Raw genomic sequence first — 53,597 nt, forward strand, 5'->3', positions numbered from 1 at the left:
GGCAAGGGCGCGCCGTACGGGTCGAAGACCTCGTCCGCCTCCGCCGTCGGCGCCAACAGCCACCCGCGTAGAGCGGCAGCGGCCCGCACCAGAGCGCGGGCACGTTCGACCACACCGTCCTCCAGCGGAGGGAGCGTGGCCGGGTCTATGGCGCGGACCAGCCTGGTGAACTCCTTCAGGGTGAAGGTGCGCAGGCCCGCGGAGTGGCCCATGGAGATGACCTGGGCGCGGTGGTCGCGGGTCGCGGTGAGGACCAGGTCGGCCCTGATGACGTGGTCGTCGAGGAGCTCGCGGCCGACGAAGCCGGAGGGGTCCGCGCCGAAGTCCGCGAGGACCGTCTCGGCGTTGGCCTCCATGGGGGCGCCCTCGTGCCCCCAGGTGCCGGCGCTCTCGACGATGAGTCCGCCCCACAGGGGATCGCCCAGCCGGTCCGCGAGGGCATGGCGGGTCAGCCGCTCGGTGATCGGCGAGCGGCACACGTTGCCGGTGCTGACGTGGAGGATGCGGAAGGACCCCCTGGGGGACCCATTGGTCCCCGTGATCCCCGTGCCTATGCCACGCCCCGCGTCAGGGGCTGTCAATTCGCCACCTCGAGGTCGGGTACGACCTTCCGGAGCTCCTCCGCCGACAGGGCACCCGCACGCAGCAGGACCGGCACCTTGCCGGTGACGTCGACGATCGAGGAGGGAACGTTGCCGGGGGTCGGACCGCCGTCCAGGTACACGGAGACGGAGTCGCCGAGCATCTCCTGCGCGGCGTCACAGTCCTCCGGCGCCGGGTGGCCCGTCAGGTTCGCGGAGGAGACGGCCATCGGGCCGACCTCCGTCAGCAGTTCGATGGCGACCGGGTGCAGCGGCATACGGATGGCCACCGTGCCCCGGGTGTCGCCCAAGTCCCACTGCAGGGACGGCTGGTGCTTGGCGACAAGGGTGAGCGCACCCGGCCAGAACGCGTCGACGAGCTCCCAGGCCATCTCGGAGAAGTCCGTGACGAGGCCGTGCAGGGTGTTCGGGGAGCCGATGAGGACAGGGGTGGGCATGTTGCGGCCCCGGCCCTTGGCCTCAAGAAGGTCGGCGACGGCTTCCGAGGTGAACGCGTCGGCGCCGATGCCGTACACCGTGTCCGTCGGGAGGACCACCAGCTCGCCACGGCGGACGGCGGACGCGGCCTCACGCAGACCGGTGATGCGGTCGGTCGCGTCGTTGGTGTCGTATCGCCGTGCCATCTAGCGGGCCTCCTCGTACGCGTACTGCTGGCTGGGGGTCACGATGCGCGCGCTCACGGCATCGCCTTGCGGGCGGTCGCGAACCGCGGCCGGTTGTTGAGGTCCGGGTGGTCGGCCGCGTCGGCCCAGCCCCGCTCCTCGGTGAAGATCCACGGCACCTGCCCGCCCTGGGTGTCGGCGTGCTCGATGACGACGACACCGCCGGGGCGCAGCAGCCGGTGCGCGGTGCGCTCGATGCCACGGATGAGGTCCAGTCCGTCCTCGCCCGAGAACAGGGCGAGTTCGGGATCGTAGTCCCGGGCCTCCGGCGCCACGTACTCCCATTCCGTGAGCGGGATGTACGGCGGGTTGGAGATCACCAGGTCCACCTGGCCGTCGAGGTCCCTGAAGGCTTCCAGGGCGTCTCCCTGGCGCAGGTCGACCCTGGACCCCTCGACGTTCTTGCGCGTCCACCGGAGGGCGTCCTCGGACAGCTCCACGGCGTGTACACGGGAGCGCGGGACCTCCTGCGCGAGCGCGAGCGCGATGGCGCCCGAGCCGGTGCACAGGTCGACGATCAGCGGCTCGACGACATCCATCGCGCGGACGGCGTCTATGGCCCAGCCGACGACGGACTCCGTCTCCGGACGCGGGACGAACACCCCGGGGCCCACCTGGAGTTCCAGATAGCGGAAGTAGGCGTGCCCGGTGATGTGCTGGAGCGGCTCGCGGGCCTCGCGGCGCGCGGTCACCTCCCAGTAGCGGGCGTCGAAGTCCACGTCCTTGACGGTGTGCAGCTCGCCCCGCTTCACGCCGTGCACGAAGGCGGCGAGCTCCTCCGCGTCGTTGCGCGGCGAGGGCACGCCGGCGTCGGCCAGCCGCTGGGTGGCCTGGGCCACTTCCGCGAGCAGCAGGTTCACGCTGGTCCTCCGGGGCTGAGCTGTTGTCGTACGGCTTGACGAGCAGGGCTTACAGGTACGGCCTCACAAAGCTGCGTCCGGCCGCCCGGCCGTTGCGCCGTTCGGCCGTCCGCCGTTCCGCCTTACGCGGCCGCGAGCTTCGCGGCCGAGTCGGCGTCGACGCACGCCTGGATCATCGCGTCGAGGTCCCCGTCGAGCACCTGGTCCAAGTTGTACGCCTTGAATCCGACGCGGTGGTCCGAGATGCGGTTCTCCGGGAAGTTGTACGTACGGATCTTCTCGGAGCGGTCGACGGTGCGGACCTGGCTGCGGCGGGCGTCCGCGGCCTCACGCTCCGCTTCCTCCTGCGCCGCGGCGAGGAGCCTGGAGCGCAGGATACGCATCGCCTGCTCCTTGTTCTGCAGCTGGCTCTTCTCGTTCTGGCAGGAGGCGACGACTCCGGTCGGAATGTGCGTGATACGCACCGCGGAGTCGGTCGTGTTGACGGACTGGCCGCCGGGGCCCGACGAACGGTAGACGTCGATGCGCAGGTCGTTCGCGTGGATCTCGACGTCGACCTCCTCGGCCTCGGGCGTGACCAGCACACCGGCCGCGGAGGTGTGGATACGGCCCTGCGACTCGGTCGAGGGCACCCGCTGCACGCGGTGCACCCCGCCCTCGTACTTCAGGCGCGCCCAGACACCCTGACCGGGCTCGGTGGCACCCTGGCCGCCCTTGGTCTTCACCGCGACCTGGACGTCCTTGTAGCCGCCGAGCTCGGACTCGGTGGAGTCGATGATCTCGGTCTTCCAGCCGACACGCTCGGCGTAGCGCAGGTACATGCGCAGCAGGTCGCCGGCGAACAGGGCAGACTCGTCACCACCCGCGCCCGCCTTGATCTCGAGGATGACGTCCTTGTCGTCGCTGGGGTCGCGCGGGACCAGCAGCAGGCGGAGCTTCTCGGTGAGCTCCTCGCGCTGCTTCTCCAGCTCCTTGACCTCGGCCGCGAAGTCGGGGTCGTCGGCGGCGAACTCCTTCGCCGTGCCGATGTCGTCCCCGGTCTGCTTCCAGGAGCGGTACGTCGCGACGATCGGGGTCAGCTCGGCGTAGCGCTTGTTCAGCTTGCGCGCGTTGGCCTGGTCGGCGTGGACCGACGGGTCAGCGAGCTTCTTCTCCAGATCGGCGTGCTCGCCGATGAGTTCCTCGACCGCCTCGAACATCTCCGGCTCCAATGGACTGTCCCCAGCTCCATCATGGGCTCAGGGACGTAGGTAAGACGAATGTGGGGGCTGCACCGCAAAGCGCCGGCCCCGGCGCCCCCGTGCCGGGGACGCCGAAGACCGGCGCTGTGGGCTCGCTACTTCTTGGCAGCGGCAGCCTTGCCGAAGCGGGCCTCGAAGCGGGCCACGCGGCCACCGGTGTCGAGGATCTTCTGCTTGCCCGTGTAGAACGGGTGGCACTCGGAGCAGACCTCGGCGCGGATGGAACCGCTGGAGATCGTGCTACGGGTGGTGAACGACGCGCCACAGGTGCAGCTGACCTGCGTCTCGACGTACTCGGGGTGGATGTCGCGCTTCAAGGTGTCTCCTAGTTTCGGGAGGGCGCCGGGTCGCCACCGCGGGATGCGGGTGCGTGAACCGGAGCCGACGTACCAGTCTGCCAGGACTGGCGCCATCCCCCAAAACCGGGGGCTTGGATGATCTATTCCCGAGCCTGTGTACGGGGCTCGTACGGGCCCCGGCGCGGCCTCCGTACCGGCTTCAGCTCGAGCTGACGACGCCCTTCGCGGTGCCCGTGGCCGTGCCCTTCGTGGCCGCCTTCGGGATCGTCCGGTCGTTCTTCAGGGCGGTCCACACCAGCTGCGCCTTGGCCTTGTCGACGAGGACGCGGTTGGCGTCCACGCTGTCGTACTGGACCGGCATCGTCACCATGTTCATGTTCGACGAGCTGATGCCCTTGAGGCCGTTGGCGAAGGACGCGAGGCTCTTGACCGTGCCGAGGTCGGAGTCGGTGGTGACGGTCTTGGTCGCGGTGTCGGCGAGGTCGTACAGCTTCGTGGGGCTGGACAGCACGCCGATGTGCTTGACCTGGTTGACCAGGGCCTTGATGAACGCCTGCTGGAGCTGGATGCGGCCGAGGTCGGAGCCGTCGCCGACGCCGTGCCGGGTGCGGACGAGGCCGAGCGCCTGCTGTCCGTCGAGCGTGTGCGTGCCGGCGGTCAGGTTCAGATGGCTGTCGGGGTCCTTGATGTTCTTGGTGGTGGTCACCCGAACGCCGTCGAGGTCGTCGATGAGCTTCTGGAAGCCGCTGAAGTCGACCTCGATGTAGTGGTCCATGCGGATACCGGACATGGATTCGACGGTCTTCACCGCGCAGGCGGCCCCGCCGGTGGAGTACGCGGAGTTGAACATCACGCCGGTCGCGGCGTCGTGGGTGACGCCCTTGGCGTCGGTGCAGGAGGGGCGCGGGACGAGGGTGTCGCGGGGTATGGAGACCACGCTGGCCTTCTTGTGGCCCTCGTATATGTGCACGATCATCGCCGTGTCCGAGCGGGCGCTGCCGTCGTCGGTGCCGCCGCCCAGCTTCTTGTTGCCGCCGGAGCGGGTGTCGGAGCCCAGGACCAGGATGTTCTCGGAGCCGTTGTCGACCTTCAGCGGCCGGTCGGTGCCGAGGGCCTGGTTGATGTCGACGGTCTTGATGTTGCCGTTGAGCTTGAAGTACAGGTACCCGGCGCCGGTGCCCCCCAGCACCACGATGCCCGCCGCGGTCCAGGCCGTGATGAGCAGGGCCTTGCTCCGCGTGCCGCGCGGCTTGCGGCGGCTGCCCTTCGCACGGCGACGCGGGACGCTCGTTCCGGGATCACCCGGTGTGCCGGGTTCCGGCATGCTCTCGGCAGGCATGTGCTCCTCTTGTCCTCGTCGCGGTCGGTTACCCCCTGCTTTCAGGGCCAAGCCCGGTTCGGTGCGCCAAGTAGTGCCTCATGGTCGCTCCGTACGGTCAGACGGGGAAACTCGGGCAAGGGTTGCACAACGCACGGCGCCCACCGCGTGGCGCGATGGGCACAGTGCGTGACGGACAGGCTGGAGGGAAACCCCGCTCACCTGCGATTTCAGCCGAAGATGTCGTACTGCTTGAAATCAGTGCCGATCTTGACGGCTGTGGCAAAGATCTCGCTGGTCGCGTTGCCGGTACCGGGGTAGAGGTACAGCGTGCCGGCGGGCGTACGGGCCAGGAAGTCGGCCTTGCCGTCACCGGTCACGTCGCCCACCGCGTCGAAGGCGTTGTAGCCGGCCCAGGTGCGCACCTTGATCCGGCTGGAGAACGCGCCGGAACCCGACTTGCCGGTGCCCTTGAAGAGATAGACGTACGAGCCGGTCTTGCTGCGCGCGATCAGGTCGGCCTTGCCGTCGCCGGTGAAGTCGCCGTGGGCGCGCAGGGAGTTGTACTGGTTCCAGCCGGAGCTCACCTTGACGCGGGCCGAGAAGGTGCCGTTGCCCTTGCCCGGGTAGATCCACAGGACGCCGCCGGAGTCGACCGAGAGCAGGTCGGGCAGGGCGTCACCGGTGACGTCGCCCGGGGCGACGACGCGGGTGCGGGTCTTCCAGTCGCTGAAGAGCTTGGTGTCGGCCCACTTGCCCGTGGACGTCAGGTAGTGCCACCAGTGGATGTCGCCGTTGGAGGTGCGGCGCTCGACGACGTCCTGGTAGCCGTCCCGGTCGAGGTCGGTCTGCAGGACGACGTTCGACGTGCTCCAGCCGCCCCACGACTGCCCGGCGCCGAACGAGGTGCCCTTGGAGTCCTTCTCGTACAGCGTCTTGGTGGAGGAGTTGCGGACGAACAGGTCGGCCTTGTGGTCACCGCTCAGGTTCGTGTCGTCGACGCGCGGATAGGCGGCACCGACGTACGTGCTCACCTTGGTGAAGACGCTGTACGCGCCCTTCTCGACGCAGTCCGTCACGCCCCAGGAGACGACGCCCACGATGCGGCCGCCCACGATCAGCGGGCCGCCGGAGTCGCCGTTGCAGGCGGAGGTGGTGCCGGTGTCGCTGCCCGTCGCGGGGTTGCCCGCGCAGACCATGTGACCCTTGATGAACTCGCCGCCGTAGTAGCCGCCGCACGTGGCGTCGGACTTGATGGGCAGCGTGGCCGTCTTCAGGGTCCCGGAGATGTCCTGGGTCGCGGAGGAGGTGCGGCCCCAGCCGTAGAGCGTCGCCTTGGTGCCGGAGGCGTACGAGGCGGTGTCGCCCGACGTCGTCATCCGGATCGGCTTGGCCTTGACGGGCCCGTCCAGCGTGAGGACCGCGATGTCGTTGTTGATGGTCGACGCGTTGTAGGAGGGGTGGTTCCACTGCCGCCAGACGGCGCTGGCGGTGCCGCCGTGCAGATCGGTTCCGCCCGCCGAGGGAAGCTGAGAAGTGCCGGTGACGACACTGCCGTGGGCCTTCCAGTCGAACCCCTTGACGCAGTGCGCGGCGGTGAGGATCTTCGTCGGCGAGACGACGGAGCCGGCGCAGAAGAAGCCGACGTCGTCGCTGGTGCTGCCGGTGCCCTTGTCGTCGGAGTACAGGAGCTGGGCCATCCACGGGGCGGTGGTGATGGTGGTCGTGGTGCCGCCGATGATCTTCGGGTCGACGGAGGCGCCGCTCGTGTTCGCGCTCGCGCTCGTGCCCGTGCTCGTACCGGTGGTCGCGGTCTTGCCCGTACCTGTACCCGTGCTCGCGCCGGCGCTCGTGCTCGTGCTCGGGGAGGACTTCGTCGTCGGCTGTCCGGCCGTGCCGTCACTCGCGAGGGCCCCGGCGATCCGCTTCTCCAGCGTGGCCAGGCTCGGCGAGGTGCCGGTCGTACTGGCGAGCGGAGCCGGCTGCGTGGTGGCGGCGTTCGCCGACGACATCAGGAGCGCACCCCCGACGGCCGCCGCCAGAGCCGCCGCCGCGACGGGCACGGCGATGCGTATCCGGCGTCTGTGACGACCGCGCCCGGACATGGATGTATCCACTCAAGTCCCCCCTGAGACTCATGCGTTGGAAGAGAGCGCGATCGTACAGGTGTCCCAGGCAGCACAAAGGGCCGCCCCCGTCACCGGGAGCGGCCCTCAGCTGTGCGGATGTCGTCAGTCGTTGCCCGGCATCGGCGTCGTCTTCTGGATCTGCAGCAGGAACTCGGCGTTCGACTTCGTCTGCTTCATCTTGTCGAGCAGCAGCTCGATCGCCTGCTGCTGGTCGAGCGCGTGCAGCACGCGACGCAGCTTCCAGGTGATGGCGAGCTCGTCGCTGCCGAGCAGGATCTCTTCCTTACGGGTACCGGACGCGTCGACGTCCACCGCCGGGAAGATGCGCTTGTCGGCGAGCTTCCGGTCGAGCTTGAGCTCGGCGTTGCCCGTGCCCTTGAACTCCTCGAAGATGACCTCGTCCATGCGCGAGCCGGTGTCGACGAGCGCGGTCGCGAGGATGGTCAGCGAGCCGCCGTCCTCGATGTTGCGCGCCGCACCGAAGAAGCGCTTCGGCGGGTAGAGGGCCGTCGAGTCGACACCACCGGACAGGATGCGGCCGGAGGCCGGGGCGGCGAGGTTGTACGCACGGCCCAGACGCGTGATCGAGTCGAGCAGGACGACGACGTCGTGGCCCAGTTCCACGAGGCGCTTGGCACGCTCGATGGCGAGCTCGGCGACCGTGGTGTGGTCCTCGGCCGGGCGGTCGAAGGTCGAGGAGATGACCTCGCCCTTGACCGACCGCTGCATGTCGGTGACCTCTTCCGGACGCTCGTCGACCAGGACGACCATCAGGTGGCACTCGGGGTTGTTGTGCGTGATCGCGTTGGCGATCGCCTGCATGATCATGGTCTTGCCGGTCTTCGGCGGGGCCACGATCAGACCACGCTGGCCCTTGCCGATCGGCGCGACGAGGTCGATGATGCGGGTCGTCAGCACACCCGGGTCCGTCTCCAGGCGGAGGCGGTCCTGCGGGTAAAGGGGCGTCAGCTTGTTGAACTCCGGTCGCCCGCGCCCGGAGTCGGGGGCCATGCCGTTGGTCGAGTCCAGGCGAACGAGCGCGTTGAACTTCTCGCGGCGCTCGCCGTCCTTGGGCTGACGGACCGCACCCGTGACGTGGTCGCCCTTGCGCAGCCCGTTCTTGCGGACCTGGGCGAGGGAGACGTACACGTCGTTCGGGCCCGGCAGGTAGCCGGACGTACGGATGAACGCGTAGTTGTCGAGGATGTCCAGGATGCCCGCGACGGGGATCAGGACGTCGTCGTCGGCGAGCTGCGGCTCGTTGGTGGCGAACTCGTCGCGGCCACGACGGCCCCGACGGTCGCGGTAGCGCCCGCGGCGGCCGCGGCGACCACCCTCGAAGTCGTCGTCGTCCTGCGGGCCGTTGTCACGCTGCTGGCGGTCCTGGCGGTCCTGACGGCCGCCGCCCTGCTGCTGACGGTCCTGACGGTCCTGGCGCTGCTGACCGGCGCCACCCTGGCCCTGGCCCTGGCCCTGCTGCTCGTCGCCCTTGCCACCGCGGCGGTCACGGTCACGGCCGCCACGCTCGCGGTCGCCACGCTCGCCGCGGTCACGGCGGTCCCGGCGGCCCTGCCGACCGTCGACGCCGTCACCGGCGTCGGTCCTGGTCTCGGCGGGGGCCTCGACGACGGCGGCCTTCGGCTCGCTCTTCGCCTCGGCGGTGACCGTCTCGGGGCTGCCGGCCTCGGCCACGGCACGGCGACGGCGACGCTCACCCGCGGGGGCGTCGTCGCTGGCCGGCTGGCCGGGGATCTCGATCTGCTGCTGGGCCACGGCCTTCTCGGCCGCGGGCTTCTCGGCGGCCTTCTTCTCGGCGGCCGGAGCGGCGTCGTCGCCGGTACGGGCCTTGGAGGTGGCCCGGCGCTTCGGCTTGGTCTCGGTGGCGGCCTCGGCCTTGGCCGGGGCACCCCCGCCCGCCTGCGCCTCCTTGATGACCTCGATCAGCTGGCTCTTGCGCATCCGCGCGGTGCCCCTGATACCGAGGCCGGACGCGACCTGCTGCAGCTCGGCCAGCACCATGCCCTCGAGGCCGGTACCGCGGCGCCGCCGGGAGCCGGCACCGGAGGCAGGCGCGGCAGAGGCGTCCGTGGCGGGCGCGGCAGCGGTCTCCTCGACACGTGCGCCCATCAGATCGGTGGTGTCGCTCACGAAGGGTCCTTCCCTGGAGCGGACGTCGGCCTGTCTGGCTCGGCGACCGGTTGTGCTGTCCGGCATTGGTCCTTGCTGTGTGGACCGTGCCGGGGCGGTGGTCCGCCAAAGAGGCGGAAGACATATCTGGTGATGACGATTCCGGAGCCGTGGCACTGAATTGCGGTGTCATCGACACGGTCACGCCGGTTCCGGAGCGTGCTCAGCACTGCTCAGCGCATAGCACCCAATGCATGGCACAAAGCAGTTTGGGAGGCTCCCGGAAGAATGGTTGTCCCGGACGGGGACACGAAGCACCTCGCCATGGTGGGGTCGGGTGCAGACTTGAGGTTAACACTACCGGATCCAACAAACATTCCCCCTCTCCAAATCCGGCAACCGCGCGCTTTTAATGGACGCCCGCCGGGGCGAGCGGCAGGACGCACGCCCCCGCCTCGTCGAGGTCCAGCCGATTGGCGGCCCAGCCCTGACCTGCGAGATGAGCGACCTTGTCGGCGGATTCCTCGTCGGCCAGCGCGAGGACGGTGGGGCCCGCGCCGGAGATCACCGCGGGGATGCCGTCGGCCCGCAACCGCTCCACCAGCGCCGCGCTCTCCGGCATGGCCGGGGCGCGGTACTCCTGGTGCAGCCGGTCCTCGGTGGCGGGCAGCAGCAGCTCGGGGCGCCGGCTGAGGGCCTCGACGAGCAGTGCGGCCCGGCCCGCGTTGGCGGCGGCGTCGACGTGCGGAACGGTGCGCGGCAGCAGACCGCGCGCGGTCTCGGTGAGCACCGGCTTTCCGGGTACGAAAACCACCGGAACGATGGAATCGGCAGGGTCCATCCTGATCGCCCGCGCGGCTCCGGCCTCCATCCAGGAGAGCGTGAATCCGCCGAGCAGACAGGCCGCGACATTGTCGGGATGACCCTCGATCTCGGTGGCGAGCTCAAGAAGCGCGGTGTCGTCGAGTTTGCTGTCGCCGCCTATGGTCACGGCGCGCGCGGCGACGATTCCGGCGCAGATGGCGGCCGAGGAGGAGCCGAGGCCCCGCCCGTGCGGAATGCGATTGGCGCAGACGATCTCGAGGCCGCGCGGTTGTCCGCCCAGCAGATCGAAGGCGGTGCGCAGGGAGCGTACGAGGAGGTGATTCTCGTCGCGGGGCAGCGTCTCACTGCCCTCACCTGCGATGTCGATGTGCAGCCCGGAGTCGGCCACCCGGACGACCACGTCGTCGTACAGCCCCAGTGACAGGCCGAAGGCGTCGAAGCCCGGCCCGAGGTTGGCGCTGGTGGCGGGGACGCGCACCCGGACGGCGGCGGCGCGGAACGCTGGACCGGCCATCGCTCGATGACTCTCCTTGAGCTGCGTGATGTACGAGATTTTCGATGTGCTGCGAGAGGAACTGTGTGTTTCGGATGAACTCGGATGAACTGCGAGAGGGACTGCGATACGTACGGAAGACCCGGAGACCGCAGTGACTGCCCTGACTGCACTGACGGCGCGGCACCGCGGCATATGCGGCGGGCGGGTTCGGTACAGCCTATCGAAGGAAGGTTCTGTGGCGACATAGGGCGCACAGGAGGCGCACGATGCGTGTCGTAAGCCCCCCGTGCACCCCCTGTCGGGTTGCGGTAGGGGTGACCTTGGCAGCGGCAGGATTTCGCCAACTTCTGGCGAATTCCGCCCGCCGCCAATGGCCTCTGACAGGCCCCGACGGCTTTTGGCGGATGTGCGCCAGGCGGCTTTACGCCACTCTGCCCACCCCGCCGTCCGCCGGTCCGAGCCCCTTCGTCTTACGGCCCTTTCGCCTTACGCCAGTCCGAGCCGCTCCGCCGCCGCGGCCGCGTCCACAGGAACGGTAACCGGCTGCGGGGCGCCCGCAACGGCCCAGTCCGGATCCTTGAGCCCGTTTCCAGTGACCGTGCAGACGATCCGCTGGCCGGGGTCGACCTTGCCCTGCTCGGCGGCCTTCAGCAGACCGGCGACCGACGCGGCGGACGCGGGCTCGACGAAAACTCCCTCCTGCGCGGCCAACAGCCGGTAGGCGCGCAGGATCTCACGGTCCGTCACCTCGTCGATGAAGCCGCCGGACTCGTCCCGCGCGGCCAGCGCGAACTTCCACGAGGCCGGGTTGCCGATGCGGATCGCCGTGGCGATCGTCGAGGGGTCCTTGACGACCTCGCCGCGCACGATGGGCGCGGAACCGGAGGCCTGGAAGCCCCACATGCGCGGGGTACGCCCGGCGACGCCGTCGGCGGCGTACTCCGTGTAGCCCTTCCAGTACGCGGTGATGTTGCCCGCGTTGCCCACCGGCAGGACGTGGATGTCGGGCGCGTCGCCGAGCATGTCCACGATCTCGAAGGCGGCGGTCTTCTGGCCCTCGATGCGCACCGGGTTGACCGAATTGACCAGCGCCACCGGGTAGTTGTCGGACAGCGAGCGCGCGAGCGTCAGGCAGTCGTCGAAGTTGCCGTCGACCTGGAGGATCTTCGCCCCGTGCACGAGGGCCTGGCCCATCTTGCCGATGGCGATCTTGCCCTGCGGGACGAGCACGGCACACACCATGCCCGCACGCACGGCGTACGCGGCGGCGGAGGCGGACGTATTGCCGGTGGAGGCGCAGATGACAGCCTTCGCGCCCTCCTCCTTGGCCCGCGTGATGGCCATGGTCATACCGCGGTCCTTGAAGGACCCGGTCGGGTTGGCGCCCTCCACCTTCAGGTGGACCTCGCAGCCCGTGCGCTCGGAGAGCACCTGCGCGGGCACGAGCGGCGTACCGCCCTCACGGAGCGTCACGACCGGCGTGCTGTCGGACACCGGAAGCCGGTCCCGGTACTCCTCGATGATTCCGCGCCACTGGTGGGTCATTGCTGGTTACTCTCCTTCAACCCGCATGATGCTGGCGACACCCCGCACGGTGTCGAGGCTGCGCAGCGCCTCCACGGTCCCGTTCAGGGACGCGTCGGACGCTCGGTGGGTGACGACGACGAGAGAGGCCTCGCCGTCCTTGCCCTGCTGGCGCACCGTATCGATCGATACGCCGTGCTCGGCGAAAACGGTGGCCACCTGGGCGAGAACACCAGGTTTGTCCGCCACGTCGAGGCTGATGTGGTAGCGCGTCACGACCTCGCCCATGGGCGAGACGGGCAGCTGGGTGTACGCGGAGTCGCCGGGCCCGGTCGCGCCGCTGAGCTTGTTGCGGCAGACGGCGACGAGGTCACCGAGCACGGCGGACGCGGTCGGGGCGCCGCCGGCGCCCGGCCCGTAGAACATGAGCTGCCCGGCGGCATCCGACTCTACGAACACCGCGTTGTACGCGCCGCGCACGGAGGCGAGGGGGTGGCTCAGCGGAATCATCGCCGGATGCACGCGCGCCGTCACCGATCCCCCGTCCGCCGCCCGCTCACAGATGGCGAGCAGCTTGATGGTGCAGCCCATCTCCTTCGCCGAGGCGAAGTCGGCGGCGGTGACCTCGGTCATGCCCTCGCGGTACACGTCGTCGAGGCGCACACGCGTGTGGAAGGCGATTCCGGCGAGGATGGCGGCCTTGGCGGCCGCGTCGAACGCCTCGACGTCGGCGGTCGGGTCGGCTTCGGCGTACCCGAGCGCGGTGGCCTCGTCGAGGGCTTCCTGATAGCCGGCCCCGGTGGAGTCCATCTTGTCGAGGATGAAGTTCGTCGTCCCGTTGACGATCCCCATCACGCGGTTGATCTTGTCGCCGGCGAGGGACTCGCGCAGCGGCCGGATCAGCGGGATGGCGCCGGCGACGGCGGCCTCGTAGTAGAGGTCACGGCTGTTCGCGTCCGCCGCCGCGTGCAGGGCCGCCCCGTCCTGGGCGAGGAGCGCCTTGTTGGCGGAGACGACGGAGGCACCGTGCTCGAAGGCGGTGGTGATGAGGGAGCGGGCGGGCTCGATACCGCCGATGACCTCGACGACGACGTCGATGTCCCCGCGTTTGACCAGGGCGGTGGCGTCGGTGGTGACGAGCTCGGGGTCGATGCCCTCGCGCACCTTGGAGGGCCGGCGGACGGCCACGCCCGCCAGCTCGACGGGGGCCCCGATCCTGGCTGCGAGGTCGTCGGCGTGCGTCGTCATGATGCGCGCCACCTCTGAGCCGACAACCCCACAGCCCAGCAGCGCCACCTTCAGCGGACGCGTACGCATCATCCGACCTCGTTTCCTCATACCGTCTACGGTTGGACCAGTCTCACTCACCGGACGGGAGTTTCTATCCCTGGTCCGGATCGTGAGACATCTATTTCATTTTTCCGACAGGCGGCGGCAGGAGATCTTCCACCTGCGCCGACCGTCCGTTCCGACCTCGATCAGCCGGTCATTCCGACCTCTACCAGCCGGTCATTCCCCCCGCGACCAGCCACGGTCGTTCCTCCCTCGACCGGCCGGTCATCCGACGTCGAGACGCAGGAGGTCCTCCTCCGTCTCCCGGCGGACGATCACCCGGGCCTCGCCGTCGCGCACGGCGACGACCGGCGGGCGCAGGGCGTGGTTGTAGTTGCTGGCCATGGACCGACAGTAGGCGCCCGTGGCGGGTACGGCGATGAGATCGCCAGGGGCCAGATCGGAGGGCAGGAAGGCGTCCTTGACCACGATGTCGCCACTCTCGCAGTGCTTGCCGACGACGCGGACGAGCATGGGCTCGGCGTCGGAGGTACGCGAGACGAGGGCGACGCTGTACTCGGCGTCGTACAGCGCGGTCCGAATGTTGTCGGACATGCCCCCGTCGACGGAGACGTACGTCCGCAGCCCTTCGAGCGGCTTGATGGTGCCGACCTCGTACAGCGTGAAGGCGGTGGGCCCGACGATGGCGCGCCCCGGCTCGACCGAGATCCGAGGCGTCCGCAGCTTCGCGGCCTCGCACTCCCGCGTGACGATCTCGCCGAGCGCCTTCGCGATCTCGTGCGGCTCGCTGGGATCGTCGTCGCTCGTGTACGCGATGCCGAGACCACCACCGAGGTCGATCTCGGGCAGCTCGACCCCGTGCTCGTCACGAACGGCGGCCAGCAGCGACACCACGCGCCGGGCGGCGACCTCGAACCCGGCCATGTCGAAGATCTGCGAACCGATGTGCGAGTGGATGCCCACGAGCTCGAGCCCGTCGAGCGCGAGCGCCCGCCGCACCGCCTCCGCGGCCTGACCGTCGGCCAGCGCGATCCCGAACTTCTGGTCCTCGTGGGCGGTGGCGATGAACTCGTGGGTGTGCGCCTCGACCCCCACGGTCACGCGGATCTGCACCCGCTGCCGCTTGCCGAGGGACTGTGCGATGTGGGCGACGCGGACGATCTCCTGGAAGGAGTCGAGAACGATCCGCCCGACCCCGCTCACGATGGCGGTGGTGATCTCTTCCTCGGACTTGTTGTTGCCGTGGAAGGCGATGCGGTCGGCGGGCATCCCGGCGGAGAGGGCGGTGGCGAGCTCACCGCCGGAGCACACGTCGAGGTTGAGCCCCTCCTCGTGCAGCCACCGCACGACGGCGCGAGAGAGGAAGGCCTTCCCGGCGTAGAAGACGTCGGCGTCGTGCCCGAAGGCGGTACGCCAGGCACGGGCGCGCTCGCGGAAGTCGGTCTCGTCGATGAAATAGGCGGGGGTGCCGAACTCCTCGGCGAGCCTGGTGACTTCCATCCCGCCGACGCTGACGACGCCGTCGTCCGTACGGCTGACGGTGTGCGCCCAGACCTTGGGGTCGAGGGCGTTGAGGTCGGCGGGCGGGGCGCTGTAGTGGCCCTCGGGGAGGACATCGGCGTGACGGGGCCCGGCGGGGTGTGCGGAACGGCTCATTTTTCTCTCACAGACGGTCACAGATAGTCAGGGGCGCTGATGCCGAGCAGGGACAGGCCGCCGGCCAGCACCGTCCCGGCGGCTTCGGCGAGCGCGAGCCGGGCGCGGTGGGCGGCCGAGGGTTTCTCGTCGCCGAGCGGCAGCACGGTGTGCTGGAAGGCGAGGAGGGCGTCGGCGGTGGTGACGAGGTGCCGGGCGAGCCGGTCGGGCGCGCGGTGCAGCGCCGCCTGCGTCAGCACGGCCGGATACCCGGCGAGCGCCCCGACGAGCTCGTCGCCGCCGGGTACGTCTTCGGGTACGTCACCGGGGTCGCCGGTGCAGCCGAGCGCGGCGGCGTTACGGGTGAGGGCCCGGGTGCGGGCGTGGGCGTACCGGACCCGGAAGAGGGGGTTGCTCTCCCGCTGAAGCAGGTGATCGGCACTGATCCGCGGCCGATCGTGGGACGCGGGGTGCAGCAGGGCCCACCGGGCGGCGTCGGGGCCGAGGGGGGTGGGGTCTTCGGGGGCGGGAGTGGGGCGGAGGGTGGTGATCCGGAGGTGCGGGCGCGGGCGGCGGGGGCGCGGGGGATCGGCCTGCGGCGCCTTGGTGCGTGGGGGCTCGTCGTGCGAGGGCTGAGCGCCGGCTGTCTTGGCCTCCAAGAGGTCGGTGCCGGCGGGCTCGGCGCCCGAGAGGTCTGTGGCCGCGGGCTCGGCGCACGAGAACTCGGTGCCTGCGGGCTCGGCGCACGAGGTATGGATGTGGTGCACCTCCGCACGGCCGCCCTGGGTGGCCACGATCCGTACGAGCGTGTCGGCGACGACTTCGGCCCGGATGTCGTACGGGATCCGGAGCGGGACGATCTGCCCGGCAAGTACATCGCCGTGCCCATAGGCGGCACGCCGACGCTGGATCTCCCGTACGAGTGAGGCGCCCGCGCCACCTCCCAGCCGAATGTTGAGGAACCCCGGCCCGGTGATCTCGACGTCGGCGACACCTTCGCTGCGGGTGAGGTGGGGCCGCAGGATCTCCGCGACCTGCTGTGCCGGCCGCCCGGCGGGCCGCGCCAACTGCAACGCGATGTTCGTGGCGTAGTCCCCACACCCACCCGGCCCCGGCGGCGTCACCACCGCCCGCACCGGTACGACCACGCTCAGCTCCCCCTCGTCCACGGCACGACGCACCGCGCGCAGCACGGTACGGGAGAGCTCGACGGGGGTCACGGGACAAGCGTAGGGGAGGAGGGGGGTGGGCAGGCGACTCGATTTGGCAAGGGTCCGGGATGTGGACGGGGTACGGAGGGCGAGGGTGTTCGGGGTAGGGGTACGGCCACTCGGACGACATGCAGGGACGCCGGCGAAGTAGGGCCGAAGCCGCACGCCGACCGCATCCGGCCGCCGGAACCCCACCACTCCCACGCAACACCGATCACCGACACGCGGACGGGCACGCGCCCGCAGGGCCGACCACCGCCGACTCCTCACCCCTCAGCGGCGCGGCGCCCGCTCAATGCCCGGCACGCTGAGCCTCCTCGGCCCCGAGCTCATCGGAACCGAACGCCTCCCCGCCAAAAGCACCGCCACCACCGCCCCCACTCCCTCGCCGCTCCATCAACTCCCGCACGAGCCGCACGAGTTCGGCAGGTTCAAAGGGCTTGGCAAGAAAGGCGTCAACGCCGACGTCGAGCCCGCTCTCGACCTCGTACTGCGTACAGGCACTGACGATGGCGAGGGGAAGATTCCGGGTCCGGGGGTCGGCACGCAGCCGGGCGGCGGTACGCAACCCGTCGAGCCGAGGCATGACCACATCCAGGGTCACCACATCGGGCCGCACGTGATGCACGACGTCCAGGCATTCGGCACCGTCGGCCGCGGTCACGACCTCGATGCCCTCCAGCTCGAGATTGACCCTGATCAGCTGCCGGATGACCTTGTTGTCGTCCACAACAAGCACCCGGCCGGACGCGCCTGGCACAACTCGAGAGTAGGTCCGCGCCCACCGCGCCGTCCGGGTTTTCCCCACTTCCACCCCCGTGCGGGGGCGGCGACCACCCCATGGACGCCCCCGCGGACGCCTCCACTCCTCCTCCCCCGAACACCGCCTCGCCCCCACATAAACCCATGCCAGTCCCCCACGAAAGAGCTGGTAGGGTTCTACCCGTCGCCGCGAACACCGCGCCCGACACGCCCCCGTAGCTCAGGGGATAGAGCAACGGCCTCCGGAGCCGTGTGCGCAGGTTCGAATCCTGCCGGGGGCACAGAAGCCGGAACAGCGTGATCAACCCGCTGACCTGCTGAAGTGCCAGACATCAAGAGCCGGACCCAGTCTCACTGGGTCCGGCTCTTTGTCATTGCTCATCACTGCTCGCGATAGACCTGCGCTAGAACGCACTCTCAGCGTGACGCACCGCCCAGAGCCATGAGGCCCCTCAGGCGCGTCGATCAGCAGGTCTATCGCCGCACCATGCCTGTCATGCGCTAGGCCGAACCGGAAGGCGTCTTCCCATTTAAAAAAAATAACCGCCAGGCGATTTATTTGGGTGTACGGTCGAGGAACGAGAACGGCGGTTCGAAGCGTCGCATCCGGGAAGATCAACGCGCTTCGAACCGCCGTGGCCGGCCCTTGGGGCCTCAATGGAAGGGTACGTCAATGTCCACGAGCAGCAACGATGCGACGGTCGCCACTGCGGCTGATCGACTGCGCGGGGGTTCCATCACCATTCCCGCCAAGTTCGAAGCGATCGGCTTCCTGTCGTACGCCGGCGTCATGTCTAAGATCACTTTCACCGTGCCGTTCAAGGAGGTAGCTGAGCGGCTGACCTTCGAACGGCTCCTCACCCGTCACGACTTCGACACCGAGAGCCTGACCACGCCGGGCCAGCGAGACATCAGCGAGAAGCACGCGGAGAAGATTGCCACCTTCCTTACCGAGAGCGATCGGCCGTATCTCGGCACGCTTACGATCGCCATCCCGGAAGACCAGGTACAAGTCGAAAGGCTTCAGCAGGTCGCCAACGGTGTGTGGCTGGTGAAGGTCATCGTTCCGGTGACGAGCGAGAACCCGATCGTCGAAGACGGACAGCACCGCGTCAAGGGGCTGACGGACGCGTGGCGAACCGTCATGAAGGACCCCAACTCCGAGGAGTTCGCCGAGGCGCGCGAGATGCTGGAGCAGAGCAGCATTGAGATGACCCTTCTCCTGGAGGGTGACCCGTCGGTGCTGTCTACTATCTTCGTCAAGATGGCCAGCACGCGCCCCATCAGCGCGAGCCTCATCGCGATCATGGACAGCAGCGCTGTACAGAACGTGCTGGGCCAGCAAGTGACGCGCAAGAGTCGCTACCTGTCGGACCGCACCACCTATCTCGGAGCGAAGGCCGCACAGAAACTCGCGGCGTCGAAGGGCCGGAAGTACGACCCGCTCTACCCCGCAGCTGCCGTAAGGTCGGCCGCGGCCGCAATCGCAGGAGTCGGTGTGCGCGACCGTACTCCCGACCAGCGCGAGGACATCCTCAACCAGATCTTCACCGACCGCGCCAAGAGGGAAGGCCGCTCGCTGGAGCAGATCATCGAGGCCACCTCCACCGAGATCGTGGCGATCCTCGACTACGCCTTCACCCGTATCCCTGGGTGGAAGCAGATGGCCAGCGACAGGCTGACGGCTGCGGAGTTCAAGAAGGACTACGTGCACTCCTCGGCGGCCGGGCTCCACGTCATCGCGAACGTCATCGCGGCTGCACGCCTCGCCGGTCTCGACGCTCGTCACGTTGTCGATGAGCTTGCCAAGCTCCCTTGGCGGCGCGACAACCTCCGCAAGGCATCGAGGGATGGGGAAGAGGTCTACGTGCACGAGCTGTTCGAGGACACGCTCGTCCGATCTGCGTTCGATGCCAAGACAGGTACTTGGAAGGCAGGCCAGGCGGGTGCGACTCGCGGGGCTTACGAGGAGGCGACCCGTAAGGTGATCGCTACCTTCTCCCGCCAGTCCAAGGAGCTTGCGGCCATGCAGGAGTTGCCGGTGCTCTCTGGTCTCGGTCTGGTAACCGCCGGCCGCGGTCGGCCTCGTAAGAAGTAGCCCGCTTGTACGTGAGGGGGCAGGCCCGTCATGGGGCTTGCCCCCCACTTTCTCCTCAGTCCCTGGGGCAGGGCCCGGAGCGAGTCGCGCCGGGCCCTCACTAACGACTACGCCTCGGGGTCCCCCTCACCCTCCCAGGCGAGTTCCTTTTCGATCTTCTTGTTCATGGCCTCCTCCTGGCCGTAGATGCATCCCTCGTAGACGCGGTGGATCACCTCGGGCGAGTTGCCGACCCGACGCGCGACCTCGGCCACTGGCACGCCGGCGTTCAGCCACGTCGTGATGCAGGTGTGCCGTAGGTCGTACGGCCGCCCCCCGAGGATGGACGCCTGAAGGTCCGGAGAGAGCGCGTACTCCCGAGCGTCCCGCCACACGCGCCAATAGGTGCTGCTGCCCACGAGACCGCCCCGCTCGTTCGTGAAGAGCCGCCCGTCCTTGGCCGTGCCGAACTCCTTCAGGTGGGCGCGGAGCATGGCCACGAGCGGTGGGGGGATCGGGACCGGCCGGTCTTCCTTGGCCTCCCTCGACTTCAGGCCGCGCTTGTCGTGGCGCTCTCCGCTGTCTGTCCACTGCTTGCCCGACACGGGGTGCGTGTCGTGCAGCGTCAGAACGCCCCACCCCTTCTCCGGGAGAAAGCAATCAGCCTTCCTGAGGCCCACAGCCTCACTCGGGCGGAGCCCCGCGAAGTACATGACCGCGTAGAAGCCGACCAGGCGCCGGCCCTTCTTGCGGTCCCATGTCCCGACGTACGAGACCGAGGCGAGGAGTTGAGCAGCCTGCGTCTTGTTCACGAGAACGCGGGGGTCCACACGGTCCGATGAGGAGCTCTTCACCCTCTTGATGGAGATGAGTGGGTTCTCCGTCAGAAGCTTGCGCTCGATGGCGTATTCAACTGCTGTGTTGAGCGCGCGCCGACGACGACGGGAGGTCTCCCCCGCCGCGGGGGTGCCGTCCAGTTTGAAGGAGATCCGATACTGAACATCGCGAAGAACCTTCGGGTCTTCCAGCGAGGAGACGAGAAGCGATTTCTTGGAGATCCACCCGTAGGCGTCTTCAAGTTCCTCCGGCGGGTCAAGTTCGGCGTTCTTGGGAATGACCGCCCATCGGAAGGCGAGGCGCAGCTCTTCTGGTGACGGCATCTTCTGTTCCTGCTCCACCATGGCCAGCGTCACCGCGGCGAGCCCGTCGGCGATGCCCTCACGGGTCTTGGCCGCAGCGGTCGGCCAGCGCATCGCCATGTACTCGCGACAGAACGCGAACCAGGGCAGTTCTTCACGGACTTGCTCGGCAGCAACCTCAGCCCGTACCTCGGATTCAGGCAGTCCGTCCGTGATGCGGAATGCCTCGCCACGGCGCATTGCCTGCCACAGTTCAGATCTGCGGCTTTCTGCGAGAGCCGCCGTGGCGAAGGTGGCGCTACTGACCTTTCCTCCAACTTTCCAACGGAGTTGGTAGGGACGGGTCTTGCTCTGCGCCTTGGACACTTTCCACAGGCGCACATCGAGCGAAAACCCTTCCGGGGCCGAGCTGTTGCTCTGCTCGGCCCCACCGTCGGTGTCGTTCGTCACGCGCTCTCCTCCAGCGTCTGGAGCCACCGACTCAGTTCGGACCGGCGGATTCGCACCGCGCCGTTCGGGAGCTTGATGGACTTCGGGCCCTTCTTGTACTGCCGCCAGCGGTAGAAGGTCGCTCGCGGTACGCCTATCTCTTCGATCACTTCGGGGATGGTCAGCATCTCGTCGCGGGGCTTGGCCACGACTCCTCCTCGGGCGAGAGGGTCAAGGGAAGGTGGTGGGACCGGACGGGAGCCGCCACAGAAACCACGAAAACCACAGAAACCCTGGATTGGTGGGCTGACCTGCGGCGATACCGAGCGGTGGAGGCTGCCACAGAAATCGCGGAAAGTTCCACAGAAATAGGCGGCCGGACCGGCGAGGGCCGGTGGCGGGTTATTTCTGTGGCTTCTCGGTTGGTTTCTGTGGCAGCGCTCCGCAGGCTCCTGACAGGGCTGTCTGTGCTGGTCAGGGGCTTGGCGGGGTTATTTCTGTGATTCTGTGGTTTCTGTGGCGGGGGTCAGGCGGTCGGGTCGGTCAGGCGGGGGTGGATGAGGTAGCGGGGGGAGGGTGGCCGGCCTCGTCCTCCGGTGCGCTGGACGGCTTGGGCGCGCACGTAGCCGTGGTCTTCCAGCAGCGCCAGCACCGGATCGAGGTCGTTGGCGGTGCGGAACTCGGAGCGGGAGAGCTTGACCATCAGGTCCCGCTTGCTGACCTCACGCCACCCGTGGGCGTGGAGCACTTCCAGCACGGTGCGGGCGCGCTCGACGATGCGGTCGGCGCCCATGGAGTCGAACGCGGCGAGGCTGTGGCTGATGAAGTACTCGGCCAGCGAGATCGCGTCGCGCATGGTCGCTTCCGCCACGGGCACCGTGTGCCCTTTGGTGAGGTGTTCGGCGAGGTGGAGCAGGGCGGCCATGCGCGCGGTTGCGCCGACCAGCTTGCCGCCCCAATCGCCGATCTGGCCCATGATGCCGCCGCGGGCTTCCAGCATCGGTTCCACCCGTGCCTGAAAGGCTTTCAGGGCGGCGACTGCCTCGGGGGTGAGCTGGATGAGGGCCGGATCGGTCCATTCGGCGAGGAACAGCGTCAGGTCGAGGACGTGGCGCCGGTAGGTCTCCATCACCTGCTCGGGGATGGGGTCCGGCTCGATCTTGCGGCGGCCCACCAGCGACTCAGGAACCGAGTAGAGGAACCTGCCGAGCAGACCGCGGCCCTTGAACCCGTCCTGACGTCCGATGTCGTCCAAGACCTGCGGCTGCACGCACAACCCCATGGTGAGGGCGGGGTGTTCGATGTATTCCTCGCGGGTCTGCCGGTCGACCTTGAGCCGGTCTCCGGCGTGGCCTTTGAGGAAGACGCCCATGTTGGGCTTGCCGGAGTAGCGTCCGGCGATGATGTCGAAGATGTCGCCCTCCGCGGACATGACGGAGATCCGGCCCCCCTGCTCCGCCATGCGGGAGGTGACCGTCTCGGCGGTGGTGTCGTCGGCGAGCAACTGCGGTTTGGCCGGCACGCTGACGCTCTCCGCGGTCTGCGCCAGCGCGATCGCAGTGGAGACCAGTTCGTCCCGCTCGTCCGCGCCTGCCGTGGCTGCCTTGGACGCGGCCTTGTCGGCTGCCTCCTTGGCGAGCCGGGCGGTCATCTCGGCTTCCACGATGGCCGGTTGGGTGAGCGTGCGGAGCTGCTGTTCGGCCTCGTACAGAGGGTCGGTGAGCAGGCCGAACACGGCGGACTTCCGGTTGGCTGGCGGCAGCGAGACGACGACGTAGAGGTTGGTGGGCTCGCGCCAGTGCCCGCGCACCTGCACGACCGCCCTTCCGCCCGCCGCGGTAGCTAGCACGGACAGGGCGATGCATCCGGCGAGGTCGACGGGGGTCTGTGTCTCCTCGGCGACCGCGGCCACGAACTCCCGCAGCCACCCCGGAAGGGAGGCTGTGGGGAAGGGAGCGAGCTTGCGGGGTCCAGCGAGGGGAACGGGGTCCTCCCACACGGGTGCGGGCGGCTCGTCGAGGGTGGGCAGTCCGGCCCACAGGTCGGTGTTGTCCACAGGCTGTGCGGTCATGAGGCTGCCCTCCCTTCGGTGGGATCGCCGACGTGCGGGTCAGAGCCAAAGACAGTGCGGACGCCTTCGGCGACGTTCCTTCGGTCGCCTACGGTGACCCATAGTGCGGCCTGCGTGGCGTTCTGAGGCTGTTTCAGGGGATTGAAGGGCTTATAGGTCATTCGGCCCCCCTCTCGGCCGCGCTGAGGCCGTTGGCGACCGCACGGCGGGCGTAGGGCTCGGGTACACCGACCGAGACGGCCACGGCCACGATCTTTTCCCCGATCACGTCCAGTCCGCACGGTCCGGGGCAGCCGGTGTGCTGGACAGCGAGGAACCGGGCCACGCCGAACGCCTGTGATCCGGCACCGGATTCGACGCGGGAGCGCACGAGGGCGAGGCCGCGTTCCAGGCCGGTGCGGACGTAGCCGTCGGTGTGACGGCATCCGGTGGCAACCGTCCGGTCCCACGTGGCGCGCTCGGGGAGGGAAGAGACCACCTCCCCGCGGCCGGGGGTGGTCTCTTCCTTCACCACCAGGGCGCGGACGGCCGACGGCAGATCGGCCATGCGGCCGTCGCCCGGACCGAGCCAACGGGCATACGACCTCGCGGACTTGATGTCGACGCCAGCCCGAACCGCGTTGTGCGACCCCATGACGCCCCGGTAGATCCAGTGCTCACCGCGCGTCGTCGCCACGGTTCGGGTGGCGGGCAGAGTCTCGCGGGCCCAGGAGACGGCCGCCGCGTTGTCGAGGTCAACCACGGTCAGCCCCGCTCCTCCGGGGTGGTAGCCGACGCACACGGCCCGCTCCCATGCCGCCACCCACAGCGGCGAGGTGAGGACGTTCCGGTCGGTGGTGGCAGCGGCCCACGCGTGGCAAGGGGCGGGGCAGCGGCAGGTACCCGCGCGCTTCATGTTCGGCCGCCCGCCGCACGCGTTCTTGGCGCACGCGCGGCAGTTGCCGAACGGCACCTTCCCGTCCCGCAACGGCAGCACCGGTACAACGGCGGTGGCCAGGTAGAGGGCGGTCCGCAGGTGGCTCGCGTCGGGGTGATTCCAATCGAGGGGGAGCCGGGTCTTGCGGGCAGGTGTCATGCTGGAGGTCTCCTGTTCTGTCGAAGGGACGGAGAACCGGGGCGGTCGCGGTCTTTGGCGAGAGGCGTCCGCCCCAGCCATAGCTAGTGGTGCCTGGCCCAGTGGGCGTATTCCTGGCGGACGTAGCCGCGAGGGTTGGCGAGGGCGTCGGCCGCGATGATGGAACCGGCCTTGTCCGTGTCAAGAAGGCGCAGAGCTGCCGCTACAGCGGTTTCGGTGGCGTCGCCGTGCGGTTCGTCAGGCTCGTCCAGGAGCGCGATGCGGTCGAGTAGGGCCGCCTTGCGCAGGTAGAAGTCCCGATCCAGCGCCGTGAAGCACTTCGTGGCGGCCAGGGTGCGGGCCGTCCATCCGATCTCGCTGATGATGCTCGGGGCGAGCGCGTACGCCTTTTCCGGCGTCGGCCACGGTCCCGGCTCGGTGCGGTGATCAGCGGTGACGTACAGGCGGGTACGCTCACCGTCGCGGGTGGGGTAGGTGCGCACGGCACCGGTGGCGAACGCGCCACTGAGAGCGGTGGTGACGTGGTCGGTGTCGGCCGGGTCACAGATGATGCGGATCTCGAACATGGCTTCCTTTCGTCAGGCTGCGTCGAGGAAGGGCTGTTGCCAGGGCGGCAGGCTGGCCAGGACGCGGGTACGCCAGCGCATGGCGTAGTCGATGCAGTTGGCGCAGTTCTTGTGTGTGTGGCCGGGCAGCGGGGGCCTACGGCGGGCGTGATAGCTCCACGCGGCGGAATCGGCCGATGCGAGCAGGTGGCCGACGCGTTCCAGTCCCAGCGTCTTGAAGCCGAAGCCGTGCAGCTTCAGCCCGCGCGCGGCCATCGCGGTCACGATCGCCGCTCCCTCGCGGGTGGACTGCAAGCGGCAGACCGAGCCGAGCCCCACCGTGGGTTCGCGGGTCAGGTCGACCCCGGCACGCTCGTACAACTCGGCACACGACTCGTAGTCCGCGACCGTCCGGCCCTGAAGGACAGGGGCTATTCGCAACTCGGGGGCGAGGGAGCGTAGTTCGAGGAAGTTGGCGACGGTTCGGCGGATGTGCTCCGGCACGCTGAGATGGGTGCCGACGAACACGTTCGGTCCGGCGGTGCCGCCGTGGATGATGAGGTCTTCGCACATCCAGTCCTGCGGAGCGGCCCAGTCGTACGGGCCGACACATTCCCAGATGCGGCGCAGGTCCTCGATGTACTGGCGCGGGGAGCGCGTCCAACGGCCGTGGCGCTGGAGCTCCGAGAAACCGCCGGAGTCCACCGCGTACGGGCCGCGCGCCGCATCCAGCTTGACCGCGTTCACGAAGTGCTCGGACTTCAAGAACAGCGGCACCCTGGTCAGCCGAACCCAATGCCGCTTATGGGTGGTCAGGTAGAACTTCACCGATCCCACCGCGGGATCTCCGGGAGTCCCGCGGCTTCCAGCGCCTTGGGGTCGAAGCCGGGCAGCGTAGAGCGGGTGACGAGAGCCTGTGCGAGCTGTTCGGCGTAGGCGGCTCCGGTGCGGGCGACCTCGATCTGTGTCGTGGCGCGGAGGGTTTCGACGCGTTCGACGTGGGCGTACTCCTCGCGCCGCTCGCTCGTCTGCCGCTCGTACGCGACGGTCTCGCGGCGGTCGGTGCGCCAGTAGCGGGCGGCGAGTCCGTAGGCGCCGGCGGTGGCCAGGGACCACAGCAGCAGCGGAAGCGGGAGCCCGTCGGCGTATCCGGCCACGCCCGCGAAGGCGAGCGCGCCGGAAGCGGCGAACGCGGTCCCCACGAGGACGGAATCGCCCGTGCTGTTGCCCGCGGCCACGCCCGCGGCGGCAGCACCAGCGGACAGGACGGCCATCAACGCGGCGTTGCCGACGGAGTGTTCGGCGCCGTTGGCGTTCCAGATCCGGGCCAGCGCGAGCACAGTCGTGGTGGCGATGGCGGGCGCAGCCTTGGGCGCGGCACTGGTGAGCCAGTGCCGCGCAACGATGGGGTCGTTCACGAATACTCCTCCGGTCAGTTGCCGAGCTGGGACAGGAAGCGGGCGAAGGACGCCACCAGGCCGTGAATCGGGCCGTAGGCGCCGGTCCCGGCGGTGAAGAAGCCGAACAGGAACAGCAGCACCGCACCGCCCGCGTTGGCGGCGCGGGTCTTCACCGCGATGACGGAGGCGATGCCGAAGAGCAGCACCGCGGAGATGGTCAGGGTCATCGCGAGCCCTCCGGGCGCGGAGTGTCGGTGCCCGCGCGGTAGATGCGGGCCCACCGGTTGTAGAGCCAGCGGCCGACGCGTATGCGCTTGCCGGTCGCGTGGCAGCGGCGGCAGTCCTTGCCGCGCTTGAGCCGTCCCTTGCGGTCAGTCTTGAGCTGGTGGCCCATGCCGCGGCACTTGCGGCAGTTGCCGAACGGCGAGGCCGCACACACAGCGGCGTAACACAGCGTGACTCCGAGCAGGAGCGTGATAGCGAGCAGGGTGAGGGTCATGAAGGGCCCTTCCAGGCGGGTTTCAGGGGTTTCCGCAGGTGGGCCGCTATGCGCTAGCGGCCTGATCAGGGCGTGTTTGGGGCGCTATCGGGGCCGCTATCGATAGCGGCGTGTGGCGCTATCGATAGCGGCCCCGGAGACTCAGCCCGCGTCCCGCTTTCCGTCACGCTCCGCAATCGCTGCGGTGACGTGGGAGCGGTCGATGCCCCGCTTGTTGGTGAACTTGCCCTCGATGCGGCGGCCCACCTGGACGGTGGAGACGCCGCGGGGCTTCAGGGCCGCGGCGAGCGCGTCGGAGTCCCATCCGTCGTAGACCTCGGGGCGCAGTTCGGCGAGCCGCGCGACGATGGTCTCGGACCACGCCTTGGTCTCCTTGGCGGGGACCACGGCGAGGATGTCGGCGAGCAGGTCGTAGCTAGTGCTCGCGTCCGTCTCCGGCTCTTCCCCGAGCGCATGCCCGGACAGCAGTCCGGCCAGCTCACGGGCCTTGCGAGCGCGGGCCGCGATGCTGTCGGCGCCGGGTCCGTCCACGTACACCGAGCCCACGATCCGGGCGTCCGAGCCTTCGCCCACGAAGTAGTGGATGCCCTTGTCTCCCCAGGCGAACATGGTCGCCCGCACGCCCCGCTTGTAGGCGGACGTGCCGAGCACCATGTCGTTCTCCAACTGCCCCATGACCTTCAGGCACCAGCGCGCCGACGCGTTCGCGCTGATGCCGGTGGGCAGCGCCTTCGCGTCCGGCCGCTGGGTGGCGAGCAGGAGCACGATGCCGGTGGCCGGACCGCGCTTGACCAGATCGGTTGCGATTTCCTCGAACTCGTCCTTGTGCTTGGGGTGTTCGAAGAGAACCTGGCACTCGTCCACTCCGATCACGATCGGGTGCAGACCCAGGGAACGCTTGTCGGCGAGTTCGCTGGTCACCTTCGACTCCGGGCAGATGTCCCGCGGAAGCGAGCGGATCACCTTCGTGCGCCGGCGCAGTTCCTCGCGCAGCGCCCGGAAGTCGGCAAGGGCGTACTCGATGGCCTCGTCATCATCGCCCGCGGCGTGCCGGTGCGAAACCGCGTTGCCGACCGGGTCTAGATCACCGGTGCCCTTCATGTCGTAGGTGTGCAGCTCCGCCCGCGGGTCCAGCGCGGCGATCAGCAGCAACAGCCTGAGCAGGAACGTCTTGCCCATGCGTGGGATGGCGCCGATGATGCCCGCGATGTACATCAGGGTGACCTCGACCCAGCGTCCGCGCTGGTCGGTGCCGTAGGCGACGGGCTTGAACAGGTTCACCGAACCGCTGGTCAGCAGCGGCCACTTGGGCTTGCGGGAGGTCGACATGTCCTGATCGCCGACCCACAGCACCAGGTGCCCGGTGTGCTCGTTCGGTACCGCCTCGGGCCACACACACCCGAGCGGCCTGCGCAGGCCGGAGGCGAGCCGGTCGCGCCGCTCGATGACATCGGTCACGGTCACGCCGTACGGGAGGTTGCCCTCTGCACGCCAGCCCGGACCGTCGCGGGTGATCGGGGCAGTGAACTCGAAACCGTCCCGCCCCTTGCCCTGCGCCTGGTTGATCGCGGGAATGCCGAGCGAGCCGAGCGCACGCAGCACAATGTCACTGGTGAGCTTGACCGCCTTCGGGAGCTCCACCGCGCGGTGGATGACCGGGTCGTCCGCCTTGCGGCCAGCGAACCCGAGCGCCATCACGACCGCGCTCACCGACACCGCCTGAAGCCAGTCGGGGGCCAGCACGTAGATGGCGAGCGCGGAGCCGAGCCCGATGAACATCGCGAGCACGGCCACCAGGGTCCGGAGTCGGACCCGACCATCGCGCTGCCGCGACAGCTTCAGGTACTCGGCAGCGTCCTCGCGTCGGACCGCGGCGAGTCGGACCGGTTCGCCCTCGCGGTCGGCCACCCACCGCATGGTGCCGCCCAGGAACTTCGCGGCCCCGGACGGAGCCTGAAGCGTGAGCCGCGCGGCGTAGACCGGTGTGCGAAGCGCGTGGTAGCCCACCGAGTGGGCGTAGTGGCGTGCCACCCATCCGGTGGCGGTCTTCAGCTCCGCCGTGGACTTCAGCCACGCCGGAACGACGTCACGGCGCTGGGCACCGAGCAGCCGACCGAGGTAGCCCGGACCGGCCGCCTTGGCGGTCGGAAGGTCGACCAACCGGCGGGCGGTCGGGTCGCCCGACTCGGCAGCCGACCGACCGCTCTCGGACTCGGCCGACGGGTCGGAGTCGGGTCGTGTGGTCGGGTCGGCCGACTCGTTGCGGGCCGATCGGGCCTTGTCGAGGTCGAACACCTCGCCGCCGGAGTCGGCCATTTCGGCTTCCAGCCGGTTGAAGAGTTCGTTGTCGTCGTCGGGGTGCTTCACTGAGATTCCTTCCACTTTCGGGTGTGAGGGAGAGCGGGTCCGGCCGACGCTGTAGGAGGTGAGCGGCCGGACCCGTGGGGTTACATGCCGGGCGGGAGCGTGCTGCCGTGGGGGAACTCGAAGACCGTGACCAGGACTTCAAGGCCGGGGTCGTCGGCGTAGGCAACGCGGGTGTAGATGACCGTCAACGGGGTGCCGTCGCGGCCGGTGGTCGGATAGGCGCGGGCGTCGTGGCCCCAGGCCCGGCGTCGGCTGACCGTGAACCGGGCGTAGGACGCCGGGATCACGCCGTGCACGCCGAAGTTGCTGCCGGACAGGCAGACGACCCGCGCGGAGTCGGCGGGTAGCGGCCGACCGGGCGAGTCACCCGAGCCTCGGAAGAGACGGGTGATCCGTTTCAGGTTCACCACCAGCTCGACTTCGGCTTGGGCACGAGGTACGGGCAGCCGTTGTTCATGTGGTCCAGGCACGGCTGGCAGTCCTGACCGCGGAGCCTGCGGTGGATGCTCCGGTCGTGGGCGTGCTGCCAGCACTGCGGGCACTCGCCCGGAGGCGTCTCGCGCGCGGCCATGGTCACCACCACCCCGAGGACTTCTTGGCGGCCTTGGCGGTGGCGGCCTCGTTGACGATCCGCTGCCGCTCGGTCTGCAACGCGGTCAGCTCCGCGGTGAGTCGGGACTGCACCGACTGCCACAGCGTCTCCAGCTTCCGTTCCGCGCGGCCGGTGCTCTTGCCCCGCACGACCTTGTAGGAGCCTCCGGCGAGCGCCCGGAGCACCGCGCGCCGCTCGTGGCCGGTCAGCGGCCACATCTCGTCCTTGCGGACCGCTTCGAGCTTGCGTTCCGTCTGCCGGATCTCGCGGTCCAGGCGGCTGGTGTTGGGCTTGGCCATGGTTAACCCCTCCTCGGGGTGTCGGGGAAGGCGCAGGGCACGCACAGGCCGATCGAGGTCGGGATGACGTATCCCGCATCGGTTCGGCACTGCGGGCAGGTGCGGCGGGCGCACATCGCCTTGGCGAGCGCGGCCCGCTTGCCGGGCGTCATCGGCCGCACGGGCTTGGCACGGTCGATGCGGTAGAGGTAGGCGGCCAGCGGGCCGCGGCGGTAGCGCGGGCGCAGTACCTGAGCCGCGATCGGCTGACCGCCCGGACGTAAGCCGCGGGCGCGTAGTTGGCGACGCGTGGCGAGCCCGTCGGGGGCGTAGCGCCACGGGTAGGTGGGGATGCCGTACTGGCTTCCGGCCGGGTCGTAGCACTTGCCGAATGCCGCGGGCATCAGGCGGCCTCAGCCTCGGTCGCCTCGCCCTCCGCGTCGTCCACGGAGTGCAGCAGGCGGCCCTCGGCGCGCTCGGACTTCAACGCGTCGCGCAGCGCGCGGGCGTTGGTTGCCGAGCAGTGCACCTCGGTGCGGATGCGGTCCGCGGTCAGCTCCGCCTCGGTCCATTCCGCGGTGACCGTGCGCGCCTCGGTCAGCAGCTCCTCGAAGGTGCGCTGTGCCTTCGGCTTGGCCTTGTTGGCGGGCCGCCGGCGGGGGCGCGGCTTGGGGTCGGCCGCGGGCGCGGGCGGCTCTGCCGGAGGCGAGACGGGGGTGGTCTCTTCGGCGGGGGCGAGGTCGCCCATGCGCAGCATCACGCGCTCGCGCCGCGGGGTCTTGGACCGCCACTTGCGGCCGTACTGCTCGCGCAGGTCCGCGCGGGCCAACTGCCGTTCCTTCTCCCGCGCCAGCGCCTCGGTGTAGGAGGTGACCTCCCACAGCGTCATGCGGCGCCACAGCGCGAAGGTGGAGGGGAAGGCGAGCAGCCAGCGGGAGAACCGGATCTTTTCCATCCGGCGGCCGGTCGCCGCGCCGATCCGCACGGCGTAGATGTGCGCGCCGATCTCGGAGAACACCACCCACAGCAGCGGCATCGTGCCGTGCGCGACCTTGGCCGACAGGGAGTGTCCGGCCGCGATGTTCAGCCCGCACGTGATCAGCGTGAGCGCCCAGGGCACGAACCGCACCCACCCGAGCGCCATATCCATGCGGATCAGCAGCAGATTGGCGACGGTGAACACCGGGATGGCCACGTCGATACCGACCGGCAGCATCCACGGTGAGTGGAAACCCCAGCTCAGCGCGGCGGCGGACACCGCGTCGAAGGAGGAGATCAGACCCAGCGCGCCGACCGCGGCGGCAGCGAACGCGCCGACTCCGGCAAGTCCCAGCTCCGGGCGGGTCAGCGGCGGTACCCCGGACGCGGGCGCCTCGGAGGCGGGTGTGGTGGTCATGCCGCAACCCCCTTGCGCGCCGTGCGGCGGCGGGCGGGACGGACCAGGGGGACGACGTCGAACAGGTCCGGGTTCTCCTCGATGACCTGCGCAGCGACGCGGACCAGGTCGTCCGGAAGGTTCGGGTTCTCGGCGAGGATGTCGCGCGCCGCGTCCTCGCGGGCCGCGCGCTCTTCGTCCGTCTCGCCCGCGACCCCGAGCCACAGTTCAACCGGGGTCCCAAGCGCCAGTTCCGCGAAGTCCTCGATTGAGATGGCCTGTTGGCGGCCGATGTACGTGCGCATGGCAGTTCTCCTGACATCGAAGGGATGCCGGGGCGGTCGCGGTCTTTGGCGAGAGGCGACCGCCCCGGAAGACGAGAGCCGCACCGCAGACGCGGGCGGGGTGGTGCGGGGAGGGTCAGACCGTGGCGATGATGAGCGCGGCGACCAGCAGCCACAGGTGATGGAAGGACTGGTCAAGCGCGTAGGCGCCGGTACCGATGTGCGGGTTGTCGTCGCGGCCGGCGCGCGGGGTGCCGAGCCGGTAGAACTCGCCCTTGCCGGTCACCTTGGCCAGCCACGCCAGCGTGCTGCGACGGTCCGCCCACCAGTGCGTAACCGCGTCGATGCCGAGCCCGGCGAGGATGCCGAGCGCCGACAGGCGCAGGTCCAGCAGCCAGACGACCGGCAGGAGGACCACCAGCTTGGTGGCCGTCAGGGTGGCGACGTGCCGGGCGTCGGCGAGGCGGCCGACCCAGCCGGGGCGACCCTTGTGCGCGGCCTGATGGGAGCTCTGCACCCAGTGGTCACCCACGCTGTGCGCGACGTAGAGGGCAACGAACACGGCGGCGAAGGTGGCAGCGTTCACGGCGGTCACCTGCTCGCGTCGCGGGACTGGACGAGCTGAATGGCCAGCCGGGCGAAGTGGGCAACGGCGTCGAAGTCCGCGAAAGACACGCCGTAGGTCTCGGCCGTCTGAAGCACGCCGTGAAGGATCGAAGCGGCATCAGCCACCTGAGCGGCCGTCGGTCGGTGACCGGGGGCGAACTCCATGGCGGCCGAACCGATGCGGTGGGCGATGTTGTCGAGGTCGCGCTGATTCACGGTTCTTCTCCTGGTGTCGAGGGACGTGAAGCGGTCGCGGTACTTGGCGAGAGGCGACCGCCTCGCGGAGCGTGGCGGCGGAGTCAGAGACGATCCCGGCTCCCCTCAGCGCTGCTCGTCCGAGACGAGCAGCGGAGGCAACCGGCCGCCGCGCCAGAGCGCGGCGGCGAGGTGAGGTGGTGCGTTGTCTCCTTCATCGCGACCGCGCTCCCGTGTCAGGTAGAGCTGCCCGGCCTCGAAGTAGGCGTATGGAGACGTGACCTTGCGGTCTAAGCCCTCCGGTTAATGCCAAGGCGCCGGGTCGCCTCCCCCCGTCCGATGCGGGGCTCCTGGTCGTGCGCCCGTTCCGGTCGCTGACGCAACCCGAACGAGAGGAACATGTATCACGTGTTCCTCATCTTGCAGAGGGAGGTTCGCCCCGTCAAGCCCTTCGGCTGATGGAGGTCTGCGAGTCCCTCGCGCTCGATGTACCTACAGACTGGCGTCGGCAGCGACGACGTTCGACTTCGCGGTTGCGCGGCTCAAGTCGTTCTTGGCTACCGTGAAGTCGAACCAAGTCGTCCCAGGAAGTCGGAGGTTGGCATGGCGAACGAGCGACTGCGCGGCGCGATAGTGGACTTGGGCCTGACGCTCGATGAGGTCGCCGAACGACTCGGGGTCGCGGCCAAGACGGTTGAGCGATGGATCAATGAACCTGAGCGCAAGCCATACCGCCGCTTCCAGTTCGCAACGGCATCGCTGTTGAGGTGCGAGGTGTCGTACCTGTGGCCCGACGAGCGCACGTCAGCTGAGGTCGCGGCCGCTGGCAACGCGGAGTTGGTCAGGCTCTATCCGCACCGGTCCGTCGTGATGCAAAACCTCTGGACGAACCTCTACTCCAAGGCGACCCGTCAGTTTGACCTGTTGGTGTACTCCGGGTTCTGGCTCACGGAGGACGCGTCGTTCCACCGCATCGTGAAAGAGAAGTCAGCCGACGGAGTACCTATCCGTTTCATCCTGGGAGAGCCCACGTCGCCGGCCGTGGCAGCGCGCGGCGAGGACGAAGGGATCGGCGCGGCGATGGCAGGCAAGATCCGGAACGCCCTCATCAACTACGGCCCGCTTTTCGGCCTCCCGGGGGTGGAGTTCCGGTTGCACGGCACGACCCTCTACAACTCCATCTATCGGGCGGATGACGAGATGCTGGCGAACGGGCACCTCTACGGCGTCGGCGCCTACATGGCTCCCGTGCTGCACCTGCAACGCGTGCCGGGCGGTGAACTCTTCGACGCCTACGCTGAGAGTGTTGAGAAGGTCTGGGCATCGGCCCGCCCGATCTCTTCACCTGCCGATTGGGAAGGCACTGCCTGATGAGCCGCATCGACTACTTCCGGGACCCGAACGCTCCTCAGGCCAACTCGGTGGTGCCCTCGGTCACCGCGGTCGTGCGAGACGACGATGGGCGATTGCTGCTCATCCACAAGACGGACAACGACCTGTGGGCACTGCCCGGCGGTGGCCACGACATCGGCGAACGCATCGGTGACACTGCCGTCCGTGAGGTCGCGGAAGAGACCGGCATCGACGTTGAAGTAGACAGCATCGTGGGGCTCTACACCGACCCTGAACACGTGCTCGCGTACGACGACGGAGAGGTCCGGCAACAGTTCTCCATCTGCTTCCGAGCCCACCCCGTCGGGGGTTCTCTGCGTACGAGCAACGAATCGAAAGAGGTCCGCTGGGTAGACCCAACGGACCTTGACGAGCTGGACATTCACCCGTCGATGATGCTGCGCATCCGCCACGGCCTCGACGACACGCGGCGAGAGCCCTACATCGGCTGACTGTCGGCAGAGACCTGCGCCAACCTGCCCTCAACGCGCTTCGCCGCCGCATGGATTTCGGGTGCCGCGCGCTGGATGAACCGTCCGACGATCGTGTCCGGACCGTACCGGTCCACGATCTCATCCAGCCGCTCGGTCGACGTGGTCGGCGTCCCATCGGGCGTGGTCGTCATGTCGCAGTACAGCAAGGCGTCGACCAGGTCCGGACGCTCTAGCTCGAACTCTCCCTCAAGCTCCTGCCTCAGTCCGCGCTCCTCGGCTTCAAGCAGGGCGCAGGAGTGGTGGGCCACGAGACGAACAACCCGCTCGTCTGCCTTCTCCTGGTCTCGGAGGAACCGTGCACCGTCCAGGGGGTGAAAGCCGGTCGTGGCGATGGCCGGCGAGTACCCGATGTCATGCAGCACCGCGGCAGCTTCGAGCAACTCGGCATCGTCACCCATGATCGGGCCCAAGGAGCGAGCGCGCTTGGCGACCCCCAGCGAGTGCGCCCATCGGCGCGGGAGCGGATCGGACAGCAGCGATTCGGAGAGCGCGTACGCCCACTCAGTCAGTCCCATGGCGGCCAAGACTACGGCTGGACGGTGGAGGTCGGGAGAGCCCGCACTGTTCGCCCCTTGCCGTGAACGGTGGCGAGCAGCCCGTTTCCCTCCATCTGAGCAAGGACTCGACGCACGGCGGTACGGGAAGCGCTGAACCGCTCGCAGAGCTTCGCTTCGGACGGGTACGGGTCGCCCACCGAAAGCGAGTCCTCCGAAATGAGATCCATCATCCGCGCTGCGAGGGTTCGCCTGTCGCCACCGCGAACGACTCGCCATCCGATCCCTGGGGCGGACTCAACAACACCATCGCCTTCCAGCACCTTGAGAGCACGACGGATGGTGTTACGGGACACGCCATGCGAGCGCATGAGAGCAGCTTCCGACGACAGGGTATCGCCGGCGTCACCCGATTCGATCTGTTGGCGCAGCGCCTCAGAGACCTGCAAGTAGATGCCTCGCGGGTTCACTTGCGGCACGTGCCCTCACCTCCATCGACCGCAGCGGCTGCAGCGGCACCTCAGCGTATCCAGCTTTACATGCACGTCGACAGAGCAAGCAGTTTGATTCCCCCCTCGACGAGCTGCCCTACATGTTGCTACCGCTTCCGCTGATCCCCCTTCAGCGTTGAAGCACACCCCCTGACCAGCGGTGCCGTTCTTGTCGTGGGTCCCACGTCCACTCCACATGCAAGGTCCACCGCTTCAAAGTAGGATTGATGCAGACCAACAGGGCAAGCGGAACATTTCATGCTAGGCCCTAATGAGTCCCGCCTTTCAATCTCCCACTTGGGGGAAATGATGGCCAACACTCATGCGCGAGTGCATTACACATTGCACCTAATCGCCAGGCGTCAGACGTGGAATAGCACGTCAGACGTCATCAAAGCGATTCACCGCGCCAGGCCAGAGGAAATGAAGATTCGCGGGGATGGGTCAGCCGTCGAGCACTACATGTCTGCCCAATCAATCAGGAAGCTACTCGCCCTTATGGACGATCTTGACCTGATAGTGGTACGTAACAACGGACCCGTGTCTCTTGCCACAAGGGCTGCGGGCGCCGTAGACAATCCGAGAGACTTTGACCTCCTCATTCAGGCATCTGTCAGGAATATGCTTGATAAATCTGGCATTCAAATACCTGACATAGAGAAGGCCATCGACACCATACGGCTTCCCCTTGTGCCCGACGCCAAGACAATACATTTCAAGCTAAAAGAGAAGCGCGACCCGTCAGCATTCATCAATGTGGACATTTTCTCAAGGCTGCTCTATCTGTACGCATGTGCCGACGGGATCCAGCGCAACGTCCGTGTCCACTACAGCAGGGCGGAGGGGTAACTATGGGCCGCCCCGATGATTTCTTTGGCGAAGCAGATGCCTCCGTCGATTCCGCGGGAGCGCTAAAAGCTCAGCACGTTTTTCGCAGCATTGAACAAAACATCAAATGGGGACCGCGCACCTCCGGAAAACAAGTGATAGTGGGTGTTAAAGGAAGCGGCAAGACAGAGTTGCGCAGGCATCTAGAAAGCCAAGCTAATCCGGATTTCTACGTGCTGAACTTCGATGCCGACCACGCGCACTTCAGTCAGGATGTATCCACGGTCAAAGAGCCATCAGGCCGGACCAAGAACGCCGTCGCAACTATCCTCATCCGAGAGTTTGCACGTCGATTCAGCGAGTCCCAATCATCAAAGACCACCAAAGCAGGCAAGAAAGCCTTTGACGTAACCGCATCCATCGTGAGGCAATTCCCCAATGCGATAGATCTATCGGTCGCAGGCGCAACGCTGAAGCTAGGTGAACTGCTGAAACGTGACGCCGCCAGTGTGTTGCAGTCCACACTGGACCAAATATTTGCCGACACGCTCTCAACACTCCAAGACGCAGACAAAGCAGGCGTCATCCTCATTGACGACGTCGAAGAGGTCTTCTCCGGTATTTCAGATAACGCATTGTTCCTGGAAGGTGTCGCAAGGGCCGTCCGTGACATTAATACTCGCGGCAAGGAAAGACTCCACGCGGTGTTGTTCGTCAAGCACGGCCTCTGGCGATCATGGTTTGAGGACCCGAGAGAGTACGACAGAGTCAGGAGTGTGATTGACTTCTTGACCTGGGACCACGGTGCCCTGGTGGAACTCATCTCAAAACGGATTGCGCACCGACGGAACATGGACGTTGGACAGACTCCTAACATTGAGGAGCTCTGGGCCAAGGAATTTTCATGGACTGGCAGGTTCGAAGCTTTCACCCGTTATTGCACCCAGTACTGCGTGAGTGGACCCCGCGATATGGTAACGCTCTGCAATCTAGCCGCAACCAAGCCTGGTGAGAACGAACCGATTGCACGGAAGCACATCACAGCCAGCCTCGGAGCTTACTCAGAAGAGAAGGTCTTCGGCCTCAACGCCGACTTCGGCGACACCTATCCAGGCATTCACAGGTTTGTGGAGCAGGTCTTTCAGAGTGCCGCTCCACGGATGACCGGGGAGGAATTGGCTGACCTAATTGAGAGTCGCACCCTACTCAACTCCAACTTCCATGACGATTTCAAGAAAAATAAAGGATGGTATCCCGACACCAAGGGTCAATTGGCTCTGATCATGTATCAGATCGGCGTCGCTGGATATGAGTCGTCTCACAATATGATGTACGCTATCGAGGATCCAAATTTGTCAAAATCAGAATTCCTTGCCAAGGCCGTCGTTAGCGTGCACCCAGGATTCCGACCTCACTTGAATATAAAATAGTCAAAGTGCATGGCCGCTGCGTTTTCCAAGCTGGTAATCACAAGCGATTCGGAGAGACGTGCGTCCCTCGCCGCGCAGACACTTGAGACGAGAACTCCCTGCAGGCAGCCAGTCAGCCCGCGCGCAGTGCCGAACGAGAGGCTACCTTCGCGGCTCAGGGTTCCCAGATCCCTCGCCGGGGGCATGCCCACCTATGAGGTAAGGAGGAACGGGTCGAGACTGCTTGCGCGCATGGTATGCGATAGGGGGCCATCCTGTGCAGCGCGCAACAGGGAGAAGTCCCAGGTCAGCCCGCGTTTCTGGATCGGTCTAGGCATGCCCTCCGGAGCCGTGTGCGCAGGTTCGAATCCTGCCGGGGGCACCCCTTATGAGGTGCCCAAAGACCCCGTCACCAGCGGAAACGCTGAGGCCGGGGTCTTCGCGTATGTGCAGGCGTGTGCCGCTCAGAGCGGGCGTATGTCGGGGTCTGTGGACGAGGCGTGGACGGGATCTTGAAGCATCGTCCCAGGTGAGCCCTCAAAAACGACGAGGCCCCTGGACAGGATGCCAGGGGCCTCAGACACAACAGGTGGTGTCAGTCGTAATCGCGAAGCAGGTCCTCGCTACGTCCAGGCCGGCTCTTGCCGACCGTCGAGACTCTGCAGGTGGTGAGCAGGGCCTCGACCCCCTTGCCGTTCAGGGGGTACGCAGTCTCCACGCTAGGACTTGATGATGTTGCGGATCTCTTGCGCAACTCCCTCAAGAGCACCTAGCTGCTCTTCGAGCCCCTGCTTCTTGATCAGATATTCGCGTTGGACGTTCGTGCTCTTCGTTGTGTTGAGGTGCCGCAGCGCTTGCTCCAAGCGGTCGCTGCCCGTCCCACTGCGGACGGCCTCAATAACCACTGCAGCAGGACTTCCGAGCTTGTAGAGGACGGCGGTTGCATCCTGGTTCCCAAGCAGCTCGCTAGGCACATGCCCGATCCCCAGGTTGGCTAGCGTCTGTTCGATATCCGCCCTGACGCGCACCTTGAGTCGGTCCCTGCCTGTCAGGGTTCTCAAATCGATCATTGCGACGCGCAAGACGTCGCCGTGCAGCCGAAGGTTGTTGTGCAGTTCCTGCCACGTCGAATGCTCGTCCGCGACCCAGTCGAAGTCTTCTTCATTGGTGGCCATGTCGCCCTCCCCCACGCACCTTCATTCGGCCGCCATCTAAGCAGTGAAGCCGACGCATCTGTGGTGATACGTAAGAAATTAGGTGATCCGCGCGAACGGGATCACGGACGGCGCTGCAGCTGCTGCACTGGACGACTAAGGCCCCCGAACGCGATCCGGGGGCCTAGGCGCAGACAGGACGTGTCAGTCGTACTCGCGAAGCAGATCCTCGATACGCCGGTTGGCGACGTCCTGCCGCCCGTCGAGGCACTTCGCGTAGCGGGTCAGCAGGACCTCGACGCTGTTGCCAGCGCGCTCGGCGACCTCAGTCGGGTCGACTCCAGCGTTGAGCCACGTAGAGAGCGCCGAGTGGCGAAGGTCGTACGGCCGGCTTGCGAGCGGTGAGGCCGCGGCGGCCGGCGGGAGAGCCAGGAGCCGAGCCTCCTGCCAGACCCGGTAGTAGGTGGAGGACGGGACGACCGAGCCCTTCTCGCTGAAGAAAAGCCGCCCGTCGTCCGCCGTGCCGAAGGTGGCCAGGTGCTCGCGGAACACGGCTACGAGGTGAGGCGGGATAGGCACCCGCCTGACGTCCTCGGTCGGTCGGTTCTTGAGCCCGCGGTCGTCGTGAGTCTCCCCCGAGTCGGTCCACTGCTTGCCGACTGACGGACGAGTCCGATGGAGCAAAGCCGATCCCCACCCCTGCTCGGGAAGGACTAGATCCGTCTCAACAAGGCCGACTGCCTCAGCCGGCCGAAGCCCGCCGAAGTACATGGCAGCGAACAGACCCACGAGGCGCCGACCGCGAGCCCGCCGGTACCCGCCCACGTAGGAGACGGCCGCCAAGAGATTGCGAGCCTGCTCCGGGTTGGCGACAACCCGAGGGTCGACCTGGTTGGACACCTTCGGTTTCTGCCAGCGAACAGCCGTGATGGGGTTCTCGCGCAGCTCCCCCAGGTCGACCGCATAATTGGCAGCATTGACGAGCGTCCGCCGCTTACGCCGCACGGTCTCAGCTGCCGCGGCCGTGCCGTCGAGCTTGAGCTTCAGCGAGTCCAACACTGCACGGGCCGTGGCCGACTCCGCGAGATCGGCGAGCGGCCGCGATGCCTTGGACACCCAGTGAAGGACGTTCTGCACATCGTCCGGGACGTCTCGATCATCAGGCCCCGGCAACACGAAGGCCCAGTTGCGGAGCGCTTTGCGGATTGCCTGGTCGGACGGCCGTCCAGCCCGCTCGTCCAGGAGCTCCACAGTCACGCTGGTGAGCGATTCGTTGATGCCATCCCGCGTATTAGGAGCGGCGTGGGGCCACTTCATCGCGAGGTACCTGAGGGCGAAGTCGTACCACGACACAGCCGACTTCTTCTGTTCCATCGAGTCCGGGAGACCGGACTCCTTATCGAACTCCTCACCATCGCGCATCGCGCGCATGAGCTTCGCGCGGTAGTGATCAGCAAGCGCCTTGGTGCGGAAGGAGTCGGAGAACACGTTGCCCGCCACGGACCAGCGGACGCCGTATGAGGGCGTTTTGGTATCGCGTTTGCGCACAGCCCAGACCTTCACGTCGAGAGACTTCACGCTGCGGCCTCCAGCTGTCGCAGCCACGTGGTGAAGTCACTCCGCCACACTCGGAGCTCCCCGTTGGGCAGCTTGAACGCGGCCGGCCCGTATCCCAACTCACGCCAGCGGTAGAACGTCCGGCGAGAGACGCCACCCAGCTCATCCAAGACTTGGCGAACGGTCATCAGCTCGTCGCGACGCGGGTCCACGTCGGTTCTCCTTCCGTGCCAGGGGCGGGTTCGAGGGATGCGGCGAGCCAGGCTTCGGCGGAGGACAGACCAGTTCCGGCGAAGACCCAGTGCGAGAGGACGAGGGTCGTGTCGGTGTCGCCCTCGGTGGCTGCTGCGGCTTGGGCGCGGCGCCATTCGGCGCGGGCGGTGCGGAGGGCGCCGAGGGTGGTGGAGTAGCGGCGGGATTTGGTGGAGAAGTGGCCGCGGAAGCCGAGCGTGTGGGCCCAGGCGCGGAGCCGGAGGTCTTCGAGTTCCTTGCGGGCTCCGAGGGTCCAGGCGGTGCGAATCAGTTGGCGGGCGTGGTCGCTGATGTCGAGCTGGGCGAGTTCGGCGAGGAACTTGAGCGGCCGGTCGAGAGCTTCCGTGGCGGTCTCGGCTCCCTTGGTGGCGTACTTGGCGATGTAGGAGGCAACGGCCCGTTCGGTCAGTTCCTGGCCGCCGTCGAAGTCGGCGGATCGGATGGTGCGGACGTCGAGTTGGCGGCCGAAGGTGAAGGCGTGGGCGCGTCCGTCGACGACCGGGCCGTCCACGCGGACGTGGGCAGCGGCGGCACCGATAGCGTCCGTGAGCAGCTCGGCGGTGGCCCAGGCCGGGGGCGGGGTGTCGCCGCCCTCGGGGCCGTCGATGCGGATGACGGCGTGGAAGTGGACGGCACCGCGCTTCTGGTACTCGGCGACCTTGGCGAAGGACACCCGGGCGTGCTCGCGGAATGCGCGCTGTGAGAGTCCGGCTCGCTTGGCGACCTCCCGGCGCAGGTAGGTGGAGAAGCGGCGCCACAGCGGACCGGCGTGGGCATTCCAGAGGACGGCGGCTTCGTAGTCGTAGGTGTCCGGGTTGAGCGGGGTGCCGAGCTCGGCGTCGTCCTGGTCGTGGCGGACGCCGCAGCGGCAGCGGCGGACCGAACCGGCCGAGCCGGAAGGGCGGTTGTGGACGGGCCCGAAGCTGGGAGCGGTGAAGGTGGCGAAGACGCGGGGGTGGGCGGCGACGCGTTCCGGGACGCCCTTGCCGCCACGCAGACCAGAGGTGATCAGGTGGAAAGTGTCGCGACGATAGACCTCGGCGCATGCTTCGCAGCGGGTCGCGCGGCGGTTGTTGCAGCGGACCAGGAGGTGACCGGCCGGGAGGCTGGCGGAGTCGAGGCGGTGGAGGACGTTGCCGATCTCGCCGGTCCGGGTGTTCACGTCGTACTCGGTGCGGTGTCCGTCGAGGCGGATCGGGTGGACGCACCCGCCGAGTCCGGAGAGCTGCCGGAGGATACCGGGCAGGGTGCCGTGCTGGGCCAGCTTGGCGAGTTCGGGCAGTGGGGGCGGGGTGGGGCGGGTGAAGATGGCGTTCTCCTTCTGGCTGGCTTGCTGCGCTGGTCAGGAGGGATGAGCCCCGGGGCGGCGGATGCTTGGCCGTGTCGAACCGCCCCGGGGCATCAGGCACCGTTCAGCGCCAGTGGTGATCGCGGAGCATCGAGCGCAGGACCACGGCAGCGATGGAGACCGAGATGGCCGTCACGGCGACAGCAGCCAGGAGCGCGGTCAGCACGACTCCGCCGACGAGGACGGCCGCGACCGCGCCAGGGCTGACGGAGACCTGCGGTATCGCACGGCGCACCGGCGCCGGATCGGCCGGGGCGTGGACGTAGGTCGACGGCGGAGTCGGGTTCTCGGGATACTTGGGCAGGAACACAGCAGGTCTCCCCTTATCTACTCGTCTAGTTATGCGAGCCGTTTATGACGTCCACCCCAGAACGCGTGCCGGAGTCGATGGCGGGTGCCATGAAGGTGCGCGAAAGCAGGAAGCCGAACAGGGCGATCACGACGACGATCCAGGTGCGGACGCCGAGGAACTTGACCGCTCCCCAGGCGATGAGGCCGAGGACGAGGACGAGCGGCAGGCTGACGGTCACGGTGTGCTGAGTCCTTTCAACGGACGGGGCAGCGGTGGGTGCGGGCGGCGAGTTCGGCGGCGGCGCGGCTGTCGTAGTCGGCGGAGAAGCCGCAGCGCGGCGCGGTGCAAGCGGCGGTGTGCTTCTCACGACCCCGGCCGTCGTAGGACGTGCCGACCTGAACGGGGCCGATGCGGGTGACGGAGCGGAAGCGGCGGTTGGCGGTCACGCGGATCTCCTTTCAGAGCTGAGCGGCGATGGCGTCGGCCATGGGGGCGGGGACGCCGAGTCGGGCGCGGAGGGTCGGGGTGTCGATGGCGGCTCCGGTACGGGTCCGGTGCTCGGCGGCGACCTTGCGGGCGTGCTCGACCAGGGCGGCCGGGACGGATACGGCGGTCGGAGCAGGGGGCGGTTCGGGTGTCAGTTGCGCGGGAAGTTCGGGCGCGTCCTCGCGGTCCGCGGTGCTCTCGGTGTCCTCGTACGGTGACGGTGCCGAGTGGGCGAGGAGTGTGCCGCCGAGGAAGGCGACCGCAGGCCAGCCCGCGACGAGGATGCGGAGCCAGGCCGGGACCTGGTCCAGGTCGAGGAGTCCCGCGGTGGCGACGTTCGCGCCGAGGGAGGCGGTGAGGGCGATGACGAACCAACACCACCCGGCCGCTTTCGCCTCCCCGGCCCGCAGTCGGCGCCATGCGGCGACGAGCAGCAGGTCGACCGAGACGGGATAGGCCCACGCCTTCCACCCGGCCTGCCCGGCCGCCGAGGCGACGTCGTGCAGGTGAGCGAAGGACAGCGCGGCAGCGATGACCGCTTGGATGAGCACCGCGTCGATACGGGCCAGTTGGGCGCGCATGCTGCGGCTCCTTCCGGATTCAGGGCATGGCGAGGTAGGGACCTGGCGCGAGACGGTCACGCCGGCCGGTAGGGAAGGGGGGAAGGAATCAGTCGGTCACAGGGCGAGGCTGGACAACCGGGGCCGCAGACTCGACGGGCCGTACGGGTACGTCGGGCCGGAAGGGCTTGAGCGCGGGCAGGTCGGGCACCATGTGCGCCGACTCCCGGCAGATCTCGGCGGCGTCGCCGAGAGAGAGGTACGGCGTGCGGATACGAGACCAGCCGCCGGAGGAGTCGCCCGCGACGGCGAGGCCGGGCCGTTCGGGTGCGATGGCGCAGGCGGAGCGCCGCATGGCGGAAATCGTTCGATCGGGCGTGCTGTGTCGAGTGGTTGCACGAACGCTCGGACGGATGTTGCCGCGGGTGCGGCCGATCGGTGGACTTCGCGGACTGCGGCAGTGCGGCAGTGCGGCGTGCTGTCCACACCGCCGCGCATGTCGGGCAACCAGGACGACTCGTTTTCCTCAACGCGAAGCATCACACCGCACTGCGGGTGACGACGGTGGAGCCGCGTGACGCATCGCGGTCGGACGCCGAGGTGAGGCCCCTGCCCGATCCCGCCGTCACCGCCGCTGACCTCTCAAAACACCACAGCCGCGCCCTGCACACCAAATTTTTTGCCTATCAGGAAAGTTCAATCACGAACTAATCACTTTCCGTACCTTCGCGGCAACCACACAGGTCCTTCACCAGTCACCCACGCGCAAACACAGCAGAAACCCGTGGGGAGCACCATGAGCCAGCAGCAGTACCCCCAGCAGCCCGGCAGCAACGGGCTGGCCACCACCGCACTCGTCCTCGGCATCATCGCCGTCGTAGTCAGCTTCATCCCTGTCCTGAACGTCGTCGTCTGGCCGCTCGCGATCCTTGGCATCATCTTCGGCGCCATCGGCCTCTCCAAGGCGGGCAAGGTCCGCAAGGGCAAGGGCGCCGGCATCACCGGCCTCGTCACTTCGGCCGTAGCGATCATCATGTTCTTTGCCATGAACGCCCTGTTCTTCTCCGCCGTCGACAAGGCCAGTAAGGAGCTCGACAAGTCGTACGACTCCACCACCGTCGGCGACGGCAAGTCCAAGACCAGCGGCGCCAAGGAGTCCAAGGTCATGAAGGACTTCAAGGTCACTAAGTGCGACGTGGTCACCGGCGACTTCGGCATCAAGGAGATGGCCATCCACGTCGACTACGCCAACAACGGCGACCGCCGATACTCGTACTTCGTAGAGGGCGAGGTCCTGGCCGACGGCAAGAAGGTCAACGACTTCATGTCAACCGCCGAGAACCTCGCCCCGGGCCAGAAGTTCACTGACAAGAACGCTGGTGCGCTGGTGAACGCGGACGAGATCAAGGACGCCAAGAAGCTCGAGTGCAAGACCATCAAAGCGTCCCGAACTGACTTCTGATCGCTGACGTCGCACGACGCCGACCACCATCTGCAGGCCTCGCCGCGCACCCCGCAGCGGCGGGCTCGCTGCATCATGGAGACCATGGAGTCGCAGCGGCACGGGCGCCGGCCGGGCTGAAGCGGGGCGGAGACATGACCGCAGGCCCGGCCGAGGGCCGGGCCGCGCGCGGGGAGCAGAGCGAGTCTCAATGACGGAGGCAAGCCGCTTGCGTGGCAGGCGGGGATAGACACGCAGACTGAAACAGATCAGGCAGGTGCTGAATCCAGTGCCTGCCTGATCTGCTGTTTCGGCTGTCGGGGTGGCGGGATTTGAACCCACGACCTCTTCGTCGGTTACGAACGCCCCAAGTAGCCGCACCGTCGGGTGTCTGCGCACTGAACAGATCAGTGCGCAGATCCTCGATTTCAGCTTCGCAGAGAAGAGTTCAGTGCCCAGGTCAAAGCCTTGGGCGCTGAACTGTTTCCTCTCGTCCGACACAGGTGAAGGACACTCCCTCGCTCGCCCAAGTTGCTTCGGGACGAAGAAGTGACCCCGCTAAAGCTTCGTCACCACGCTTCTGCCGTCGCACTTGCTCTGATCGACGGCATCAGCAGCGTGGCTGAGACCGGTGGGGGTGCAGCGAGGCACACGCGCGCCTGGTCGGTCGGCGCACCCATCGTCATGGCTGACTTTCGTCGGCTGAGGTTCAGGCAGGCGCGGCGTGCGAGCGAGCGAATGGCCCCTGACCGTACATCCCAGGTCAGGGGCCGTTCTCACTGCTCACCACGCGGTGGGTGTGGGATTTGAACCCACGGTGACATCGCTGCCACGACGGTTTTCAAGACCGTGTGCGGCTTGGTTGAGCGGTCGGCGTTCTGGCGGCCCGTCAGTAACGGCTACCGATCAGTCCACGCCACGGGTAGATACCCTTCCCGCGCGTACAGCACCCGAGTAACCCGCTGACCATCCGGCACGGCAAAGATGACGTAACCCGTGCGACATGCGCCAGCGTGGAGATCTTCTTCGTCCGTGGGGTATAGAGGCCTAGGGAAACTAGGCAGTTCGTCATCGAACGGACTTGCTATGGAGCCGTCTGACAGCTCCAAGACCCACCTCCAGGCGGAAATGCTGGTGGTGTCCTCATCCTCCTCGTCGACGGTTCCCCCGTCGTAGCAGATCCGCACTTTCAAAGAGGCCCACGAGTACTTACCGTGGAGGAAGTCGTGCAGTTCCGTTGGCTTTTGCTCCGCCCGCGCGATTTTAGAACGATATTCCAGAACCGTCGCATTTCCTTGCGACTCGGGCATAGTGTGATCGATCTCGGAATCTCGGTTGAAGTCGTATGACTTGCCGAACTTGAGATCGCCAGCCAGGCGCACGGACCCAGGCGTGTCTTGCGGTTGAACCGTCGGGGATGCCTCTGCCGCGACGTTGGCCGTTGATGGCGTTGCCGAGCGCGCCACATCACCACCCGCAGTGCTATTTGATGAACTGCAGGCTGACATCAACGCGACCGAAGCGAACCCAAGCAGGACTGGCCGCCAACGCATACCCCACCCCAAATATCCACAGGTTGTTCACATGATCAGAGTGCTGAGCATGTTAGCCGAGGGCTGAGTCGCCCTTGTGGGCGACTATCCGCTGGTCAGTAGAAGGTTCACCCAGGTCGATGCCGTAGAGCCGCCGCTCCGCAGCCTTCCGTCGGACCAGTGCACGTCGCGTGGCGCCGCAGGAGCTGCGGGACGGAGTGCCGAGTGGATCTGCGGCACGGTACAGCAGCGAAGTACAGCAACCCAACCAACCGCCAGCACCCAGCAACGGTCCTCACGATCCAACGGGAGCCCTGAACAACCCTCGTTGACCGATCTCTGTAGAGCTACGGATCAGAAGGCTTCTGACATCAACAGCTGACATCAAAGACGTCGGACGGGGGCGTACACCAGCGTCTCTGTCCGGCCGTCGCTGCAGTCATCGACGCAGCGGGAGCAGGGGTGAGTGTCTAACTGCGTGACAGCGCCGACGAACAGCGGCGGACGAGCGCGGACGTCTGCGGACCATCTGCGCAGGTGAGAAGCACGCCAGCCCAAGGCAGGGCCCCCGCCCAAGTTGCTTCGGGACGAAGGAGTCATCGCCCCATGCCCCGCCGTCACGGATCCGCCGTCGCGGCTTACTTTGACGGACGTCATTGATGTCCTGTGGGAGGTATGCCTTCAACGGGATGGATCGCTTGGCCCAATCTCCCCGGCACTTCGTTGCTGTTGGTCAGGAAGCAACCGGTCAACCATGATCTCTGGGCTGGACTGCATGTCCAGCGCCTTTAAGGCAGCAGCAGAGTGGAGGCGATCACGCGCAGTAGGATCTTGAACTCTGTCGATCAAGGCAGTTGCTGTTTCTAGCTTGTGATCGAGGTCAATCTTGAGATCCAGGCGATCCGCCTGCTCAGTAACGTGGGTACGCGCGCGGCGGGCATGAACCGCCAACGCGCCACCACCTACGGTGATGAGTGCTCCCGTCAGGCTGGTCACAATGGGCAGGTAACTGAGGTCCGGATTCCCGGCGTGGACTAGTGCGAGGACGCCGCCAGCCAGAATTACGGCAGCGCCTCCTGACATGAACCAGACACTTAGTCGGAACGTCCACTCTGCTTGTCTTAGCGAGTGCTTCAGAAAGTCGAAGTAGAACCGCTGCCGCTGCTCAGCAAGTGTCTCTGGGGTCTTGTTGGCTCCCGGAGGCTCATTGTCCGTGCCGTCTCCAAGATGGAGCACGAAGTCCCTGCCCTGAATGACCGGGCCATGGAAGGAACCGCCCGAAACCTCGTTGCGCAGCTCGGCCTGGTCCGCCTCCCCCTGCGCGCTGACAGTCCCCACGGGCTCAACCTCGCTGCCGCCGGCCGACTCTTCAGCAGACAACTCGGCTGACGAGTTGTCGCCGCTGGCACCCTGGTGCATAGACAACCCCCGCCTCGAAAGCCGCAGCTAAGGTACTACAGGCAGCGTAGCGGGGTGGCGAGGCACTGGAGGATAGTCACCGCAAGACCAGTTGCCGTAAGCAGCGTGCCCGACCCGTAGCCGATCACCCGAGGCCACGGGAAGCGCTGCAGTCTAGGTCGGCGGGAACTAGGGTGTCAGCATCGCTGCGCGGCAGTTCAGCGGCACAGCTCCTTTCACCTCAGCCGTAAGGTCGCGGTCCAGCAACCCCTCGCACAAGCCCTGCGGGACGCAGACGCCCAGCGCGTTGCACCGGGAGTCGTTTGCACCGTTTCAGGCGCCGTGCCACACGCGTGCCACTACGTCCGTGCGGAGCCCTTGTCGCCGTTGTCCGAGGGGTCTCCCCCACCGTCGCGGATCATCGCGCCAAGGCGGTCGGCAATGGCCGCCACGCCGCGATCGACCGGTGCCCGTGCTGCGGACAGCGCACGGTTGACGGTTTGCTGGGCTGGTGTGAGCTCGCGGCCCGGTGGGCGTCTGAGGGGTGTCGTCACCCATGAGCTTGCTCCGATGCAGGCCCGGTCGGCGAGGATCGGGACGCCCTGGCGCTCACAGATACGGATGATCCGGCGGGTGCGGGCCGCCGTCAGGTCGTGGGCGCGGCCGGGCAGAGCGGGTGCGATCAGCAATCGCCCGGCCGGGTCGGTCACCACCTGCACGTTCACTCCGTGTCGGCGGTGCTTGTGCGCGTAATCGGCTCGACTGTCGCCGACCCGGTCGCACACGGCAGGGGTGCCGCCCAGCAGGACGTAGTCGGGGTCGGCTTCGCGTAGCGCGCGGTAGGCCGGGCGCGCGGTCGGCGAGCAGGCCGATCACCTCGGTCGTGCAGGCGTGGTCGGTGCCGACGGAGATGCCGAAGCCGGTGGCGAGCTGCGCGAGAGTGTCGTGCCGGCGCAGGTACACCAGACCGACCAGAGCACGCTGGTGCGGTGGGAGCTTGCAGCGGCGGTCACCCTTGCGGGTGACGATGAGCATGGTGACCCACTCGACCAGGGCACGGAGCAGGTCGAGTGCAACAGGTCAGGAAACCAACAGGGCTGCTGTGCCAGCGAGTTGAGACGTCGATCACCTCCCTCAACGGCAAGGGGGCCTTGTCCGTTGCGGACGGTTACGTCGTCACTCGATCAGTGGTCACGCTAAACACCTCAGTGGCCACGCTGAAACACCTCGCTAGCCAACGCCCACCCCGGTGGAACGATTACGGCGAGACCTCCACCAACCCCAGACCGTGTGGCCCACCAGAGCGACCGCAACGGCAACAGCCGTGAACCGAACGGTGGTCCAGGTACCCAGAACAACCTGACTCGGCCCGCGCGACTCCGTCTCCAGACGCATGGAAGTCTCATAAAAAGCCACCAGGGGAATAAGCAGCCGGAAGAACAGGCCGCCGATACCCGGCACCTGCGCGATGTTCCCCAGGAACCCAAGGGGTGCTCCGAAGAAGAATGCCAGCACACCCCAGAGGGCAATTCCGGATGATCCCGCACCTGAGGAATCCAGTCCACCTAGGGAGGCCAGGCTTCCCTTAGTCAGGTAGTAGGTCACGACACCGATAGCCAGCCCCAGAGACGCGAGAACAACCGATTCGATTTTAGACCGGCGGAAATAACCCACCAGAAACGCGTAACAGGCCCACGGCCACCCACCAGTGAAAACGGCGCCCACGGCCGCACCTGGACTGCCACCCCAATGCTCAGCGGTAGGCCCTATCAGGCCAAGCAACAAGCCAAGCCCGAGTGGCACCGCAAACGACGCGGCCCGAGCACCCCAAAAGTTCACTCTCTCCCCTTCCGACCCTAATGCGCCATTACTCCGGGCGCGAGTGCGCCCGGAGTAATGGCCCACCCGAGGGAGATCAACCCTCATCACGGCGGACACATTTATGCATTATCGTAATATGCGTAGCAGGTATATGCCGCACCTTGTGTGTGGTTGGCGTAGGAAGTCTGCCCCTTCGCCACCCAGCCACTTGAATGGTCGATGTTGATGACCCTGACCGTTGACTTGTGAGTCACATCCGCGATGTAGTTCGAGTAACACTTCTTTCCAGTTCCACCCGACGCCGATTCGGACCCATAGCACCACTTGCCATGAGTCACATTCTCGCAGGTATTCCCTTTCGCCTGAACGGCCGAATCTTTGATTTCCAGCTTTACCACGCCCCACTCAGAGGGGTTACCCAGCTCCGCTGGCGGCTTGACGCCGTCACCCCTCTTGTGGATGACGGGCTGCCCAGGTATGAGGCCGCCGCTGGCCTCAATCACGGTATCGCCGGTACCGGTTCCGCTCTGAGGGCCGTAGGCCGCCGCCGGGGTGGCGAAGCTGGAAACCGCAAGCGCGGCGCCCGAAATGCCGAAGAGTATTGACTTTCCAAACCTTTTCACGTTTCCCCCTTTTCCACCCCCGCTATCGAGGGCTAGTACTCCAGCTGTAGATCGCGATCTTGGTGTCGGGTGTGGTCCTGAGGGCGGGGCGATATGGGATCGCGTGAGGCGGTCGCCAACTGGCACGCTGCCGCCATGGATCACGCGGAAGTACTACTCATCGGCGGGCGGGCCGGCGTCGGCAAGACGACGGTGGGGTGGGAGGTTTCGGCGTTGCTGCGCGCTGCGGCGATCCCTCATGCGGTCATCGAGGGCGACTTCATGGGGCAGGTGCATCCGGCACCAGAGGGGGACCCCCACCGTTCGGAGATCACTGAGAGGAATCTGACGGCCGTATGGGAGAACTTCGCCCGGCTCGGCTACCGTCGTCTGATCTACACGAACACTGCGAGTGTGCTGCCTGAGGCGACGGGCATGTTTGAGCGCGCCATGGGGGCGAATGTGCGGATGACGCGGGTCCTGCTCACCGCCTCCGACGCCACCGCTCGCGAGCGGCTGGTGGGCCGGGAACTCGGCTCGGAGCTGGAAAAGGAGCTGGCAGGCAGTGTCCGTAAGGGACGGCTCCTGGACCAGCGGGCCACCGCAGGGACGGTGCGGGTGATAACGGACCTGCGGCCTGTCATCGACATCGCGCGGGAGGTGGTGGCCGCAACCGGCTGGGTCGGGCAGCGTTCCATACGCAGCTCGTGATCGTACTTGTGGGCCGGTCCGGGAGCAGGCGCGGCCACTGGTGATCATCGGTGTGTGAAGACAGAGGATCAGACGGTGGCCGCGGGCCACAGCATAGATCCTGCCCGCTGGCAGGAAGCGTTCGAGGTCCTGATGGGCCGGATCGCGGGACGGTTCGTCCGGGTGGAACCCCGGCGCCGGGCACGGGCGTTCGTGCTTGGGCTGTTGTCGGACCTGCCGCGCAAGAACTGCTGGACGCTCGCCGAACATGCTGGGGACGCGACCCCGTGCGGCCTGCAGCACCTGATGTCGAGGGCCAAGTGGGACGCCGACGCGGTTCGCGACGACATCCGCGGTTTCGTCGTCGAGCACCTGCGCCACGAGGACGCGGTGCTGATCGTGGATGAGACCGGCGACCTGAAGAAGGGCACGCACACGGTGGGCGTGCAGCGGCAGTACACCGGTACCGCCGGACGTATCGAGAACAGTCAAGTCGCTGTCTACCTTGCCTACTCCACCCCGCTCGGACACGCGGCGATCGACCGGGAGCTGTATGTCCCGCGTTCCTGGACCGAGGACACGGCCCGCTGCCGGGCCGCCGGGATACCCGACACCGTCGGCTTCACCACGAAACCTGCACTCGCCGCCCGCATGATCGGCCGAGCACTGGACTCCGGCGTCCCCGCATCCTGGGTGGCCGGCGATGAGGTCTACGGAGGCAACCCGCACCTGCGAGGTGAGTTGGAGAGGCGCGAGGTCGGCTACGTACTCGCCGTCGCCCGTGACCACCAGATCACCACCCGCGCGGGCAAGATTCGCGCCGACGCCCTGGTCAAGAAGCTGCCGAAGCGGGCCTGGCAGAAACTCTCCGCCGGCGCCGGAGCCAAAGGGCACCGCTTCTACGACTGGGCCCTGGCCGACATCGCCAACGACCGGCCCGGCCACCACCAGCTGCTCGTCCGCCGCAACCGGCGCACCGGCGAACTCGCCTTCTACCACTGCTACTCAGCGACCCGGGTTCCGCTGTCCACTCTGGTGCAGGTCGCCGGACGCAGATGGACGGTCGAGGAGACCTTCCAGTCCGGCAAGGGCCTGGCCGGACTGGACGAACACCAGGTCAGACGCTGGACGTCCTGGCACCGCTGGGTCACCCTCGCGATGCTCGCCCATGCCTTCCTCACCGTCGTCCGCGCCGACGAACACGCCCGCCACTCCGGGCCAGACGGCCTGATACCGCTCACCTGCAACGAGATCCAACGCCTGTTCAACGCGCTCGTCGTCCCGCTCGTCCACGGTACGGCCCACTGGCTCGCCTGGTCCCACTGGCGACGTCGCCACCAGGCCCGATCCCAGGGCAGCCACTACCAACGGCAACCCGACTACGCATGAAGATCGCGATCTACAGCTGGAGTACTAGGAAGGATCTTCTACGAGGGTGCTACGGCGGTCAAGGCTTGGCCGATTTGCGGCCCCGGCACGGCCTGAAATCATTGTCGGGCGGTGGTATTCACGGGCGGGGCCATGAACGCGCGGCCACGGCACGTGTGTTGTCAGGGCCCATAACACCCCCGCCGTCCTGGCCACCGTCCGCGACCTGATCCGCGGTGCTCTCAAGCTGGCCGGGCACGTCAACATCTCCTCCGCCCGACGCGCCCACACCGACCGACACCAAGTCCTCGCCCTCTACGGCATCACAAGATCACCATGAACCGGACATCCAGGGGAGAACGCCGGGGCCCTGGTCGTCGGCGTCGAGCACGACGACCCAGTTGGTCCGTGCCACGCGCTGCGCCCGGACCGCCACAGGTGACGCACGCCAGATAGCCGCAAATGGGCTGGCTAAGGTCGGTGGGGGTACAGCGAGACACACGCGCGCCTGGTCGGTTGGCGCGCCCGCCGTCGTGGCCGGCTGTCGTCGGCAAGCGCTGCCGGGTTTGCAGACCCTGATCGGCCACCTCCTCCCGCTCGCCTAGGACGGCACACCGGGCGGTGCTCATCTCCACTTGGAGGAGGACGACGGGCTCGAAGAAGGCTCCGTAGGCCTGGTCTTGAACAAGCCCTAGACGCCCTGAGCTTCCCAAGCTGAGGGCTTCCGGCCGTCGCAACGGGCCGGCCGTCGCCGCTTGCTCTGGTCGACGAACACCCCCGTAGCGTGGCTGAGGTCGGTGGGGGTGCAGCGAGGCATACGCGTGCGTGGTCGGCTGGCATACCCGCCGCCGTGGCTGACTGTCGTCGGCTGAGGTTCGTGCCACAACCGTGCCAGATGCAGGGGTCAGCCACGGTCAATGGCGGTGTCGCGCGGTCGAGTTGCCAGCCACCACAAGACGTATCGAAGCTGCAGGTCACCAGCAAGGCACCCCCGCCTCTCTCCTAAAGCGGTGGTCGTTGGAAGGGCAGCCCGCAGGCGGATGCCGGTGGCAGATCCTGTGGGAAACACAGGGGAGCGCACAGCATGATTCAGGCGGATCACAGCAAGGAGACAATCGCCGAGAGCGCCCAGAACAGTGCCATGGCTCCCAGGAGCAGGGAGACCCCACCGTAGACCCAGATGTTCATGTGTCTGTCGTAGGCAATCAGGATGATCCGCTCGGGATCCTCCGGCCGATACAGAAGCTCTACCCTGTCGCCCTCTGACAGTGGGCTGCGCATCGCGTGTGCTCCGCCCTCACCCATGACCTCTCGGCCATCAGCGAGCGCGTAGTGGACCTGAGGGTACAGCTGGGCGTCCCCGTCACCGTCCGTCGATTCCCGGATGCCAACGACAATGCCGGTCGTCCGGATCCCACGCCGACGAACTCCATGGACTCGCCAAGCATCGCGCCCCATTGCAACGGTGGCGCCGGCGAACACGACGCCGAGCAGCGCCCCCACTATGAACTCCCCCACATGAGGACCTTAGGTCTCAGATTGCCGAGACGTGTGACACTTCATGCGTCCGGCCCGCACCGTCTCGTCGAGGTCGGCGGCAGCCACGTGCCCTCCGCGTGCCCGTTCCGGCGGGAAGACACGGGGAGTCGCGGTGAACAACAGTCCGGGGCGCGCTCCATGCCCGGTCAGGAAGTTGGCAGTTGAGACCGGACCCACATACGCGACCTTCCAAACAAGTGCCGCAGAACCCGGGCAGCAGCGCTTGGACTGGGTCATTGGGAATCCACCGACCTCCATCGGCGTGTGACCGCTGGGCCGTCTGTGGGCCGTCCGAGGGTGGCCGACCACGACAGATGACGACGGTCCACGACGGCCTTCCCCCGTTATCTTTTTTTGCGGTCCTGCAAGAGGACCGCTGGCCTCTGGGCCCGGCATGGCTGTTCCCCCCTGTCGAACGCATGACCTGGGGGGTGGTGTCACCGGGCCCGAGAGGCGCCGTTGGAGACGCTGATGAGTGCCTCTGTGTGTCAAGCGGCCTCAGCGAGGGCCGTGTGGCGGTCGCGTTTGAGAGT

56 protein-coding genes, 1 tRNA gene and 4 pseudogenes are annotated in these 53,597 nt (G+C 67.3%); 12 read left to right on the forward strand and 49 right to left on the reverse strand.

Annotation, left to right across the window (positions count from 1 at the left end):
- From ACZ7M3_RS42690 to ACZ7M3_RS42755, 14 genes are all read right to left on the reverse strand, one after another.
- Positions 1-581: arsenate reductase/protein-tyrosine-phosphatase family protein (locus ACZ7M3_RS42690; protein ID WP_472070965.1), on the reverse strand; the 581-nt coding region annotated here is incomplete at its 3' end.
- A complete protein-coding gene (locus ACZ7M3_RS42695; RefSeq protein ID WP_054233231.1) occupies positions 578-1,225 on the reverse strand; it encodes an L-threonylcarbamoyladenylate synthase in 648 nt (215 codons plus the stop codon). The genes ACZ7M3_RS42690 and ACZ7M3_RS42695, both read right to left, overlap by 4 nt.
- A gap of 53 nt (positions 1,226-1,278) precedes the next feature.
- A complete protein-coding gene (prmC, locus tag ACZ7M3_RS42700; RefSeq protein WP_402035807.1) occupies positions 1,279-2,124 on the reverse strand; it encodes a peptide chain release factor N(5)-glutamine methyltransferase in 846 nt (281 codons plus the stop codon).
- A gap of 122 nt (positions 2,125-2,246) precedes the next feature.
- Positions 2,247-3,323, reverse strand: coding sequence for a peptide chain release factor 1 (gene prfA, locus ACZ7M3_RS42705; RefSeq protein ID WP_054233261.1), 1,077 nt, complete (start codon positions 3,321-3,323; stop codon positions 2,247-2,249).
- Between the two features lie 137 nt (positions 3,324-3,460).
- On the reverse strand, positions 3,461-3,682 hold the full coding sequence (rpmE, locus tag ACZ7M3_RS42710; RefSeq protein ID WP_033323852.1) for a 50S ribosomal protein L31: 222 nt from the start codon (positions 3,680-3,682) through the stop codon (positions 3,461-3,463).
- Between the two features lie 181 nt (positions 3,683-3,863).
- Positions 3,864-5,003: an LCP family protein gene (locus ACZ7M3_RS42715; RefSeq protein ID WP_472070967.1), complete on the reverse strand. Its 1,140-nt coding sequence runs from the start codon at positions 5,001-5,003 to the stop codon at positions 3,864-3,866.
- A gap of 209 nt (positions 5,004-5,212) precedes the next feature.
- Positions 5,213-7,087, reverse strand: coding sequence for a trypsin-like serine protease (locus ACZ7M3_RS42720; protein ID WP_472070969.1), 1,875 nt, complete (start codon positions 7,085-7,087; stop codon positions 5,213-5,215).
- Between the two features lie 126 nt (positions 7,088-7,213).
- Positions 7,214-9,259: a transcription termination factor Rho gene (gene rho, locus ACZ7M3_RS42725; RefSeq protein WP_472070971.1), complete on the reverse strand. Its 2,046-nt coding sequence runs from the start codon at positions 9,257-9,259 to the stop codon at positions 7,214-7,216.
- 388 nt (positions 9,260-9,647) lie between these two features.
- Positions 9,648-10,577: a homoserine kinase gene (gene thrB, locus ACZ7M3_RS42730; RefSeq protein ID WP_054233236.1), complete on the reverse strand. Its 930-nt coding sequence runs from the start codon at positions 10,575-10,577 to the stop codon at positions 9,648-9,650.
- A 468-nt stretch (positions 10,578-11,045) separates the two neighbouring features.
- Entirely contained in the window at positions 11,046-12,104 is a 1,059-nt protein-coding gene (gene thrC / locus ACZ7M3_RS42735) for a threonine synthase (protein WP_472070973.1), read from the reverse strand.
- Positions 12,105-12,110: 6 nt separating this feature from the next.
- Positions 12,111-13,400 carry a homoserine dehydrogenase gene (locus tag ACZ7M3_RS42740; RefSeq protein ID WP_472071062.1) on the reverse strand — a complete coding sequence of 430 codons (1,290 nt, stop codon included), beginning with the start codon at positions 13,398-13,400 and terminating at the stop codon, positions 12,111-12,113.
- A gap of 240 nt (positions 13,401-13,640) precedes the next feature.
- Positions 13,641-15,032, reverse strand: coding sequence for a diaminopimelate decarboxylase (lysA, locus tag ACZ7M3_RS42745; RefSeq protein ID WP_472070975.1), 1,392 nt, complete (start codon positions 15,030-15,032; stop codon positions 13,641-13,643).
- A 17-nt stretch (positions 15,033-15,049) separates the two neighbouring features.
- A complete protein-coding gene (gene nrtL / locus ACZ7M3_RS42750; RefSeq protein ID WP_472070977.1) occupies positions 15,050-16,231 on the reverse strand; it encodes an ArgS-related anticodon-binding protein NrtL in 1,182 nt (393 codons plus the stop codon).
- A gap of 283 nt (positions 16,232-16,514) precedes the next feature.
- Positions 16,515-17,036, reverse strand: a complete 522-nt coding sequence (locus ACZ7M3_RS42755; protein WP_452963614.1) for a response regulator — start codon at positions 17,034-17,036, stop codon at positions 16,515-16,517.
- 157 nt (positions 17,037-17,193) lie between these two features.
- On the opposite strand from ACZ7M3_RS42755, the gene ACZ7M3_RS42760 reads away from it, so the two are divergent.
- Positions 17,194-17,265, forward strand: a tRNA-Arg gene (locus ACZ7M3_RS42760).
- A gap of 392 nt (positions 17,266-17,657) precedes the next feature.
- Entirely contained in the window at positions 17,658-19,082 is a 1,425-nt protein-coding gene (locus tag ACZ7M3_RS42765) for a DNA sulfur modification protein DndB (RefSeq protein WP_472070979.1), read from the forward strand.
- Positions 19,083-19,189: 107 nt separating this feature from the next.
- Here ACZ7M3_RS42765 and ACZ7M3_RS42770 read toward each other — a convergent pair whose 3' ends face one another.
- From ACZ7M3_RS42770 to ACZ7M3_RS42855, 18 genes are all read right to left on the reverse strand, one after another.
- Complete coding sequence (locus tag ACZ7M3_RS42770) at positions 19,190-20,650, reverse strand: tyrosine-type recombinase/integrase (RefSeq protein WP_472070981.1); 1,461 nt, start codon at positions 20,648-20,650, stop codon at positions 19,190-19,192.
- Positions 20,647-20,838 carry a helix-turn-helix transcriptional regulator gene (locus ACZ7M3_RS42775; protein ID WP_101400676.1) on the reverse strand — a complete coding sequence of 64 codons (192 nt, stop codon included), beginning with the start codon at positions 20,836-20,838 and terminating at the stop codon, positions 20,647-20,649. The genes ACZ7M3_RS42770 and ACZ7M3_RS42775 overlap by 4 nt, the downstream gene beginning before the upstream one ends.
- Positions 20,839-21,155: 317 nt before the next feature.
- Positions 21,156-22,700, reverse strand: coding sequence for a YfjI family protein (locus tag ACZ7M3_RS42780; protein ID WP_472070983.1), 1,545 nt, complete (start codon positions 22,698-22,700; stop codon positions 21,156-21,158).
- 157 nt (positions 22,701-22,857) lie between these two features.
- Positions 22,858-23,775: a bifunctional DNA primase/polymerase gene (locus tag ACZ7M3_RS42785; RefSeq protein ID WP_472070985.1), complete on the reverse strand. Its 918-nt coding sequence runs from the start codon at positions 23,773-23,775 to the stop codon at positions 22,858-22,860.
- Between the two features lie 83 nt (positions 23,776-23,858).
- A complete protein-coding gene (locus ACZ7M3_RS42790; RefSeq protein WP_472070987.1) occupies positions 23,859-24,341 on the reverse strand; it encodes a hypothetical protein in 483 nt (160 codons plus the stop codon).
- A 12-nt stretch (positions 24,342-24,353) separates the two neighbouring features.
- The gene (locus tag ACZ7M3_RS42795; RefSeq protein ID WP_472070989.1) at positions 24,354-25,157 is read right to left on the reverse strand and encodes a deazapurine DNA modification protein DpdA family protein; all 804 of its coding nucleotides are present in this window, start codon (positions 25,155-25,157) and stop codon (positions 24,354-24,356) included.
- Positions 25,145-25,738 carry a hypothetical protein gene (locus ACZ7M3_RS42800; protein ID WP_472070991.1) on the reverse strand — a complete coding sequence of 198 codons (594 nt, stop codon included), beginning with the start codon at positions 25,736-25,738 and terminating at the stop codon, positions 25,145-25,147. Before ACZ7M3_RS42800 ends, ACZ7M3_RS42795 begins: the two co-directional genes overlap by 13 nt.
- Before the next feature lie 14 nt (positions 25,739-25,752).
- Complete coding sequence (locus ACZ7M3_RS42805; RefSeq protein WP_472070993.1) at positions 25,753-25,947, reverse strand: hypothetical protein; 195 nt, start codon at positions 25,945-25,947, stop codon at positions 25,753-25,755.
- Complete coding sequence (locus ACZ7M3_RS42810; RefSeq protein WP_472070995.1) at positions 25,944-26,219, reverse strand: hypothetical protein; 276 nt, start codon at positions 26,217-26,219, stop codon at positions 25,944-25,946. Before ACZ7M3_RS42810 ends, ACZ7M3_RS42805 begins: the two co-directional genes overlap by 4 nt.
- A gap of 141 nt (positions 26,220-26,360) precedes the next feature.
- Entirely contained in the window at positions 26,361-28,586 is a 2,226-nt protein-coding gene (locus tag ACZ7M3_RS42815; RefSeq protein ID WP_472070997.1) for a cell division protein FtsK, read from the reverse strand.
- Positions 28,587-28,666: 80 nt separating this feature from the next.
- Positions 28,667-28,993, reverse strand: coding sequence for a hypothetical protein (locus ACZ7M3_RS42820; RefSeq protein WP_472070999.1), 327 nt, complete (start codon positions 28,991-28,993; stop codon positions 28,667-28,669).
- Complete coding sequence (locus tag ACZ7M3_RS42825) at positions 28,990-29,169, reverse strand: pRL2-8 (RefSeq protein ID WP_472071001.1); 180 nt, start codon at positions 29,167-29,169, stop codon at positions 28,990-28,992. The genes ACZ7M3_RS42820 and ACZ7M3_RS42825 overlap by 4 nt, the downstream gene beginning before the upstream one ends.
- The gene (locus tag ACZ7M3_RS42830; RefSeq protein WP_472071003.1) at positions 29,160-29,477 is read right to left on the reverse strand and encodes a hypothetical protein; all 318 of its coding nucleotides are present in this window, start codon (positions 29,475-29,477) and stop codon (positions 29,160-29,162) included. Before ACZ7M3_RS42830 ends, ACZ7M3_RS42825 begins: the two co-directional genes overlap by 10 nt.
- Before the next feature lie 2 nt (positions 29,478-29,479).
- The gene (locus ACZ7M3_RS42835; protein WP_472071005.1) at positions 29,480-29,860 is read right to left on the reverse strand and encodes an RRQRL motif-containing zinc-binding protein; all 381 of its coding nucleotides are present in this window, start codon (positions 29,858-29,860) and stop codon (positions 29,480-29,482) included.
- Entirely contained in the window at positions 29,860-30,852 is a 993-nt protein-coding gene (locus tag ACZ7M3_RS42840; protein ID WP_472071007.1) for a DUF2637 domain-containing protein, read from the reverse strand. The genes ACZ7M3_RS42835 and ACZ7M3_RS42840 overlap by 1 nt, the downstream gene beginning before the upstream one ends.
- Positions 30,849-31,136, reverse strand: coding sequence for a hypothetical protein (locus tag ACZ7M3_RS42845; RefSeq protein ID WP_472071009.1), 288 nt, complete (start codon positions 31,134-31,136; stop codon positions 30,849-30,851). Before ACZ7M3_RS42845 ends, ACZ7M3_RS42840 begins: the two co-directional genes overlap by 4 nt.
- Positions 31,137-31,251: 115 nt before the next feature.
- Positions 31,252-31,701, reverse strand: coding sequence for a DUF3307 domain-containing protein (locus ACZ7M3_RS42850; RefSeq protein WP_472071011.1), 450 nt, complete (start codon positions 31,699-31,701; stop codon positions 31,252-31,254).
- A gap of 5 nt (positions 31,702-31,706) precedes the next feature.
- Positions 31,707-31,937 (reverse strand): hypothetical protein, encoded by a 231-nt coding sequence (locus ACZ7M3_RS42855; RefSeq protein ID WP_472071013.1) that lies wholly within the window; start codon positions 31,935-31,937, stop codon positions 31,707-31,709.
- A 582-nt stretch (positions 31,938-32,519) separates the two neighbouring features.
- Between ACZ7M3_RS42855 and ACZ7M3_RS42860 the strand changes: the two genes are divergently transcribed.
- Positions 32,520-33,287 carry a helix-turn-helix domain-containing protein gene (locus tag ACZ7M3_RS42860; protein WP_472071015.1) on the forward strand — a complete coding sequence of 256 codons (768 nt, stop codon included), beginning with the start codon at positions 32,520-32,522 and terminating at the stop codon, positions 33,285-33,287.
- Positions 33,287-33,760, forward strand: coding sequence for an NUDIX domain-containing protein (locus ACZ7M3_RS42865; protein WP_472071017.1), 474 nt, complete (start codon positions 33,287-33,289; stop codon positions 33,758-33,760). Before ACZ7M3_RS42860 ends, ACZ7M3_RS42865 begins: the two co-directional genes overlap by 1 nt.
- Here the strand turns inward: ACZ7M3_RS42865 and ACZ7M3_RS42870 are convergent.
- Together ACZ7M3_RS42870 and ACZ7M3_RS42875 are read right to left on the reverse strand one after the other, a co-directional pair.
- Positions 33,748-34,317, reverse strand: a complete 570-nt coding sequence (locus ACZ7M3_RS42870) for an HD domain-containing protein (RefSeq protein WP_472071019.1) — start codon at positions 34,315-34,317, stop codon at positions 33,748-33,750. The two genes, ACZ7M3_RS42865 and ACZ7M3_RS42870, sit on opposite strands and share 13 nt — an antisense overlap.
- Positions 34,318-34,328: 11 nt before the next feature.
- Positions 34,329-34,775 (reverse strand): GntR family transcriptional regulator, encoded by a 447-nt coding sequence (locus ACZ7M3_RS42875; RefSeq protein WP_472071021.1) that lies wholly within the window; start codon positions 34,773-34,775, stop codon positions 34,329-34,331.
- Between the two features lie 435 nt (positions 34,776-35,210).
- Here ACZ7M3_RS42875 and ACZ7M3_RS42880 point away from each other — a divergent pair, with 435 nt between their 5' ends.
- Positions 35,211-35,636, forward strand: a complete 426-nt coding sequence (locus tag ACZ7M3_RS42880) for a hypothetical protein (RefSeq protein ID WP_472071023.1) — start codon at positions 35,211-35,213, stop codon at positions 35,634-35,636.
- 2 nt (positions 35,637-35,638) lie between these two features.
- Positions 35,639-37,045, forward strand: coding sequence for a P-loop ATPase, Sll1717 family (locus ACZ7M3_RS42885; protein ID WP_472071025.1), 1,407 nt, complete (start codon positions 35,639-35,641; stop codon positions 37,043-37,045).
- A 698-nt stretch (positions 37,046-37,743) separates the two neighbouring features.
- Here ACZ7M3_RS42885 and ACZ7M3_RS42890 read toward each other — a convergent pair.
- The 9 genes and pseudogenes from ACZ7M3_RS42890 to ACZ7M3_RS42930 all read right to left on the reverse strand — a co-directional run.
- Entirely contained in the window at positions 37,744-38,199 is a 456-nt protein-coding gene (locus tag ACZ7M3_RS42890; RefSeq protein ID WP_472071027.1) for a hypothetical protein, read from the reverse strand.
- A 183-nt stretch (positions 38,200-38,382) separates the two neighbouring features.
- Positions 38,383-39,756 carry a tyrosine-type recombinase/integrase gene (locus ACZ7M3_RS42895; RefSeq protein WP_472071029.1) on the reverse strand — a complete coding sequence of 458 codons (1,374 nt, stop codon included), beginning with the start codon at positions 39,754-39,756 and terminating at the stop codon, positions 38,383-38,385.
- On the reverse strand, positions 39,753-39,923 hold the full coding sequence (locus ACZ7M3_RS42900; protein ID WP_060900682.1) for a helix-turn-helix transcriptional regulator: 171 nt from the start codon (positions 39,921-39,923) through the stop codon (positions 39,753-39,755). The genes ACZ7M3_RS42895 and ACZ7M3_RS42900 overlap by 4 nt, the downstream gene beginning before the upstream one ends.
- On the reverse strand, positions 39,923-41,233 hold the full coding sequence (locus ACZ7M3_RS42905; RefSeq protein ID WP_472071065.1) for a replication initiator: 1,311 nt from the start codon (positions 41,231-41,233) through the stop codon (positions 39,923-39,925). The genes ACZ7M3_RS42900 and ACZ7M3_RS42905 overlap by 1 nt, the downstream gene beginning before the upstream one ends.
- A gap of 166 nt (positions 41,234-41,399) precedes the next feature.
- Positions 41,400-41,645 (reverse strand): SpdD protein, encoded by a 246-nt coding sequence (locus ACZ7M3_RS42910; RefSeq protein ID WP_472071031.1) that lies wholly within the window; start codon positions 41,643-41,645, stop codon positions 41,400-41,402.
- 25 nt (positions 41,646-41,670) lie between these two features.
- Positions 41,671-41,865: a hypothetical protein gene (locus ACZ7M3_RS42915; protein WP_329326434.1), complete on the reverse strand. Its 195-nt coding sequence runs from the start codon at positions 41,863-41,865 to the stop codon at positions 41,671-41,673.
- Between the two features lie 16 nt (positions 41,866-41,881).
- Positions 41,882-42,073: a mobile element transfer protein gene (locus ACZ7M3_RS42920; protein WP_030673588.1), complete on the reverse strand. Its 192-nt coding sequence runs from the start codon at positions 42,071-42,073 to the stop codon at positions 41,882-41,884.
- A 12-nt stretch (positions 42,074-42,085) separates the two neighbouring features.
- On the reverse strand, positions 42,086-42,694 hold the full coding sequence (locus ACZ7M3_RS42925; protein ID WP_472071034.1) for a DUF2637 domain-containing protein: 609 nt from the start codon (positions 42,692-42,694) through the stop codon (positions 42,086-42,088).
- An 88-nt stretch (positions 42,695-42,782) separates the two neighbouring features.
- Positions 42,783-43,019: pseudogene (locus tag ACZ7M3_RS42930) on the reverse strand (FtsK/SpoIIIE domain-containing protein); the annotation flags it as partial.
- A 92-nt stretch (positions 43,020-43,111) separates the two neighbouring features.
- Between ACZ7M3_RS42930 and ACZ7M3_RS42935 the strand changes: the two are divergent.
- Positions 43,112-43,384, forward strand: coding sequence for a hypothetical protein (locus tag ACZ7M3_RS42935; RefSeq protein ID WP_472071036.1), 273 nt, complete (start codon positions 43,112-43,114; stop codon positions 43,382-43,384).
- Between the two features lie 85 nt (positions 43,385-43,469).
- Positions 43,470-44,135, forward strand: coding sequence for a DUF4190 domain-containing protein (locus ACZ7M3_RS42940; protein ID WP_472071038.1), 666 nt, complete (start codon positions 43,470-43,472; stop codon positions 44,133-44,135).
- 878 nt (positions 44,136-45,013) lie between these two features.
- Here the strand turns inward: ACZ7M3_RS42940 and ACZ7M3_RS42945 are convergent.
- From ACZ7M3_RS42945 to ACZ7M3_RS42965, 5 genes and pseudogenes are all read right to left on the reverse strand, one after another.
- A complete protein-coding gene (locus tag ACZ7M3_RS42945) occupies positions 45,014-45,580 on the reverse strand; it encodes a hypothetical protein (protein WP_472071040.1) in 567 nt (188 codons plus the stop codon).
- Between the two features lie 747 nt (positions 45,581-46,327).
- Entirely contained in the window at positions 46,328-47,065 is a 738-nt protein-coding gene (locus ACZ7M3_RS42950; RefSeq protein ID WP_472071042.1) for a TRADD-N-associated membrane domain-containing protein, read from the reverse strand.
- Positions 47,066-47,484: 419 nt separating this feature from the next.
- A pseudogene (locus ACZ7M3_RS42955) lies at positions 47,485-48,079 on the reverse strand (transposase); the annotation flags it as partial.
- A gap of 195 nt (positions 48,080-48,274) precedes the next feature.
- Positions 48,275-48,769 carry a hypothetical protein gene (locus ACZ7M3_RS42960; protein WP_472071044.1) on the reverse strand — a complete coding sequence of 165 codons (495 nt, stop codon included), beginning with the start codon at positions 48,767-48,769 and terminating at the stop codon, positions 48,275-48,277.
- A gap of 215 nt (positions 48,770-48,984) precedes the next feature.
- The gene (locus tag ACZ7M3_RS42965) at positions 48,985-49,488 is read right to left on the reverse strand and encodes a lactococcin 972 family bacteriocin (RefSeq protein WP_472071046.1); all 504 of its coding nucleotides are present in this window, start codon (positions 49,486-49,488) and stop codon (positions 48,985-48,987) included.
- A gap of 135 nt (positions 49,489-49,623) precedes the next feature.
- Here ACZ7M3_RS42965 and ACZ7M3_RS42970 point away from each other — a divergent pair, with 135 nt between their 5' ends.
- The 4 genes and pseudogenes from ACZ7M3_RS42970 to ACZ7M3_RS42985 form a co-directional block, all read left to right on the forward strand.
- Positions 49,624-50,178 carry an ATP-binding protein gene (locus ACZ7M3_RS42970; RefSeq protein WP_472071048.1) on the forward strand — a complete coding sequence of 185 codons (555 nt, stop codon included), beginning with the start codon at positions 49,624-49,626 and terminating at the stop codon, positions 50,176-50,178.
- A gap of 132 nt (positions 50,179-50,310) precedes the next feature.
- Positions 50,311-51,546 carry an IS701 family transposase gene (locus ACZ7M3_RS42975; RefSeq protein WP_472071067.1) on the forward strand — a complete coding sequence of 412 codons (1,236 nt, stop codon included), beginning with the start codon at positions 50,311-50,313 and terminating at the stop codon, positions 51,544-51,546.
- A gap of 160 nt (positions 51,547-51,706) precedes the next feature.
- Positions 51,707-51,865, forward strand: a pseudogene (locus tag ACZ7M3_RS42980) (ISAs1 family transposase); the annotation flags it as partial.
- A 277-nt stretch (positions 51,866-52,142) separates the two neighbouring features.
- A pseudogene (locus tag ACZ7M3_RS42985) lies at positions 52,143-52,220 on the forward strand (Imm32 family immunity protein); the annotation flags it as partial.
- Between the two features lie 403 nt (positions 52,221-52,623).
- Here ACZ7M3_RS42985 and ACZ7M3_RS42990 read toward each other — a convergent pair.
- Positions 52,624-53,043, reverse strand: coding sequence for a DUF3592 domain-containing protein (locus ACZ7M3_RS42990; protein ID WP_472071050.1), 420 nt, complete (start codon positions 53,041-53,043; stop codon positions 52,624-52,626).
- Between the last annotated feature and the right edge of the window lie 554 nt (positions 53,044-53,597).

The sequence above is a fragment of the Streptomyces sp. NPDC111656 genome (genome assembly GCF_055656965.1).

Coding starts and splice junctions, on each gene's coding strand:
- ACZ7M3_RS42940 (WP_472071038.1), top strand. CDS start 43,470: ATGAGCCAGCAGCAGTACCCCCAGCAGCCCGGCAGCAACGGGCTGGCC.
- ACZ7M3_RS42715 (WP_472070967.1), bottom strand. CDS start 5,003: ATGCCTGCCGAGAGCATGCCGGAACCCGGCACACCGGGTGATCCCGGA.
- ACZ7M3_RS42780 (WP_472070983.1), bottom strand. CDS start 22,700: ATGACCGCACAGCCTGTGGACAACACCGACCTGTGGGCCGGACTGCCC.
- thrC (WP_472070973.1), bottom strand. CDS start 12,104: ATGACCCACCAGTGGCGCGGAATCATCGAGGAGTACCGGGACCGGCTT.
- ACZ7M3_RS42765 (WP_472070979.1), top strand. CDS start 17,658: ATGTCCACGAGCAGCAACGATGCGACGGTCGCCACTGCGGCTGATCGA.
- prfA (WP_054233261.1), bottom strand. CDS start 3,323: ATGTTCGAGGCGGTCGAGGAACTCATCGGCGAGCACGCCGATCTGGAG.
- thrB (WP_054233236.1), bottom strand. CDS start 10,577: ATGGCCGGTCCAGCGTTCCGCGCCGCCGCCGTCCGGGTGCGCGTCCCC.
- ACZ7M3_RS42695 (WP_054233231.1), bottom strand. CDS start 1,225: ATGGCACGGCGATACGACACCAACGACGCGACCGACCGCATCACCGGT.
- ACZ7M3_RS42740 (WP_472071062.1), bottom strand. CDS start 13,400: ATGCGTACGCGTCCGCTGAAGGTGGCGCTGCTGGGCTGTGGGGTTGTC.
- ACZ7M3_RS42845 (WP_472071009.1), bottom strand. CDS start 31,136: ATGCGCACGTACATCGGCCGCCAACAGGCCATCTCAATCGAGGACTTC.
- ACZ7M3_RS42880 (WP_472071023.1), top strand. CDS start 35,211: ATGAAGATTCGCGGGGATGGGTCAGCCGTCGAGCACTACATGTCTGCC.
- ACZ7M3_RS42870 (WP_472071019.1), bottom strand. CDS start 34,317: ATGGGACTGACTGAGTGGGCGTACGCGCTCTCCGAATCGCTGCTGTCC.
- ACZ7M3_RS42950 (WP_472071042.1), bottom strand. CDS start 47,065: ATGCACCAGGGTGCCAGCGGCGACAACTCGTCAGCCGAGTTGTCTGCT.
- ACZ7M3_RS42900 (WP_060900682.1), bottom strand. CDS start 39,923: ATGACCGTTCGCCAAGTCTTGGATGAGCTGGGTGGCGTCTCTCGCCGG.
- ACZ7M3_RS42975 (WP_472071067.1), top strand. CDS start 50,311: ATGGGCCGGATCGCGGGACGGTTCGTCCGGGTGGAACCCCGGCGCCGG.
- ACZ7M3_RS42810 (WP_472070995.1), bottom strand. CDS start 26,219: ATGACCCTCACCCTGCTCGCTATCACGCTCCTGCTCGGAGTCACGCTG.
- ACZ7M3_RS42720 (WP_472070969.1), bottom strand. CDS start 7,087: ATGTCCGGGCGCGGTCGTCACAGACGCCGGATACGCATCGCCGTGCCC.
- ACZ7M3_RS42865 (WP_472071017.1), top strand. CDS start 33,287: ATGAGCCGCATCGACTACTTCCGGGACCCGAACGCTCCTCAGGCCAAC.
- ACZ7M3_RS42835 (WP_472071005.1), bottom strand. CDS start 29,860: ATGCCCGCGGCATTCGGCAAGTGCTACGACCCGGCCGGAAGCCAGTAC.
- lysA (WP_472070975.1), bottom strand. CDS start 15,032: ATGAGCCGTTCCGCACACCCCGCCGGGCCCCGTCACGCCGATGTCCTC.
- ACZ7M3_RS42790 (WP_472070987.1), bottom strand. CDS start 24,341: ATGTTCGAGATCCGCATCATCTGTGACCCGGCCGACACCGACCACGTC.
- ACZ7M3_RS42785 (WP_472070985.1), bottom strand. CDS start 23,775: ATGACACCTGCCCGCAAGACCCGGCTCCCCCTCGATTGGAATCACCCC.
- ACZ7M3_RS42925 (WP_472071034.1), bottom strand. CDS start 42,694: ATGCGCGCCCAACTGGCCCGTATCGACGCGGTGCTCATCCAAGCGGTC.
- ACZ7M3_RS42970 (WP_472071048.1), top strand. CDS start 49,624: ATGGATCACGCGGAAGTACTACTCATCGGCGGGCGGGCCGGCGTCGGC.
- ACZ7M3_RS42860 (WP_472071015.1), top strand. CDS start 32,520: ATGGCGAACGAGCGACTGCGCGGCGCGATAGTGGACTTGGGCCTGACG.
- ACZ7M3_RS42890 (WP_472071027.1), bottom strand. CDS start 38,199: ATGGCCACCAATGAAGAAGACTTCGACTGGGTCGCGGACGAGCATTCG.
- ACZ7M3_RS42805 (WP_472070993.1), bottom strand. CDS start 25,947: ATGACCCTGACCATCTCCGCGGTGCTGCTCTTCGGCATCGCCTCCGTC.
- ACZ7M3_RS42885 (WP_472071025.1), top strand. CDS start 35,639: ATGGGCCGCCCCGATGATTTCTTTGGCGAAGCAGATGCCTCCGTCGAT.
- ACZ7M3_RS42830 (WP_472071003.1), bottom strand. CDS start 29,477: ATGGCCAAGCCCAACACCAGCCGCCTGGACCGCGAGATCCGGCAGACG.
- ACZ7M3_RS42840 (WP_472071007.1), bottom strand. CDS start 30,852: ATGACCACCACACCCGCCTCCGAGGCGCCCGCGTCCGGGGTACCGCCG.